The 57671-nt window shown below is 57.3% G+C and carries 54 protein-coding genes and 1 tRNA gene (1 of these 55 running past the window's edge); 26 read left to right on the top strand and 29 right to left on the bottom strand.

The genetic code is table 11. The annotated features are described in order from the left end of the window. Window positions 1-126: the 3' end of a peptidylprolyl isomerase gene (locus QK300_RS04505; protein WP_281300586.1), read on the top strand. Its footprint begins 303 nt before the window's first position; the window shows 126 of its 429 coding nt (coding positions 304-429); its start codon lies beyond the left edge, outside the window; it ends in the stop codon at window positions 124-126. 88 nt (window positions 127-214) lie between these two features. On the opposite strand, the gene QK300_RS04500 is transcribed toward QK300_RS04505, so the two are convergent. Then, entirely contained in the window at window positions 215-1648 is a 1434-nt protein-coding gene (locus tag QK300_RS04500; RefSeq protein ID WP_281300587.1) for a M20/M25/M40 family metallo-hydrolase, read from the bottom strand. A gap of 140 nt (window positions 1649-1788) precedes the next feature. Here QK300_RS04500 and ettA point away from each other — a divergent pair, with 140 nt between their 5' ends. After that, window positions 1789-3441: an energy-dependent translational throttle protein EttA gene (gene ettA / locus QK300_RS04495; RefSeq protein WP_281300588.1), complete on the top strand. Its 1653-nt coding sequence runs from the start codon at window positions 1789-1791 to the stop codon at window positions 3439-3441. Between the two features lie 55 nt (window positions 3442-3496). Here the strand turns inward: ettA and wecB are convergent, their stop codons facing one another. The 4 genes from wecB to QK300_RS04475 form a co-directional block, all read right to left on the bottom strand. Next, on the bottom strand, window positions 3497-4648 hold the full coding sequence (wecB, locus tag QK300_RS04490) for a UDP-N-acetylglucosamine 2-epimerase (non-hydrolyzing) (RefSeq protein ID WP_281300636.1): 1152 nt from the start codon (window positions 4646-4648) through the stop codon (window positions 3497-3499). Between the two features lie 168 nt (window positions 4649-4816). Further along, window positions 4817-6640, bottom strand: coding sequence for a glutamine--fructose-6-phosphate transaminase (isomerizing) (gene glmS / locus QK300_RS04485; RefSeq protein ID WP_281300589.1), 1824 nt, complete (start codon window positions 6638-6640; stop codon window positions 4817-4819). Between the two features lie 41 nt (window positions 6641-6681). After that, window positions 6682-8073: a bifunctional UDP-N-acetylglucosamine diphosphorylase/glucosamine-1-phosphate N-acetyltransferase GlmU gene (glmU, locus tag QK300_RS04480; RefSeq protein ID WP_281300590.1), complete on the bottom strand. Its 1392-nt coding sequence runs from the start codon at window positions 8071-8073 to the stop codon at window positions 6682-6684. 177 nt (window positions 8074-8250) lie between these two features. Next, a tRNA-Gly gene (locus QK300_RS04475) sits at window positions 8251-8324 on the bottom strand. A gap of 150 nt (window positions 8325-8474) precedes the next feature. Between QK300_RS04475 and argE the strand changes: the two genes are divergently transcribed. Then, window positions 8475-9629 carry an acetylornithine deacetylase gene (gene argE, locus QK300_RS04470; protein WP_281300637.1) on the top strand — a complete coding sequence of 385 codons (1155 nt, stop codon included), beginning with the start codon at window positions 8475-8477 and terminating at the stop codon, window positions 9627-9629. Window positions 9630-9639: 10 nt separating this feature from the next. Here the strand turns inward: argE and QK300_RS04465 are convergent, their stop codons facing one another. The 4 genes from QK300_RS04465 to QK300_RS04450 all read right to left on the bottom strand — a co-directional run bounded on the left by QK300_RS04465 (window position 9640) and on the right by QK300_RS04450 (window position 13889). Next, complete coding sequence (locus QK300_RS04465) at window positions 9640-10593, bottom strand: Hsp33 family molecular chaperone HslO (RefSeq protein ID WP_281300591.1); 954 nt, start codon at window positions 10591-10593, stop codon at window positions 9640-9642. 35 nt (window positions 10594-10628) lie between these two features. Then, window positions 10629-11579, bottom strand: coding sequence for an ornithine carbamoyltransferase (argF, locus tag QK300_RS04460; RefSeq protein WP_281300592.1), 951 nt, complete (start codon window positions 11577-11579; stop codon window positions 10629-10631). Window positions 11580-11601: 22 nt separating this feature from the next. Beyond that, window positions 11602-12798, bottom strand: a complete 1197-nt coding sequence (locus QK300_RS04455; RefSeq protein ID WP_281300593.1) for an aspartate aminotransferase family protein — start codon at window positions 12796-12798, stop codon at window positions 11602-11604. 245 nt (window positions 12799-13043) lie between these two features. Continuing rightward, the gene (locus tag QK300_RS04450; RefSeq protein ID WP_281300594.1) at window positions 13044-13889 is read right to left on the bottom strand and encodes an ABC transporter permease; all 846 of its coding nucleotides are present in this window, start codon (window positions 13887-13889) and stop codon (window positions 13044-13046) included. A gap of 312 nt (window positions 13890-14201) precedes the next feature. On the opposite strand from QK300_RS04450, the gene QK300_RS04445 reads away from it, so the two are divergent. The 9 genes from QK300_RS04445 (at window position 14202) to QK300_RS04405 (ending at window position 22072) form a co-directional block, all read left to right on the top strand. Beyond that, window positions 14202-14612, top strand: a complete 411-nt coding sequence (locus tag QK300_RS04445; protein WP_281300595.1) for a GcrA family cell cycle regulator — start codon at window positions 14202-14204, stop codon at window positions 14610-14612. A 138-nt stretch (window positions 14613-14750) separates the two neighbouring features. Then, window positions 14751-15233 carry an SUF system Fe-S cluster assembly regulator gene (locus QK300_RS04440; protein WP_281300596.1) on the top strand — a complete coding sequence of 161 codons (483 nt, stop codon included), beginning with the start codon at window positions 14751-14753 and terminating at the stop codon, window positions 15231-15233. A 67-nt stretch (window positions 15234-15300) separates the two neighbouring features. Then, window positions 15301-16770: a Fe-S cluster assembly protein SufB gene (gene sufB / locus QK300_RS04435; RefSeq protein WP_281300597.1), complete on the top strand. Its 1470-nt coding sequence runs from the start codon at window positions 15301-15303 to the stop codon at window positions 16768-16770. Between the two features lie 86 nt (window positions 16771-16856). Then, the gene (gene sufC / locus QK300_RS04430; protein ID WP_281300598.1) at window positions 16857-17603 is read left to right on the top strand and encodes a Fe-S cluster assembly ATPase SufC; all 747 of its coding nucleotides are present in this window, start codon (window positions 16857-16859) and stop codon (window positions 17601-17603) included. After that, complete coding sequence (sufD, locus tag QK300_RS04425) at window positions 17603-18943, top strand: Fe-S cluster assembly protein SufD (RefSeq protein ID WP_281320818.1); 1341 nt, start codon at window positions 17603-17605, stop codon at window positions 18941-18943. Before sufC ends, sufD begins: the two co-directional genes overlap by 1 nt. Then, complete coding sequence (locus tag QK300_RS04420; RefSeq protein ID WP_348651823.1) at window positions 18943-20217, top strand: cysteine desulfurase; 1275 nt, start codon at window positions 18943-18945, stop codon at window positions 20215-20217. The genes sufD and QK300_RS04420 overlap by 1 nt, the downstream gene beginning before the upstream one ends. After that, window positions 20214-20750, top strand: coding sequence for an SUF system Fe-S cluster assembly protein (locus QK300_RS04415; protein ID WP_281300600.1), 537 nt, complete (start codon window positions 20214-20216; stop codon window positions 20748-20750). The genes QK300_RS04420 and QK300_RS04415 overlap by 4 nt, the downstream gene beginning before the upstream one ends. A 33-nt stretch (window positions 20751-20783) precedes the next feature. After that, window positions 20784-21125 carry an iron-sulfur cluster assembly accessory protein gene (locus QK300_RS04410; protein ID WP_042083493.1) on the top strand — a complete coding sequence of 114 codons (342 nt, stop codon included), beginning with the start codon at window positions 20784-20786 and terminating at the stop codon, window positions 21123-21125. 2 nt (window positions 21126-21127) lie between these two features. Continuing rightward, window positions 21128-22072, top strand: coding sequence for a hydroxymethylglutaryl-CoA lyase (locus QK300_RS04405; RefSeq protein WP_281300601.1), 945 nt, complete (start codon window positions 21128-21130; stop codon window positions 22070-22072). Window positions 22073-22103: 31 nt separating this feature from the next. Here QK300_RS04405 and QK300_RS04400 read toward each other — a convergent pair whose 3' ends face one another. Next, complete coding sequence (locus tag QK300_RS04400; protein ID WP_281300602.1) at window positions 22104-23057, bottom strand: TraB/GumN family protein; 954 nt, start codon at window positions 23055-23057, stop codon at window positions 22104-22106. 238 nt (window positions 23058-23295) lie between these two features. Here QK300_RS04400 and rpmI point away from each other — a divergent pair, with 238 nt between their 5' ends. The 13 genes from rpmI (at window position 23296) to QK300_RS04335 (ending at window position 42022) form a co-directional block, all read left to right on the top strand. After that, a complete protein-coding gene (rpmI, locus tag QK300_RS04395; protein ID WP_042083485.1) occupies window positions 23296-23496 on the top strand; it encodes a 50S ribosomal protein L35 in 201 nt (66 codons plus the stop codon). A 20-nt stretch (window positions 23497-23516) separates the two neighbouring features. Next, window positions 23517-23882 (top strand): 50S ribosomal protein L20, encoded by a 366-nt coding sequence (gene rplT, locus QK300_RS04390; RefSeq protein ID WP_281300603.1) that lies wholly within the window; start codon window positions 23517-23519, stop codon window positions 23880-23882. A 152-nt stretch (window positions 23883-24034) separates the two neighbouring features. Further along, a complete protein-coding gene (pheS, locus tag QK300_RS04385; protein WP_281300604.1) occupies window positions 24035-25117 on the top strand; it encodes a phenylalanine--tRNA ligase subunit alpha in 1083 nt (360 codons plus the stop codon). After that, window positions 25114-27504, top strand: a complete 2391-nt coding sequence (gene pheT / locus QK300_RS04380) for a phenylalanine--tRNA ligase subunit beta (RefSeq protein WP_281300605.1) — start codon at window positions 25114-25116, stop codon at window positions 27502-27504. The genes pheS and pheT overlap by 4 nt, the downstream gene beginning before the upstream one ends. A gap of 142 nt (window positions 27505-27646) precedes the next feature. Further along, window positions 27647-28648: a methyltransferase domain-containing protein gene (locus QK300_RS04375; protein ID WP_281300606.1), complete on the top strand. Its 1002-nt coding sequence runs from the start codon at window positions 27647-27649 to the stop codon at window positions 28646-28648. Between the two features lie 72 nt (window positions 28649-28720). Continuing rightward, window positions 28721-30523, top strand: a complete 1803-nt coding sequence (gene lepA, locus QK300_RS04370) for a translation elongation factor 4 (protein WP_281300607.1) — start codon at window positions 28721-28723, stop codon at window positions 30521-30523. A 160-nt stretch (window positions 30524-30683) separates the two neighbouring features. Next, window positions 30684-32915: a methyl-accepting chemotaxis protein gene (locus tag QK300_RS04365; RefSeq protein WP_281300608.1), complete on the top strand. Its 2232-nt coding sequence runs from the start codon at window positions 30684-30686 to the stop codon at window positions 32913-32915. Window positions 32916-33285: 370 nt separating this feature from the next. Further along, window positions 33286-35928, top strand: coding sequence for a tetratricopeptide repeat protein (locus QK300_RS04360; protein WP_281300609.1), 2643 nt, complete (start codon window positions 33286-33288; stop codon window positions 35926-35928). A gap of 114 nt (window positions 35929-36042) precedes the next feature. After that, window positions 36043-36453: a hypothetical protein gene (locus tag QK300_RS04355; RefSeq protein ID WP_281300610.1), complete on the top strand. Its 411-nt coding sequence runs from the start codon at window positions 36043-36045 to the stop codon at window positions 36451-36453. 170 nt (window positions 36454-36623) lie between these two features. Beyond that, window positions 36624-38738, top strand: coding sequence for a TonB-dependent receptor (locus QK300_RS04350; protein ID WP_281300611.1), 2115 nt, complete (start codon window positions 36624-36626; stop codon window positions 38736-38738). A 2-nt stretch (window positions 38739-38740) separates the two neighbouring features. Next, on the top strand, window positions 38741-40255 hold the full coding sequence (locus QK300_RS04345; protein ID WP_281300612.1) for a PepSY domain-containing protein: 1515 nt from the start codon (window positions 38741-38743) through the stop codon (window positions 40253-40255). 120 nt (window positions 40256-40375) lie between these two features. After that, window positions 40376-40819 carry a universal stress protein gene (locus QK300_RS04340; protein ID WP_281300613.1) on the top strand — a complete coding sequence of 148 codons (444 nt, stop codon included), beginning with the start codon at window positions 40376-40378 and terminating at the stop codon, window positions 40817-40819. A gap of 24 nt (window positions 40820-40843) precedes the next feature. Beyond that, window positions 40844-42022: an acetyl-CoA C-acyltransferase gene (locus tag QK300_RS04335; RefSeq protein WP_281300614.1), complete on the top strand. Its 1179-nt coding sequence runs from the start codon at window positions 40844-40846 to the stop codon at window positions 42020-42022. A 14-nt stretch (window positions 42023-42036) separates the two neighbouring features. On the opposite strand, the gene QK300_RS04330 is transcribed toward QK300_RS04335, so the two are convergent. Beyond that, entirely contained in the window at window positions 42037-42441 is a 405-nt protein-coding gene (locus tag QK300_RS04330; RefSeq protein WP_281300615.1) for a hypothetical protein, read from the bottom strand. 122 nt (window positions 42442-42563) lie between these two features. Here QK300_RS04330 and QK300_RS04325 point away from each other — a divergent pair, with 122 nt between their 5' ends. Beyond that, entirely contained in the window at window positions 42564-43166 is a 603-nt protein-coding gene (locus QK300_RS04325) for a peroxidase-related enzyme (RefSeq protein WP_281300616.1), read from the top strand. Window positions 43167-43337: 171 nt separating this feature from the next. On the opposite strand, the gene ahcY is transcribed toward QK300_RS04325, so the two are convergent. The 18 genes from ahcY to QK300_RS04235 form a co-directional block, all read right to left on the bottom strand. After that, window positions 43338-44633: an adenosylhomocysteinase gene (ahcY, locus tag QK300_RS04320; RefSeq protein WP_281300617.1), complete on the bottom strand. Its 1296-nt coding sequence runs from the start codon at window positions 44631-44633 to the stop codon at window positions 43338-43340. Between the two features lie 148 nt (window positions 44634-44781). Continuing rightward, window positions 44782-45075 (bottom strand): HPr family phosphocarrier protein, encoded by a 294-nt coding sequence (locus QK300_RS04315; RefSeq protein ID WP_281300618.1) that lies wholly within the window; start codon window positions 45073-45075, stop codon window positions 44782-44784. Then, entirely contained in the window at window positions 45072-45500 is a 429-nt protein-coding gene (locus tag QK300_RS04310; protein WP_281300619.1) for a PTS sugar transporter subunit IIA, read from the bottom strand. The genes QK300_RS04315 and QK300_RS04310 overlap by 4 nt, the downstream gene beginning before the upstream one ends. 39 nt (window positions 45501-45539) lie before the next feature. Beyond that, complete coding sequence (rapZ, locus tag QK300_RS04305) at window positions 45540-46445, bottom strand: RNase adapter RapZ (RefSeq protein WP_281300620.1); 906 nt, start codon at window positions 46443-46445, stop codon at window positions 45540-45542. Beyond that, on the bottom strand, window positions 46426-46875 hold the full coding sequence (locus QK300_RS04300; protein ID WP_281300621.1) for an HPr kinase/phosphatase C-terminal domain-containing protein: 450 nt from the start codon (window positions 46873-46875) through the stop codon (window positions 46426-46428). The genes rapZ and QK300_RS04300 overlap by 20 nt, the downstream gene beginning before the upstream one ends. A 78-nt stretch (window positions 46876-46953) precedes the next feature. After that, complete coding sequence (locus tag QK300_RS04295) at window positions 46954-48642, bottom strand: stimulus-sensing domain-containing protein (protein ID WP_281300622.1); 1689 nt, start codon at window positions 48640-48642, stop codon at window positions 46954-46956. Window positions 48643-48696: 54 nt separating this feature from the next. Next, a complete protein-coding gene (locus QK300_RS04290) occupies window positions 48697-49413 on the bottom strand; it encodes a response regulator transcription factor (protein WP_281300623.1) in 717 nt (238 codons plus the stop codon). A 144-nt stretch (window positions 49414-49557) separates the two neighbouring features. Then, window positions 49558-49899, bottom strand: a complete 342-nt coding sequence (locus tag QK300_RS04285; protein WP_281300624.1) for a hypothetical protein — start codon at window positions 49897-49899, stop codon at window positions 49558-49560. A gap of 110 nt (window positions 49900-50009) precedes the next feature. Next, window positions 50010-51182, bottom strand: coding sequence for a c-type cytochrome biogenesis protein CcmI (ccmI, locus tag QK300_RS04280; protein ID WP_281300625.1), 1173 nt, complete (start codon window positions 51180-51182; stop codon window positions 50010-50012). Continuing rightward, window positions 51179-51703 carry a cytochrome c-type biogenesis protein gene (locus QK300_RS04275; RefSeq protein WP_281300626.1) on the bottom strand — a complete coding sequence of 175 codons (525 nt, stop codon included), beginning with the start codon at window positions 51701-51703 and terminating at the stop codon, window positions 51179-51181. The genes ccmI and QK300_RS04275 overlap by 4 nt, the downstream gene beginning before the upstream one ends. Beyond that, on the bottom strand, window positions 51700-52254 hold the full coding sequence (locus QK300_RS04270; RefSeq protein WP_281300627.1) for a DsbE family thiol:disulfide interchange protein: 555 nt from the start codon (window positions 52252-52254) through the stop codon (window positions 51700-51702). The genes QK300_RS04275 and QK300_RS04270 overlap by 4 nt, the downstream gene beginning before the upstream one ends. Before the next feature lie 16 nt (window positions 52255-52270). Then, entirely contained in the window at window positions 52271-54271 is a 2001-nt protein-coding gene (locus tag QK300_RS04265; RefSeq protein ID WP_281300628.1) for a heme lyase CcmF/NrfE family subunit, read from the bottom strand. Beyond that, entirely contained in the window at window positions 54268-54774 is a 507-nt protein-coding gene (ccmE, locus tag QK300_RS04260) for a cytochrome c maturation protein CcmE (protein ID WP_281300629.1), read from the bottom strand. Before ccmE ends, QK300_RS04265 begins: the two co-directional genes overlap by 4 nt. Continuing rightward, window positions 54771-54992, bottom strand: a complete 222-nt coding sequence (ccmD, locus tag QK300_RS04255; protein ID WP_281300630.1) for a heme exporter protein CcmD — start codon at window positions 54990-54992, stop codon at window positions 54771-54773. Before ccmD ends, ccmE begins: the two co-directional genes overlap by 4 nt. 2 nt (window positions 54993-54994) lie before the next feature. Continuing rightward, window positions 54995-55771, bottom strand: a complete 777-nt coding sequence (locus tag QK300_RS04250; protein WP_281300631.1) for a heme ABC transporter permease — start codon at window positions 55769-55771, stop codon at window positions 54995-54997. 76 nt (window positions 55772-55847) lie between these two features. Beyond that, window positions 55848-56516 carry a heme exporter protein CcmB gene (gene ccmB / locus QK300_RS04245; RefSeq protein ID WP_281300632.1) on the bottom strand — a complete coding sequence of 223 codons (669 nt, stop codon included), beginning with the start codon at window positions 56514-56516 and terminating at the stop codon, window positions 55848-55850. A gap of 4 nt (window positions 56517-56520) precedes the next feature. Next, the gene (gene ccmA, locus QK300_RS04240) at window positions 56521-57252 is read right to left on the bottom strand and encodes a heme ABC exporter ATP-binding protein CcmA (RefSeq protein WP_281300633.1); all 732 of its coding nucleotides are present in this window, start codon (window positions 57250-57252) and stop codon (window positions 56521-56523) included. Window positions 57253-57320: 68 nt separating this feature from the next. Then, a partial coding sequence (locus QK300_RS04235; protein ID WP_281320817.1) for a transposase occupies window positions 57321-57671 on the bottom strand: 351 nt, incomplete at its 5' end.

Here is a 57671-nt window from a genome sequence, read left to right as displayed (position 1 = left end):
AAGGAAGGCCAGCAGGTTGAAATGATGATCGTTAAGGTGAGCGAAGACAAAATCACCCTGGATGCCAATCATCCTTTGGCCGGCCATGATCTGAATTTCGATCTGGAGCTGGTGGAAATCGGCTGAGCCTCGTTTGACCACGCCGCTTTAGGAAAAAGCACCCCGGCAGATTGCTCTGCCGGGGTTTTCTTATGGTCAGGATTGATCAGGCTGTTCAGGGCTGTTCAGCATCCGGGCGGAAATCCACATCCAGATTGGCCGCCATCCATGTGAAAACGGCATAGGCGGCAATATTCTGCTGGATATTGTCGAGGTCGATCTTATCAAAGGTATCATCTGCGGTGTGGTGCAGATCGAAATAATCGCTGCCATCCTGGGTCAGGCTCACCACCGGCACCCCGGCTTGGCGCAAGGGGATCACATCGGGGCCGCCGCCCGCTTCATTTGCCCCCATACCAATGCCCAAAGGCCGCAATTGCCGATGTATGGCCCGGATTGTGGGCAGATCTTCCGCGCCCACCCGGCTTTCAAACCGCCAGATGCGACCCGCGCCGAAATCGGATTCCGCCGCGATCACATGATTGGCCAGTTCATCCGCATGGGCCTTGGCATAGGCCCGCGCGCCCAAAAGCCCCACTTCCTCGGCCCCCCATAAAATCAGGCGAATGGTGCGTTTGGGGGCAATGCCATTGTCTTTGATCAGATTTACCGCCGCCATGGTGATGCCAATACCGGCCCCATCATCGACGGCACCCGTGCCCAGATCCCAGCTATCGAGATGGCCGCCGATCACAACGATCTCCTCGGGCTTTTCCGATCCCATGATCTCGGCGATCACATTGCCAGATGTCACCTGCCCTAAGCTTTTCGGGGTCATCTCAAGCTTGATGCTGACCGGCCCGCGTTCCAAAAGGCGGCTTAATTGATCGGCATCGGGATTGGATAAGGCGGCAGCCGGAATGGCGGGGACACCCTCGGCATAGCGGGTGCCGCCGGTATGGGGAAAGCGGTGGCTATCGGTGCCCACGGATCGGATCAACGTGGCCACCGCGCCTTTTCTGGCGGCAACCGACGGCGTATTGCCACGAATATAATTGGTGTTGCTATAGCTCGATCCATCCTGCGTTTTATACATTTTGAGATCGATGAACACGATCTTGCCATCAAGGCTGCCATCGGGCGCGGCTTCAAGCTGATAAAGATCGTCAAAACGCGCCACCTCAGCGGTCAATCCGCCCTCCGGGGTCGCCACCGACCCCCCCAATGTGGTGATCGTCAGGGGCTGCGCTGCCGCCCCCACCACATGGGCGGTTTCGATCCCCCGCGCCCAGCCTTCCATTGCAAAAGGCTCGACCCGGATATGGCTGAAACCCAGCGCCTTCAATTTCGCCACGGCCCAATCCCGGGCGGCGGCTTCCCGCGCGCTGCCCGCCAAACGGGGCCCGACCTCGGTGGTGAGGGATTCGATGATCTCATAGCCGGTGCGATCATGAAGCCCCGCCGCCCGCAGCGTTTCCACTTGTTTGATCAGTGTGGCAGGGGTTTCGGCCACCACATAGTCCTGCGCCCACACGCCTTCGGTGGAATGAACACTGACAGCCAGAAAAGCTGCCGTCATCAAGGCCTTGGCCCGCATCGCAAATCTCATCTCATGCCTCTCCATCATCAAAATATGTGCGAAACACTAGCCGCAGTTCATCCATCCGCCAAGCCTGCTGATTGCGTCACCCGCGCGAGTGCGCTATGGAGCGCATCAAATCCCTGTCTTTGAAAGGTTCGGTGCGTCTCATGGTTCAGTATGTTTTCCACATGCAAGGACTCAACAAGAAATATCCCGGTGGCCGCCATGTGCTGAAGGATATTCATCTCAATTTCCTTCCCGGCGTGAAAATCGCGGTGATCGGCGTCAATGGCTCGGGGAAATCGACCCTGATGCGGATCATGTCGGGCATCGACAAGGATTTCACCGGCGAAGCCTGGGCCGCCGAGGGGATTCGCACCGGCTATCTGAGCCAGGAACCTCAGCTTGATCCGGCCAAGGATGTTTTGGGCAATGTGCGCGATGGGGTGGCGGCGCAACAGGCCATTCTTGATCGCTATAACGAGATTTTGGCCGATTATTCTGATGATGTGGCCGATGAAATGGCCCGCCTGCAGGATGAAATCGATGCCGGCAATCTGTGGGAACTCGATCATCAGGTCGAGATTGCCATGGATGCCCTGCGCTGCCCGCCGGGCGATGCCGATATCACCACCCTTTCCGGTGGCGAGCGGCGGCGGGTGGCCCTGTGCCGCCTGTTGCTGGAAAAGCCCGATCTTTTGATGCTGGATGAGCCAACCAACCATCTGGATGCCGAATCGGTGGCCTGGCTCGAACGCTTCTTGCAGGAATATAAAGGCACCGTGGTGCTGGTAACCCATGATCGCTATTTCCTCGATAATGTGGTGGGCTGGGTGCTCGAACTCGATCGCGGCCATGGCATTCCTTTTGAGGGCAATTATTCCCAATGGCTGGAAGCCAAGCAAAAGCGGCTGGCACTGGAAGAACGCAAGGAAGAAGCCAAAGACAAGGCTTTGGCGAAAGAGCTGGAATGGATCAGATCCAGCCCCAAAGCCCGGCAGGCAAAATCGAAGGCGCGCATCCGGGCCTATGATGAAATGCTGCAAGAACAGCAGGAAAAGCTTTCGGGCACGGCCCAGATCAAGATGCAGCCGCCCACCCGGCTTGGCAGCAATGTCATTGAATTCAATGGCGTTTCCAAAGCCTTTGGGGATCGCCTGCTTTATGAAGATCTCAGCTTTTCCCTGCCGCCCGGTGGGATCGTGGGGATCATCGGCCCCAATGGTGCCGGTAAAACCACCCTGTTCAAGCTGATCACCGGCGAAGAAACGCCCGATGCCGGAACCATTTCCATCGGCGAAACCGTGCAGCTTGGCTATGTGGATCAAAGCCGCGATGCTTTGGATGCCAATCAAACCGTGTGGCAGGAAATTTCCGGCGGCGATGATATATTTTATTTCGGCAAGACCGAGATTCCCACGCGTTCCTATGTGGGGGCCTTCAATTTCAAGGGCGCCGATCAGCAAAAAAAGGTCGGCCTGCTTTCGGGCGGGGAGCGCAATCGCGTGCATCTGGCCAAAATGCTGCGCAAGGGCGGCAATGTTTTGCTGCTGGATGAGCCAACCAATGATCTGGATGTGGAAACTCTGCGGGCTTTGGAAGAAGCGCTGGAAAATTTCGCGGGATGCGCCGTGGTCATCAGCCATGATCGCTTCTTCCTCGATCGCCTCGCCACCCATATCCTTGCTTTCGAAGGCGATAGCCATGTGGAATGGTTCGAGGGCAATTTCGAAGCCTATGAAGCCGACCGCAAGCGCCGCCTGGGCGATGAAGCCGCAACCCCCCATCGCTTGAAATTCAAGAAATTCGAACGCGGCTGATCGCATCGCCCCGCGCAGGAGAAAATAAAGACCGAGGTGCCCGGAAAGCCCGCCATCAGCCGCTTTCGGCCTGGCAGGTTTCCGGCACCCATGCATCGGTCATCATTCCGGCGATGCGATCGATGATCCGTTCTGAGGCATGGCCATCGCCAAATAAAGTCCGCCGCCGGGCCATGCCTGCATAATGGGCCGGATGATCGAGCAGGCGGCAGGCTTCGGCATGGATGCGCTGTTCGGAATGCCCCACCAGAATGGCCGCCCCGGCATCCACCGCTTCCTGTCGTTCCGTGCTTTCGCGCAAAACAAGAATGGGCTTGCCGAGAAAGGGCGCTTCTTCCTGCATCCCGCCGCTATCTGAAATCACGAAATGCGCCTGCCGCAGCAGGTGGATGGAACTGGCATAATCCAGCGGATTCAAAAGATGCACATGCGCCACATCCGCCAAAGATGTGCGCATCAGATGATCGATTTCAGGCGAAGGATGCACGCTGACGATGATCTCTACATCCCCCCGTGCTGCCAGCCGTACCAAGGCCCGGCTCAGGGCCTTCAGCCTGATCCAGCGCTTTTCCCGGCGATGGCAGGTGACATAAATCAACCGCCGACCTTGTGGCACCATCGGCAGCAGCGCCTGCGCCCGGGCGGCCAGCGCCTCATCGCGATCAAGGCGGGCGCACATCTGTTGCACCGCATCGATCCCGCTATTGCCGCTGATCAGGATGCTGCGGGGATCGATCCCTTCGCGTTCCAGATTTTTTTGGGCCGCCAGGGTATGCACCGCGTGGAGATGGGCCAAAGGCGCGATCATCTTGCGGTGGGATTCTTCGGGCCAGGGATCCAGCCGATCCCCACTGCGCAGGCCCGCTTCCAGATGTAAAAGCGGAATATGTGCATAAAAGGCCGCCAAAGCGGCGGCAAAACTCGTGCTGGTATCGCCCTGCACAATCATCCAATCGGGCTGTTCGATTTGGATCATCGCGCCGATCCCGTCCAGAATCGCAGCCCCCAGGCTTGTGAGGCTTTGATCGGCAGACATGACCTCAAGATCATGATCTGCGCTGATCCCGAATTGCGCCAAAACCGGGTGGACCAGATCGCGATGCTGACCGCTCAGGCACAGGCAATGCTCGAAATCCCGCCGATTTTTGATCAAAGCAATCAATGGCGCCAGCTTGATCGCTTCGGGGCGCGTGCCAATGACCGACATGATCCGCAACAGAAAAATCCCTTCCCGCCAACAGGCACAAGCGGCGCCATTTGGGGCGATGCAGAAAATGCACCCCTTGCGGGTAAGAATTATAAGGATTCGTGCAACTGTCCAGTGTTTATTTCATTTAATTGCGGCCTATCCGTTGCAGTTGTGCGGGAAAAAAGATCACTCAACCGTCACCGATTTGGCCAGATTGCGGGGCTGATCCACATCGGTGCCTTTTAAAACGGCGGTATGATAGGCTAAAAGCTGCACCGGAATGGCATAAACAAGGGGCGATCCCAAAGGATGCACCGCCGGCATTTCGATGCTGTTCAATGCGGTTCGGCCCTGGCTTGCGATTCCCTCCTTGCAACTCATCAAAATGACCTTGCCGCCCCGGGCGATCACTTCTTCCATGTTCGACACCGTTTTTTCAAACAGCGGACCTTTGGGGGCGATGACAATCACCGGCACATTGGGATCGATGAGCGCAATCGGGCCGTGCTTGATTTCGCCCGCAGCATAGCCTTCGGCATGAATATAGCTGATTTCCTTCAGCTTCAGCGCCCCTTCAAGGGCGAGGGGATAATCAGCGCCGCGCCCCAGATAGAGAACATCCCGCGCCCGGGAAAGATCAGCGGCAATCTCCCGCACATGGCTTTCCTCTTGCAGGGCTTCCGACATGCGCGAGGGAATTTCATTGAGCACCCGCACCAGTGCCGCCTGTTCCGTCTGATCAATATGGCCCCGGGCCACCCCAAAGGCGATGCTGAGCGCCGCCAGAACCGCAAGCTGGCAGGTGAACGCCTTGGTGCTGGCCACGCCGATTTCCGGCCCGGCATGGGTGGGAAACACCATATCCGCTTCCCGCGCCATGGTGGATTGCGCCACATTGACGATGGTGGCCGTAATCTGGCCCTCGGCCTTGCAATGGCGCAGGGCTGCCAGGGTATCGGCGGTTTCCCCCGATTGCGAAATAAAGAGCGACAGGCCGCCCTTGGTCATCACCGGCTGGCGATAGCGAAATTCCGATGCGATATCCACGGTCACCGGAATTTTGGCATAATGTTCCAGCCAATATTGCGCGATCATCGCCGCATAATAGCTGGTGCCACAGGCAATGAGGGTGATCCGGCTCAGGGCTTTGGGATCAAAACACAGGCCCGGCACCGCCACCGTTTCGGCCAGAGGATCGAGATAGCTGCCAAGGGTTTGCCCCACCACGGTGGGTTGTTCGTATATTTCCTTCAGCATGAAATGGCGGTGATTGCCCTTGTCCACCATCACGCCCGAAACCGATGAGTGCACCAAAGGCCGTTCCACCGGTTCGCCTGCGGCATCAAATAAGGCAAAATGATCGCCATGAAGCTCGGCCCAATCGCCTTCTTCCAGATAGCAGATGCGATTGCACAGCCCGGCCAGCGCGATGGCATCCGATCCCAAAAAGCATTCCCCATCCGCCAGCCCCACAACCAAAGGGCTGCCGCGCCGGGCGCCATACATCAGGCGATCCTTGCCATCGATCAGAATGGCAAGGGCAAAAGCCCCTTCAAGACGATCAAGGGTCTGTTTCACCGCCAATCGCGGCTCTATCCCTGCGGCAAGATGATCGCTCAGCAGATGGGCGATCACTTCGGTATCGGTTTCGCTGGTAAACTGATGGCCTGCGGCGATCAGCTCTTCGCGCAGGGCTTTGAAATTCTCGATGATGCCATTGTGCACCACCGCCACATGCCTGCCGATATGGGGATGGGCATTGGCGGTTGAGGGCCCGCCATGGGTGGCCCAGCGGGTATGGCCGATCCCGATCAGGCCATCAAGGGGATCGCGGGCAAGCAGGGCATCAAGCTGATCGAGCTTGCCGCTGGCCCGACGCCGGGCGATCCGGCCGTCTTCGATAAGGGCGATCCCGGCGCTGTCATAGCCGCGATATTCCAGCCTGCGCAAGGCATCCATCAAGCGGCCTGCAACCGGCCTTAGCCCCACGATCCCAATAATTCCGCACATATTGCCGTCCCTTGTTCTTGTCCTGGAAGCCTGATCCGCTGTCAGCGTGTTTTTGGATCGCCATGATCGATTTTTGGGGCCGATTTCGGGCGACTTTTGCGGGCCCGGAATTTTTTCGCCCAGCCGGGGCGGCTGGTCTGCTCGGCCCGGGCAAGCGCCAGATCGCCATCATCCACAGAGCGGCTGATCACGCTGCCCGCCCCGATGATCGCTCCTTCGCCAATGTGCAAGGGGGCCACCAGGGCGCTGTTTGATCCGATGAAGCTATCGGCTCCGATGCTGGTGTGGAATTTGGCAAAGCCATCATAATTGCAAAAAATGGTGCCCGCGCCGATATTGACGCGCGGCCCGATGGTGGCATCGCCGATATAGCTTAAATGGCTGGCTTTTGCCCCTTCATCGAGCCGGGCATTTTTGATTTCCACGAAATTGCCAATCTTCACCCCCTTGCCGATATCGGCCCCCGGGCGCAGGCGGGCATAGGGGCCCACCACGGCTTTCGCGGCGATCTTTGCCCCTTCGATATGGGAAAAAGCGCGAATGATCGCATCATCCTCGATCTCTACATGGGGTCCAAAAATCACATGCGGTTCGATCAGCACATCGCGGCCCAAGCGGGTATCATGGCTGAAATAAACCGTGTCCGGGGCGATCAGCGTCGCCCCTGCCGCCATGGCCGCCCGGCGCATCCGGTTTTGAAACACGGCTTCCGCCTGAGCCAGATCAGCACGATCATTCACGCCCAAAAGATCATCGGCCGGGGCTTCGATCACCGCCGCTTTCACCCCCAGATCCCGGGCAATTGCCACCGTATCGGTGAGATAATATTCCCCCTTGGCATTTTCATTGCGCAAGGGCTGCAAAAGCCGGGGCAAAAGCGCCCCATCAAAGGCCATCACCCCTGAATTGCACAGGCCGATTGCCCGCTCGGCGGGGCTGGCATCCTTATATTCCACAATCCGCAAAAGGCTGCCGTCATCATTGGTGACAAGGCGGCCATAAGCTCCGGGATCATCGGGGCGAAATCCCAGCACCACAAGCCCCGGGCCTGCCGATTGCCGATCCCCGATCTGTGCCAGCATCAAAGCCAAAGTTTCAGATCGGATCAAAGGCGTATCGCCATACAGCACCAGAACCGGACCCTGATGGCCAGCAAGGGCGGGCAGGGCCTGCATCACCGCATGGCCGGTGCCCAATTGGGGTTCCTGCACCGCAAAATCCACCTTCCGGCCTGCCATCGCGGTTTCAAGCTGCTGGCGATCCGATCCCACGACCAGAATCTGCCGCTCCACACTGATTTCCGCCAATCGATCAAAGATATGATCGATCATCGCCCGCCCGCCAATGGGGTGCAAAACCTTGTGACGACGCGATTTCATCCTCGTGCCCTTGCCTGCGGCAAGAATGACGGCAGCGGCATTGCGAACAGACATGGAAGGATGCAGCCTTTCGATTAAAACAGAGGCAAAGCCCCGATAAACCATTGGCGGGCAGACTGCCACAGGCAGCAGGCTTATTCAAAACGCAAATATAGATGTGAAAAGGAAAGCTGGCTAGCGACCCCATGACCACCCACCCAGATTTCTGCGGGCTTTTGATCGGGAGGGGAGTGGAGCGGGTGAAGGGAATCGAACCCTCGTCACTTGCTTGGGAAGCAAGAGCTCTACCATTGAGCTACACCCGCATCAGGCTGGACAGGAAACTAGGGCCGACGCGGGGCGAAATCAAGCGTCAATCGTTGCGCGCTTATTGCGCGCCCATTGCGCACCATGAAAGGCACTGGCATGTTAGCTTTATGGATGCCCCAAAGCCCAAGGATTCCCCCGTGCAATCAATGGATGCGAGCCTCTCGATCATCAAAAATCTGATCGCTTTTCCCACTATCAGCCAGAACAGCAATCTGGACCTGATCGCTTATGTGCGCGAGCTGTTGGCCGAACATGGGATCACCGCACAGCTTTTTGCAAATGAGGATGGCACCAAAGCCAATATGCTGGCCAGTATCGGCCCGGATGATCGGCCGGGCATCCTGCTTTCGGGCCATAGCGATGTGGTGCCGGTGGCGGGCCAGAATTGGTCCAGCGATCCTTTTGCGGCCGAAATGCGCGATGGGCGGCTTTATGGGCGCGGGGCGTGCGATATGAAAGGCTTCATCGGCCTTGTGCTCGCCCTTCTCCCCCGGCTGGCCCGGGCGGATTTGGCCATGCCGGTGCATATCGCCTTGTCTTATGACGAGGAAGTGGGCTGTGCCGGGGTGCGCTCTTTGGTCGATCATCTGGCCCATCTGCCGATCAAGCCGCGCTTTGCCCTGATCGGCGAGCCTACGGATATGAAGCTGGTGACCGCCCATAAGGGCATTTGTGTGGAGCGCACCACCATCATCGGCAGGGCCGCTCATTCCAGCCTCCCCGATGAGGGGGCGAATGCCCTTTTCGCGGCGGGGGCCTTCCTGAGCTATCTCGATGCTTTGGCCCAAGAGCTGCGCGCGCATGAAGATGCCCGGTTCGAGCCGCCTTTCACCAGCATCAATGCCGGACGCATGACCGGCGGGGCGGCGGTCAATATCATTGCTGATCGGGCGGTGATCGATTGGGAATTTCGCCCGCTGCCCGGCATCGATCCCGATCAGATTCTGGATCGCGTGAAAAGCCATGCGCAAAAGATCATTCTGCCAAGATTGCAGGCCACCGCGCCCGAGGCGGAGATAAGCTTCGAGCAGATCGCCCGCGCGCCATCCCTTGAGGCCGATGGCTCAGAGGATGCGGAAAAGCTGATGCGCCGGTTGATCGGGGCCAATGAAAGCCATGCGGTATCCTTTACCACCGAAGCCGGGCTGTTTCAGAAGGTTTCCGGTATTCCGGCCATCGTCATCGGCCCCGGTTCCATCGAACAGGCCCATAAGCCCGATGAATTTGTGAGCCTTGATCAGCTTCAGCGCGCCCGATCCATGCTCGAGGCGCTGATCGATTATGCCGAAGCCAGAGCTTAGGGTCCTGACCCTAAAGCCCAATGTCTTCGGGAGAGAATTCATAATGGCGATTGCAGAACTGGCAATTGGCGGTGATTCGGCCCTCTTCGACCATATCGGCGAGATCGCTGGCGGGAAAGCTTTGCAACACCGATAACAGGCGTTCACGCGAACAGCGGCAGCGATGATCGATATCCGTGGGTTCAAAAACCCGCACCCCATCCTCGTGATAAAGCCGGTATAAAAGCTGATCGAGATCAAGCTGCGGATCGAGCAGTTCGCGGCTTTTCACGCTTTGCATCAGGATCGAGGCCCGCCGCCAGTTTTCCTGCTCATCGCGATCCAGAAGGCGCGGCCCGCCCTCTTCGCCATGGGCCAGATGCTGCACCATGATGCCGCCAGCCCGCCAATGGCCAGAGACCGGATCAAGCCCGCAGGCCAGCCGCAGGGCCGTGGGGGTTTGTTCGGAATTGAGGAAATAGGTGATGGCGCAATCGCTTAAATTATCGCCATCCAGATCGACAATCCCCTGATAACGCTCCATATCCGCGCCCTGATCGATGGTCATGGCCATATAGCCGCCCGCTCCGATCAGGCTGCGAAAGGATGCGTCAAGGCCCAGATCGGCCAGCGCCGCCGCTTTATAATCGGCATAGCCACGCACATGCCCCGGCGTTTCAAAATCGGCGACCAGAAAATTTACCGCCGCCTGATCCCGGGCTTTTGCCTGAATGGTGACCTTGCCCTCATATTTCAGGATCGATCCCAGCAAACCCGACAGCACCACCAGTTCCCCCACCAGAATGGCCAAAGGCTGGGGATACTCATGGGCGGTGATGATATCATGCACGGCGGTGCCCAGCCGGATGGCCCGGCCCCGCACATTCATGCCCTCGATCTGAAAGGGCTTCACGAGATTATCCAATGAACCGGATTCAGGCAGGATGATTGGCCGGTTATTCGGCCTTGGTGTCGTTTCGCGCATCAGTTTTCCTGTTCAGCAGCTTGGGGCTGCGGCGATTATCCTCTGGCCAAACACCATGCCAGAATGGCCTTTTGGGCATGAAGCCGGTTTTCCGCCTGCGCCCAAACCACCGATTGCGGGCCATCGATCACCGCATCGGTGACCTCCTCGCCGCGATGGGCGGGCAGGCAGTGCATGAAGATGGCATCAGGTGCGGCTTTCGCCAGCAGTTCGCTGGTCACCCGATAAGGCTCGAACGGTGCCAGTTCCTCGGGCGCGCGTTCCTGGCCCATCGAGCTCCAGGTATCGGTGTAAAGCGCCACGGCGCCCGCCACCGCCTCAATGGGATCATCGCACAGCCCCACATCCGCGCCTTCGGCCAGCGCCGCCTCGATCACCGCAGGATTGGGCTGATGCCCCGGCGGGCAGGCAAGGCGCAAACGAAAGCCAAAGCGCTGGGCGGCGTGGATCAGCGATGTCGCCACATTATTGCCATCCCCCAGCCAGGCAACATTTTGCCCCCGGATCGGCCCTTTGGCTTCTTCGATGGTCAGCATATCGGCCATCAACTGGCAGGGATGGGAATGATCGGTCAGGGCATTGATCACCGGGATCGTGGCATGTTGGGCCATTTCGGTGAGATTGCTGTGCTGATCGGTGCGCAGCACGATGGCATCCCCATAAGCCGATAGCACATGGGCGGTATCGGCGATGCTTTCGCCCCGGCCAAGCTGCAGGCGGCTGCCATCCAGATCGCTGGCCGCCCCGCCAAGCTGGCGCATCGCCACCTCGAAGGAAATGCGGGTGCGGGTTGAGGATTTTTGGAAAATCATCAGCAAAATATCCCCCGAAAGAGGCGCATCGCGATCCGCGGCCCCACGCGGCAGCCCCCCGCGCCCGGCTTTCATCTGCCGGGCATGATCGAGGATCTGGCGCAGGGTTTGGCCATCCAGCCGATCAAGATCGAGAAAATGCCGCAGTCCGGCGGGGGTAGCAGACGCTGTCATTCTGTATCTCCGTTCTTATCCATCATCCGGCCTTTTGGGCCCGGGCGCCAATCATTGCGGAGAGGGTTGTTTCCAGCAATCCGATGGCTTCATCCACCTGCGCCTTTTCAATGATCAAGGGCGGCAAAAGGCGGATCACATTATCGCCCGCCGGGGCCACCAACAGGCCATGGGCAAGGGCTGCGGCCACAGTTTCCCGGGGATCAAGCCCCCGCAGCTTCAGGCCCAGCATCAGCCCCCGGCCCCGCACCAGTTCCACGCTGTTATGATGCTGTGCGGCAAAATGATCGAGCCGTTCCTTCAGATAGGTGCCGATCTCGTTGACATGATCAAGAAAGCCCGGAGCCAAAAGCAGATCAAGCACCGCATTGCCCACCGCCATGGCCAAAGGATTGCCGCCATAAGTGGTGCCGTGGCTGCCCGGGGTCATGCCTGAGGCCGCTTTTTCGGTGGCAAGACAGGCCCCAAAGGGAAAGCCGCCGCCAATGCCTTTGGCTGCCGCCACGATATCGGGGGTGATGCCCGCCCATTCAAAGGCAAAAAGCTTGCCGGTGCGGCCCATGCCGCATTGGATTTCATCGCAGATCAGCAATAAATCATGCTGATCGCACAAAGCCCGTAAACCCTGCAAATAGCCATCCGACAAAGGCAGAACCCCGCCTTCGCCCAACACCGGCTCCACCAGAATGGCCGCAGTTTCCGGGCCGATGGCGTGGGCCATGGCCTCCAGATCATCGGGCCGCACCCGATCAAAACCGGGGAGAAGCGGGCCAAAGCCGGTGACCAGCTTTTCCTGACCGGCGGCGGAAATGGCCGCCATCGAACGGCCATGAAACGAGCCTTCAAGGGTGATGATCCGGTTTTTATCCGGCTGGCCCTGATCGTAAAAATATTTGCGCGCGGTTTTGATCGCACATTCGATGGCTTCAACACCGGAATTGACGAAAAAACACTTGTCGGCAAAGCTGTTGGCCACCAGCCGTTCCGCCAGCCGATCCTGATGCGGGATGCGATAAAGATTGGAGGTATGCCAAAGCTTGGCGGCCTGATCCTGCAAAGCCTTTACCAGATGGGGATGGGCGTGGCCAAAGCTCGACACCGCGATCCCGGCATTGAAATCGAGATAGCGTTTGGCATTCACGTCATAGATATAAGCGCCTTCGCCGCGTTCAAAAGCCACATCCGCCTGCCGATAACATGACATTAAAGCTGAAGTCATCCTGACCCCCTTTGATCGTTCATACACTTTAAGGCCGGGTCATTGGGCTGCGAGACCGGCTTGATCGCTTGTCGTTCATTGATCGTGATGAGATCTTCAAAACAACAGCGCGACCCCCCCAAAGGATGGCCGCGCAACGCCGTTTTATCGATCATTCCATCCTTAGTATCAATGGCCCGGCGGGCCCTGTCAATCGGTTGCCCTTATCCCAAGGGGGCCAGCCATCACATTTCAAACAGCTGCCTTCAGGATTTCAGCCGCCAGCCGGTTTGCAGAACCCGCCACACAATCAGCCACAGGAAAAGATTGATCACCCCCACCACCACCGCGCCGGTGAGAACCGAGCCATCCGCTTCGCCGATGAAGCCATAGCGAAAGCCATCAATGATATAGAAAAAGGGATTGACCGCCAGAAAAGGCTCCAGCCATTGGGCGCCATCGCCCATTTTATCGCGCAGGCGATCAATGGAATAAAAGGTGCCTGAAAGCAGGGTCAGCGGCCCGACGATGAAATTGGTGATCGTTGCCACATGATCGAATTTTTCCGCCCAGATGCCGGTGAGAATCCCCATCAGAGACAGCATGATCGATGCCATCACACCGAAATAAAGGATCGCCCATGGATGGCTGAACATGATCGCCTTGATCGGCAAAAGGGCAAAACAGGCGATCAATACCAGCCCGATGACCAGCCCGCGCGTCACCCCGCCGGCGACGAAGCCCAAACTCAGTTCACCCGGTGATAAGGGGGGCATCAGCACATCCACAATGGTGCCCTGCACTTTGGCAATGATCAAAGATGATGAGGTATTGGCGAAAGAATTCTGCAACAAGGCCATGATGATCAGGCCCGGGGCCAGAAATTGGGTATAGGCAACCGATGTGGTCACCCGATCAGAACCGCCCAGCACCACCGCAAAAATGACAAAGAACAAGATCGCCTGCACCGCTGGTGCGCCGATGGTTTGCATCCATACCTTCAAAAAGCGCCGCACTTCCTTTTCATACAAGGTCCACAAGCCCAGCCCATTGATGCGGCCGATCTTTCGGCTTCCCATCTCTATGGCGGCGGGTTTGCTCTGGCTGCTCACGGGCTGTCTCCATCATGGATTAAAGTATTGGATCAAAGGAAAGCAGACATGATATCTGCCGCCCGATGGGGGTTTTTGGCGGATCGATCATCATCAAAAGCACGCTCTACCCACGCGCCCACACATATCCAGCCATGATCCCTATAGCAAGGGGCCATCATGTGGGTGGGGATGGGGATGGGGAAATGGGGGGTGGGGCGGATCGCGGCTTGTGCGCCACTTCTGGTCTTGTGCTGGGGAATAGGGGCCCTATATTGTGCCCCGAAGAAAAGCTGCGACGAAAATCTGTGGCGGATAGCATGAGGAAGATCCATGGCCTGGACCGACGAAAAAATCGATCTCTTGAAACGGTTATGGGAAAAAGGCCTGTCGGCCAGCCAGATTGCTGCGGAAATCGGCGATAATGTTACGCGCAATGCGGTGATCGGCAAAGCCCATCGGCTGGGGCTGAAATCACGGCCATCGCCGGTCAAGGCCGATTCGGCAAAAACCCGCAAAGGGGCCGGAAAAGCCGCCAAAAAGGAAAAAAAGAGCAAGATCACCCTGCTCGATCTCACCGAACGCATGTGCAAATGGCCCAGCGGCCATCCCGGTGACGCGGATTTTCAATTTTGCGGCAAGCCCTCGGTGCCCGCCATGCCTTATTGCGAAGCCCATTGCCGCGATGCCTATCAGGCCCAGCAGCCGCGCAAGGATCGCCGCCCGCCCCGGGTCCGGCTCTAGGTCTGTTTTAGGGGGCCTCATCAGCCTTCCGCCAAAAGCATTGACAGGCGGCGTTCTCTCTCCCATTTAAAAGATGACAAATATGGTCTGGTTTGATAAGCAAACCGGGTCGAATGGTTTTTAGATGGGTGCTGCACGATGATCAGATTAACCAATCTGGCCGATTATGCGGTCATTTTGATGGGCGCGCTGGCCCGCCGGGATGGCCGGGTGAATGCCGCCGAACTGGCGGCTGAAACAGGCTTGCCGGTGCCTGCGGTCTCGAAAATTCTGGGCACATTGTCCCGCGCCGGGCTTGCTTTGTCGCATCGGGGACTGAAGGGCGGTTTTTCCCTTGGCCGCCCGGCGCATGACATCACCATGGCCGATATTATCGAGGCTGTGGATGGCCCCATTGCGCTGGTTCATTGCATTGAAAATGCCCCCGGCGATTGCGAATATGAGCCGATTTGTACCATGCGCCCCCATTGGCAGATGATCAACAACGCGGTTCGCGATGGGCTGAGCAAGGTGAGCCTTGGCGATATCGCCCATCATCCGATCCCGGCCAATGGCCATCTGCCTGCTGGCTCGCGCGCGCCTTTGCACCATAATCTGGCTTTGGAAGGCACCGACGCCTGAGCGCTTGAGTGCCTGGTTTTTAAAGGCTTTTGCTCTTTTTTAGGATTTGAAACAGAAAGACTGCTCCATGGTTGCCACTGCTGAAACCAAAACCCAGATCGACGAACTGACCGGCACCTATAAGCATGGCTGGTCCAGCGATATCGAATCCGATTTCGCCCCCAAAGGGCTGAATGAAGAGGTGATCCGCTTCATTTCCGCGAAAAAGGATGAGCCGCAATGGATGCTGGATTGGCGGCTCAAAGCCTATGCCATGTGGCAGAAGATGGAAGAGCCCGATTGGGCGATGATCAGCCATCCGCCGATCGATTATCAGGATATCTATTTCTATGCCGCGCCCAAGCAAAAGGATGGCCCGAAATCTTTGGATGAGGTTGATCCCGAATTGCTGCGCACCTATGAAAAGCTGGGCATTCCGCTGGCGGAGCAAGAGGTTCTGGCGGGTGTGGAAGGCGCCCCGCGCATTGCGGTGGATGCGGTTTTCGATAGTGTTTCGGTGGCCACCACCTTTAGAAAAGAGCTGGAAAAAGCCGGGGTGATTTTCCTGTCGATTTCCGAAGCTCTGCGCACCTATCCCGAATTGGTGCGGAAATATCTCGGTTCTGTGGTGCCCCAGCGCGATAATTATTTTGCGACCCTGAATTGCGCGGTCTTTTCGGATGGCACCTTTGTTTATATCCCCAAAGGTGTGCGCTGCCCGATGGAGCTGTCCACCTATTTTCGGATCAATGCCGAGAATACCGGCCAATTTGAACGGACGTTGATCATTGCCGATGAAGGCTCTTATGTCAGTTATCTGGAAGGCTGCACCGCCCCCATGCGTGATGAAAATCAGCTTCATGCCGCCGTGGTGGAACTGGTCGCCCTTGATGATGCCGAGATCAAATATTCAACGGTGCAAAACTGGTATCCCGGCGATAAGAACGGCAAGGGCGGGATCTATAATTTCGTGACCAAGCGCGGGGCCTGCCGGGGTAAGCGCTCGAAGATTTCTTGGACACAGGTGGAAACCGGATCGGCGATCACCTGGAAATATCCAAGCTGCATCCTTGAAGGCGATCATTCGGTGGGGGAATTTTATTCGGTGGCGGTGACCAATAATCACCAGCAGGCCGATACCGGCACCAAAATGATCCATATCGGCAATCATACCCGCTCGAAAATCATTTCAAAGGGCATTTCCGCCGGGCAATCCAATAATACCTATCGCGGCCTTGTGCGGGTGATGGGCGGCGCCGAAAATGTCCGCAATTTCACCCAGTGCGATAGCCTGTTGCTGGGGGATCGCTGCGGCGCCCACACCGTTCCTTATATCGAGGTGAAAAATCCCACCGCCCAGATCGAGCATGAAGCCACCACATCGAAAATTTCCGATGATCAGATGTTTTATTGCATGGCCCGCGGGCTGGATGCGGAAGAGGCGGTGGCCATGGTGGTCAATGGATTTGCCAAAGAGGTGATGAAGGAACTGCCCATGGAATTTGCCGTTGAAGCGCAAAAGCTTTTAGGCATCAGCCTTGAAGGCAGCGTGGGTTAAAGCGGCGGGTCCCGCCCTTTCGGGATCGCCCCAATCGGATCAGACGACCCGGCCAGCGGATCGGGTCCATTAATAAGAGGCACGACGTGACGCATCTTTTGAATATCGAAAATCTGCATGTCGCCATAGCGGGCGAAAAGATTCTGAAAGGCTTGACCCTCAAGATCAAAGCCGGTGAGGTTCATGCCATCATGGGCCCCAATGGGGCCGGGAAATCAACGCTGGCCTCAACATTGGCCGGGCGCGAAAGCTTCGAGGTTTTAGAAGGCACCGTGCGCTATCGGGATGAAGATCTGCTGGCGCTGGATGCCCATCAACGGGCCGCCAAAGGCATTTTTCTGGGCTTTCAATATCCCACCGAAATCCCCGGCGTTTCCAATCTCAATTTCCTGCGCACCGCCCTCAATGCCCAGCGTCGCCAGCGGGGCGAGGCGGAAATGGATGGCGGCACCTTCATGAAGCTTGCCCGGGAAAAGGCTCAAAATCTTGGCATTTCGATTGAAATGCTCAAGCGCTTTGTCAATGTCGGCTTTTCGGGCGGTGAGAAAAAGCGCAATGAAATGATGCAGATGGCGGTCCTCGATCCCACGCTGGCGATTTTGGATGAAACCGATTCGGGGCTTGATATCGATGCTCTGAAGGTTGTGTCGGATGGCATCAATGCCCTGCGCAGTGCGGATAAGGCGATCTTGCTCATCACCCATTATCAAAGGCTGCTTGATTATGTGACGCCCGATCATGTGCATGTGCTGGCGGATGGCCGCATCGTGCGCTCGGGTGGGCCGGAATTGGCGCATGAGCTTGAGGAAAAAGGCTATCAGGCGGTTGCATGATGACACAGCATAGTGAATCCCCAAGCGATGTGGCGGCCTTTCACGCCGCCTATGATCATCTGAAGCCGGCCCTGCCTGGTGCGGGCTGGCTGCGCGAATTGCGCCATGTGGCGATGACCCGCTTTCTCAGCCTTGGCCTGCCGGGGCGGCGTGCGGAACAATGGCGCTATGCCGATCTCAGCCCCTTGCGCAAGGGCAGCTTCAGCCCCGTGACTTTGGCGCAGGAAACCGAGCAGGCCCGGATCGATGCGGCGGCGGTGCCCGGCCTCGATGGCCCTCGGCTGGTGTTCATCAATGGCCGCTTTCAGCGGGCTTTGAGCCGGATGGAGGGCCTGCCCGCCGATCTTGCGCCCCAAAGCCTGCGCGAGGTGCTGATCACTGGCGGCGGTTCTTTGCGCGATCTGATCACCGATCTGCGCGATGGAGATGCGTTTGATCAGCTCAATACCGCGATGATGAGCGAAGGCGTGGTGATCGATGTGCCCAAGGGGTTGAAGGTCGAAACGCCTGTTGAAATCGTTTATCTGGTGGATGATGCCGATGATCGGGCCGCCCATCTGCGGGTCGTCGTTCGGCTGGGCGAGGGCGCATCCCTCAAGCTTATTGAAAGCTTCAAGGGCGATGACAGCCGCTTTTTCACCAATCTCATCACCCAAACCACCATCGCCGACGATGCCCATCTCACCCTGATCCGTCGTCAGAATGAAGGGGCGGGAACCGTGCATATCTCGCGCATCTATGCCACTTTGGGGCGCGGGGCGCTGGCTGTGCATCATCTGGCCACCGGAGGGCAAAGCGCCCGCCATGAACTGCGCGCCGATTTCACCACTGAAGGCGGCGATGTACGCTATCAGGGCATTCAGCTTGCCCGTCCGCATCAAACCCTTGATACCCTCACGTTCCTTGATCATGCGGTGCCCGATTGCACCAGCGATCAGGCCTATCGCGGGGTTTTGGCGGCCGATGCCGTGGCGTCATTCCAGGGCAAGGTGCTGGTGCGCCGGGATGCCCAGAAAACCGATGCCAAACAAAAATCCGATAGCCTGTTGCTCGATCGCTCCGCCACATCGAATGCCAAGCCCGAGCTTGAGATTTATGCCGATGATGTGCAATGCGCCCATGGCTCCACGGTTGGTGAATTGAGCACCGATCAGCTTTTCTATCTGATGGCCCGGGGCCTTTCACCCCTTGAGGCGAAAGCGATGCTGGTGGAAGCCTTCATCGCTGCTTTATGTGATGGCGTTCCTGATGAAGCCGCCCGCAATGCCTTTATCGAAACCGCCCGGGGTTGGCTTCAGGATCCAGATGTACCTGCTCTCGCTGTAAAAGAGGCTTCGTGATGGATGATCTCACGACCACATCAATCGCCCAAAGCGCCGGATCGCTGGCCCCAAGGTCCTTCGATCTCGAGGCCATCCGTGCCGATTTCCCGATCCTGTCTGATCGGATGAATGGCAAGCCTTTGGTGTTTCTCGATAGCGCCGCTTCGGCCCAAAAACCGCAGGTGGTGATTGATGCTTTGCGCCATTTTTATGAACATGGCTATGCCAATATCCATCGCGGTGTTTATCAGCTAAGCCAGGATGCCACCGAAGCCTATGAGGCCACGCGGGAAACCGTGCGCGCCTTCATCGGGGCGGATAGCACGAAGGAAATCATTTTCACCCGGGGCGCCACCGAAGGCATCAATCTGGTGGCCCAAAGCTGGGGGCGGCACAATCTGAAGGCAGGGGATGAGATCATCCTCACCGAAATCGAGCATCATTCCAATATCGTGCCATGGCAGATGCTGCGCGATGCCACCGGAATCACCATCAGGGTGGCCCCGGTGGATGAAAGCGGCGCGCTTGATTTCGAGGCTTATCAGGCTCTTTTGAGCGAACGCACGAAACTGGTGGCGATGGTCCATATCTCGAACGCCATCGGCACCGAATTGCCGGTCGCAAAGATGATCGCCGCCGCCCATGATGTGGGGGCTTTGGCGCTGGTGGATGGCTGTCAGGCGGCCCCGCACCGGCCCCTTGATATGCAGGCGCTCGATGCCGATTTCTATGTGTTCTCAGGCCACAAGCTTTATGGCCCCACCGGCATTGGCGTGCTTTATGGCAAACGCGCCCTGCTCGAAGCGATGCCCCCCTGGCAGGGCGGCGGCGATATGATCTCGACCGTCAGCTTTGCCAAAACCACATGGAACGATCTGCCCTATAAATTCGAGGCGGGCACCCCCAATATCGCCGGGGGAATCGCTTTGAAAACGGCCATCGATTATGTCTCGGCCCTTGGCTTTGAGGCGATCATGGCTCATGAAGCCGATCTTCTGGCTTATGCCGAAGCGCAATTGGCGCAGTTGAACGATGTGCGGATTCTGGGCGGTGCACCACAGCGGGCGGGGATTTTGTCGCTTTTGATGGAGGGCTGCCACCCCCATGATATCGGCACCATTCTGGATCGCGAGGGCATCGCCGTTCGGGCGGGCCATCATTGCGCCCAGCCCGCCATGGATCGGTTCAATGTGCCGGGCACGGCGCGGGCCAGCTTCGGGCTTTATAATAATCGTGCCGATGTGGATGCGTTGATCCGCGGTCTTTTGAAGGTAAAGAGTATTTTCGGATGATGGATGACACTTTCAAACAGCATGAGGGGCCAAAGCCCCTTGATGAAAAAGCGCTCGATGTTGATCCCGATAGCCCCGAAGGCGCGGCCAGCAAGGCCGAGCGCCCGGTTTGGTCGCATAAGACCGAAGATGGCTATCTGGAGGATTTCCTGAAAGCGGATAGCAAGGCGGATGGGGAAGTGGATGCCCCGACGACTGAATCCGCCCCCGCCCCCGCTCAGATGGCCGAAGGCGACCTCAAAGAGCGGGTCATCGAGGCTTTGAAAACGATCTTTGATCCTGAAATCCCGGTCAATATTTATGAATTGGGCTTGATCTATGGCGTTGCGGTGGACACATCTCATAATGTGGAGATCACCATGACCCTCACCACGCCCCATTGCCCGGTGGCCGAATCGATGCCCCATGAAGTGGATCGCTGCGTGCGCTCGGTTGAAGGGGTGAATGATGTGGATGTGGATCTGGTCTGGAATCCGCCTTGGGATATGTCGCGGATGTCGGATGAAGCCCGGCTGGAACTGGGCCTTTTATGATCGGCGAAACCCGGAAATGACAAGGGATAGGACATGACCGCCCAAACCGCTGAATTTGAAATCACTGAAAAAGCCGCCGCCCATGTGAAGGCGCTGATGGCCCGCCGGGAAACCCCCGCTGCCGGGATCAGGCTTTATACCAAGGCGGCGGGCTGCTCGGGCCTGATGTATCAGGTTGATTATGTGGATGAACCCAATGCCGATGATGCCGTGATCGATGTGGCCGGCGTGCGCTTGTTCATCGATCAGCAATCCCTGCCTTATCTGAAGGGCGCGCGGATGGATTGGAAAGACGACCGCTTTGAAACCGGCTTTGTGTTTGAAAATCCCAATGCCAAAGCCATGTGCGGGTGCGGCGAAAGCTTTATGGTATAAGCGTGCCCAGCCCCGACAACAGGATTGAAATGGTTGAGGTGGGGGCCCGCGATGGCTTGCAGAATGAGCCGCGCATCTTGTCCACCGAACATAAAATCGCCCTGATCGAAAAGATGATCAAAGCCGGGTCGAAGCGGATCGAGGTGGCGAGTTTCGTTCATCCCAAACTGGTGCCGCAAATGGCCGATGCCGAAGCGGTGGTGGCGGGCCTGCCGCCGAAATCCGCCGTGGGGGCTGATGTCACCTATGTGGGGCTGGTGCTCAATAAACGCGGGCTTTTGCGGGCGCTTCAGTGCCGCAATGCCGGCCATGGCATCGATGAAGTGGGCTGTGTGGCGGTGGCCAGTGATGGCTTTGGCGAGAAGAATCAGGGCATGGGCTGGCAGGCTTCGGTGGACAGCGTGCGCGATATCTGCCGGATGGCGCATCAGGAAAAAATCGGCGTGCAGGCGACCATTTCCGTGGCTTTTGGCGATCCTTTCGATGGCGCGGTGCCGATGGCGCGGGTGATTGAAATCGCCCAGGCCATTGCCGAAGAAAACCCCCGCGAAATTGCCCTGGGCGATACCATCGGCGTGGCCGTGCCCGCACAGGTGACAGAGCTGTTTGAGCGGCTGGCCGAAGCGGTGCCGGGCATCCCCCTGCGCGCCCATTTTCACAATACCCGCAATACCGGCATTGCTAATGTGTGGGCGGCCATCGGGGCGGGGGTCCGGATCATTGATGCCTCATTGGGGGGATTGGGGGGCTGCCCCTTTGCCCCCCGGGCCACCGGCAATGTGGCCACCGAAGATGTGGTTTATCTTTTGCAGCAATCCGGGCTCGAGAGCGGCCTTGATCTTGATGAGCTGATCCATGCCGCCCATTGGCTGGAACAGATCATGGAAAAGCCGCTGCCCTCGATGCTGGCGCGGGCGGGCGGCTTTCCCCAAGCGCAAAGCGCCTGATCATGGCCTTTTGAGTGCGAGCCCAAGGGGATCAATAGCGATCCACCTGATGGCCTTTGTCCTGCAACAGATCGATCACGCTTTGCGTGCCCACCAGATGGCCCGCCCCCACGGCCACGAGATGGGTGCCCGGCTGATCGAGCAAAGCTTCAATCGCGGGCAGCCAGTTGCGATTTCTGGTATAAAGCAGCTTGTCCGCCAGTTCGGGGTTTTCTTCCAGCCCATCGGTCATCAGCTCGTTGAGGCTGTCCAGATCGGCGGTGAGCCATGCCTCTTTCAAACGCTCGAAATAGCCCTCCAGATCATCGATCTGATCCAACCCTTCGCGGATGAAGGCGGCCTGGGCTTCATCCGATAAATCGGCAAACAGGCGCAGTTGATCCTCGGGTTTTTCAAGGCCCGCAATCTCGATCCCGCGCTGGGTGGCGATCTGCCCCAAAAGATGATCAACCCCGAATTGCGGCATGAAACCCGCCTGCATGGCCGAAACCACGGTGATCTGCAAACCGGCCATCCACGGCTTCAGGCGATCCATGGCCTGCGTTGGGATGCCGCGCTTTTGAAAGGCGGCGGCCAGCCGGGTATAGCTTTCTTCCGGTAGATGATTGGACAGCTGATCATCGGGGCCATAAAACCCCAAAGACTGCACAAGGCTTTGCATTTTGGGTGAGGCCATATCCTGGGGCGTCAGTTCAAGGGTCAGCGATGTGGCTTCATTGATGATATCGGTGATCGTCTCGCTTTGCCATGGGGTGTCGGCCTTCAAAAGATGAATGGTGCCCAGAAAATAAACGGTGCTGTCGTCATCGGCCATCGTCCAGATTGCCGGGGCGTGCGGCACCTGGTCTTGAGCCTGGGCTTGGGCTGTGGCCATAGACAAGGCGACAAAGGCCAGAACGCCGGTGGCGATGCGGGCAAGGCGCTTCAATGAATTTCGGGGCGAAAAGCCATCGGTCAAAGCCGAGAGTGAGCGGAGGATCTGCATAGGAGTCTCCATGGGATTGGGATGGAGTCTCTTTTAACGCGAAAAAACCTCTGTTGCCTAGGGCCAGCAGGAATATCTGATAAAATGATGGCGCATCTCTTGCACTTTGGAGGGGCAGGCTGTATAGGGCGTGTCTTCGATAGGAACGATGGGTGGTCCGGCTTTGTGAGGGCATGCCGTGGCGACCCGAAAACAGCACAGGATGTGATCTGCACATCAAGTCTGAAAGGAGTGCAAAATGCCCAAGATGAAAACGAAGAGCGGCGCCAAAAAGCGCTTCAAACTCACCGCCAACGGCCATGTGAAAGCAGGTCAGGCCGGCAAGCGCCATGGGATGATCAAGCGCAGCAATAAGCAGATTCGCAATCTGCGCGGCACCGATACCTTGTCGGATGCCGATGCGAAGATCGTCAAGAAATTCATGCCCTACGCTGGTTAAGCGGACGAAGGAGAAGCACTATGGCTCGTGTCAAACGCGGCGTTACCACCCACGCCCGCCACAAAAAAGTCATCGATCAGGCAGCCGGTTTTCGCGGCCGCCGCAAGAATACCTTTCGCACGGCAACGCAGGCCGTGGAAAAATCGCTGCAATATGCCTATCGTGATCGCCGCACCAAAAAGCGCAATTTCCGCGCTTTGTGGATTCAGCGCATCAATGCGGGCGTGCGGGCCTATGGCCTCACCTATGGTCGCTTCATGCATGGCCTGAAGCTTGCCGGGATCGAGCTTGATCGCAAGGTTTTATCCGATCTTGCCATCCGCGAAGTCGATGCCTTCAAGGCTTTGGTCGATCAGGCCGAGGCAGCCCTTAAAAAGGCAGCGTGAACCGGGCTTAGGACCCGATCCTTTACGCCGTCATCAAGGGGCTTCCCGGCCGGGAAGCCCCTTTTGCCGTTTGTCCCTTTATGGCTTATAAGCGGTCGCGGGTTCCTTCAGCGCTAAAAGCCCCCTTTATCAAGCATCAAGCGAGCATCCTTATGAACGAGCAGTTGGAAAGCAGCCTTTTGGCCGAAATCGAAAGCGCCGCATCAAGCGATGCCCTTGAGGCCGTGCGGGTGAAGGCTTTGGGGAAAAAAGGGCTCATAACCCTTGAGATGAAAAAGTTGGGCTCCATGTCGCCCGAAGATCGGCGGGCAGCGGGACCGGCGCTCAATCATCTGAAAAACAAGATTGCCGACGCCATCGCTCTTCGCAAAACCACCCTTGAAGACGCCGCCATCAATCAAAGGCTGGCCGCCGAGGGATGGGATATGACCCTGCCCATCAGCCCCCGGGCACAGGGGCGGATTCATCCCATCACGCAGGTTCTTGAAGAATTGTCGGAAGTCTTTGCCGATCTGGGCTTTGCGGTCGCCGAAGGCCCGCATATCGAGGATGATTTCCATAATTTCACGGCGCTCAATATCCCCGAGCATCACCCCGCCCGCCAGATGCACGATACCTTTTATATGCGCCCCGATGAAGCCGGGGTGCGCAAGGTGCTGCGAACCCACACGAGCCCGGTGCAGATTCGCACGATGCTGGCGCAAAAGCCGCCCATCCGCATCATCGCCCCGGGCCGCACCTTTCGCTCGGATTCGGATGCTACCCACACCCCGATGTTTCATCAGGTGGAAGGCCTGGTGATCGACCGTGATATTCATATGGGCCATCTGAAGGGCTGCCTTGAAGCCTGGCTCAGCGCCTTTTTCGAGGTGGATCGCGTGATCATGCGCTTTCGCCCCAGCTATTTCCCTTTCACCGAACCTTCGGCGGAGGTGGATATCAATTGTGCATGGCGCGATGGCGAACTGATTGTGGGCGAAGGGGATGATTGGCTCGAAGTTCTGGGCTGCGGCATGGTCAATGCCCGGGTGCTCAGCGCCTGCGGGCTTGATCCTTCGGTCTATCAGGGCTTTGCCTTTGGGGCGGGGCTTGATCGGCTGGCCATGCTGAAATATGGGATGACCGATCTTCGGCCCTTTTTCGAGGGTGATAGCCGCTGGCTCGATCATTATGGCTTCGCGCCGCTGGACGTGCCGACCCTCGCCGGTGGACTTTCAAAAGGGCTTGCAAAATGAAATTTTCGCTTGGATGGCTGAAACAGCATCTGGAAACCGATGCCAGCCTTGAAATCATCGCTGATAACCTCACCCGCATCGGGCTGGAGGTGGAATCCATTGATGATCCCCGGGTGGCGCTGGCGCCATTCAAGGTGGCCCATGTGATCTCGGCCGAACCCCATCCCGATGCCGACCGCCTGCGTGTGTGCAAGGTGGATACCGGTGCCGGGATCATTCAGGTGGTGTGTGGTGCGCCTAATGCCAAAGCCGGGATGAAAGGTGTTTTTGCACCGCCGGGATCTTATGTGCCGGGGATCGACCTGACCTTGAAGCCCACGAAAATCCGTGGCGTGGAAAGCGCGGGCATGCTGTGTTCGGAGCGGGAAATGCTGCTGTCGGATGAGCATGACGGGATCATCGAACTGGCCCCCGATACCCCTATCGGTGTGTCTTTTGCGGAAATCGCCGGGCTTGATGATCCGGTGATCGAAATCGCCATCACCCCCAATCGCCCCGATGCCTTGGGCGTTGCGGGGATCGCCCGCGATCTGGCGGCGGCCGGTTTAGGGCGGGTGATCACCCCCGCCATCGACGTGATCGAGGGCGATTATCCCTGCCCCATCGCCATCGAGATTGATGCCGCGGAGGCCTGCCCGGTCTTTGCCGGGCGGCTGATCCGGGGCGTGCGCAATGGCCAAAGCCCGCAATGGCTGCAAAACAGGCTGAAGGCCATCGGCTTGCGACCGATTTCGGTGCTTGTGGATATCACCAATTATATCACCTTTGATCGCGCCCGGCCCCTTCATGTTTATGATGCGGCGAAAATCGGCGCGCCCGTGCGCGTTCGTTTGGCTCAACCCGGCGAAAGCGTGGCAGCCCTTGATGGCCAAAGCTATGAGACGCGGGGCGGCGAATGTTTGATCGCCGATGAGAACGGCCCCCTGGGCTTTGGCGGGGTGATCGGCGGATCGGCATCGGGCGTTTCGGATGAAACTGTTGATGTGCTGGTTGAATCCGCATGGTTCGAGCCGGTTGGGATCGCCCGCACCGGACGGCTGCATGGCCTTGAATCGGATGCCCGCTATCGCTTTGAGCGCGGGGTTGATCCCACATCAGTGCGCTGGGGCCTTGATCTTGCGACCAGAATGATCCTCGATCTGGCAGGCGGCAGCCCAAGCACGGTGGTGATGGCGGGTCATCCGCCCGCAGCCCATAAAGCCGTGTGCTTTGATCCCCAACGGGTGGCTTTATTGGGGGGATTGGATGTGCCCAGAACGCGATCGCGCGAGATTTTGGACCGGCTTGGTTTTAGCTGGCGCGATGAAACGGATGGCGTGGTCATCGATGTGCCGGAATGGCGCCCCGATATCGATGGCGAAGCCGATCTGGTGGAAGAAATTTTGCGCATCGAAGGCTATGACAAGGTCCCCTCCACCAGCCTGCCACGCCTGGTCGATGTAGCGCGGCCAACCCTCAATCTTGCGCAGACACGGGCGGGGGCGGTCAAGCGCCGTTTGGCTCATGAAGGATTGTTTGAAGCGGTCACATGGTCGTTCATGGAAAGCCGGGTCGGGCGGATTTTCGGTGGGTCGGATCGGCTTTTGCTGGAAAATCCGATTTCCTCCGAGCTTGATATGATGCGTCCGTCCATTCTCCCCAATCTGATGCAGGCGGCGGCCAAAAACCGTGATCGCGGGGTTGAGCAGATCGCTTTGTTCGAGGTTGGCCCCGATTATCAGGGGCTGGAGCCAAAGGATCAGCGGCTGGTGGCCGCCAGCCTGCGGGCGGGCCAAAGCGGGCCGCGCCATTGGCGCACCAAGGTGGGTCCGGTGGATGCCTATGATGCCAAGGCCGATGCTTTGGCCGCTTTGGAAGCGGCGGGGGCGCCGGTGGATAATCTGCAGGTTTTTGGCGAGGCCCCGGGCTGGTATCATCCCGGCCGTTCGGGCACCTTGCGTTTGGGGCCAAAGCGGATATTGGCGGCTTTTGGCGAAGTTCATCCCCGTATTCTTTTAGCGCTCGATCTGAAAGGCCCGATGGTGGGCATGGAAGTGTTTCTGGATGAAATCCCGCAGCCCAAGGCCAAATCGGGCCGCGCTCGTCCGGCTTTGCAGCGCTCGAATCTGCCGGTTGTCTCCCGCGATTTCGCTTTTCTGCTCCCGCGTGAGATGCCTGTGGCTTCTCTTGTGCGGGCGGCGCGCACTGCCGATAAGGTCCATATTACCGGCATCGATGTTTTCGATATTTATGAAGGCAAGGGGATCGAACCCGATCAGAAATCGGTGGCCATCGCCGCCCGGCTGCAACCTCTTGAAAAAACCTTCACAGACGCGGATATTGAAATCATCGCTGGCAAGATCATCATGGCCGTGGAAAAAGCAACCGGGGGCATCCTTCGTCGCTAAGAAAGTCCTAACTATTTTCCATGATGATAGTGGGTATAATACTGTCACGCCCAAGGACAGGCAGATGTAGCAAGCAGAACGGGAAAGCGGCAGGTTCTTATTCAAAATGGCGACAGCCGGGCAAAACAAGGCGGTACGATCCGTGCCGTTCAAAATATGGCTGAAAGCTTGGTGGGAAGGTTATGATCCTGTCGAGTTCGCGAACTATCTGGATAAAAAGCGCGCCGCCGCGGCCCCGCCGCCGGCAGCGCCTGCTGCGGACCACAAGCCCAAATCCCCCCCCCGGGACGCGCCATCCGATGTCACCCCCGATGATCTGGAGCTTCCCTTTGATCCCTGGGATGCCAATCGCATTGAGATAGCCCAATATATCTGGGGTGAAGGCTATTGCGGGCCGGGTGGCCCCGAACATATCATTTCCATGTGCAAGCTTTTGGCGCTTTCGCCGGAAATGAGCCTGCTTGAAATCGGGGCTAATCTGGGCGGTCCGGCGCGCACGCTGGCCGATAAATATGGCACCTGGGTCACGGGCTATGAAACATCCGAGCGGCTGGTCAAGCTCGCCAATGAAAAATCCCTGATGGCGGGCCTCGCCAAAAAAGCCGATATCAGGCATTATTCAACCGGGTCTGCTGAGGGATTTGGCCGTCATTTTGATCGGGCCCTGGCCAAGGAAAGCCTTTTTACCATTGAAAACAAAGCCAATATTCTGGGCCTTGTGGAAGAACATCTCAAGCCATCGGGCCTTTTTTTAATCACCGATTTCGTGCTGGGCTCTGATCAGGTCTCGGGCAAGGAAAGCTTCCGCACCTGGCGCGACAAGGAGGCGGAGAAACGCCGCCCCTATATGGTGACAGCGCAGGAACTGGCGGGGCTGGTAAAAAAAGCGCGATTCAATGTGCGGGTGAATGAAGATGTATCGGCCACCTATATCGATCTGATCAATCGCGCATGGGCAGGTGCCGATAAGGTGGCGGCGCAATTAGCCCGAAAAGAAGATAGCGAAGATCTGTTGAAGGCGCTTTTGAAGGAAGCCGAATTCTGGTCGAACCGCGCCCGGATGCTGGAAAGCGGCGATCTGCGGCTGTGGCGCATTCTGGCCAGCAAGCGTTCCGAAAAGCCATCGATGCTATCGGATTGGTGACATCGCACAAATCGTCTTCCTGATGATGATCGCACCTTGGCGCGGCGGGCGATGGGCGCTATATCACGCTCCATGACAAAACTTCAAAATATCCGAAATTTCGCCATCATCGCCCATATCGATCATGGAAAATCCACCCTTGCTGATCGCTTGATTCAGGAATGCGGGGGATTGACGAGCCGCGAGATGAAAGAACAGGTGCTCGATTCCATGGATATCGAGCGCGAACGCGGGATCACCATCAAGGCGCAGACCGTGCGTTTGGAATATCGCGCCCGGGATGGCGAAACCTATATCCTCAATCTGATGGATACGCCCGGCCATGTGGATTTCGCTTATGAAGTCTCGCGCTCCTTGAAAGCCTGCGAAGGATCGCTTCTGGTGGTGGATGCAAGCCAGGGCGTGGAAGCGCAAACTCTGGCCAATGTTTATCAGGCCATCGAGGTGGATCATGAAGTGGTCCCGGTTTTGAACAAGATCGATCTGCCTGCGGCCGAGCCCGAACGGGTGCGCACCCAGATCGAGGATGTGATCGGCATCGATGCCTCGGAGGCGATTTCCGTGTCCGCCAAAACCGGTGAGGGGGTGGTGGATGTACTGGAAGCATTGGTGCATCGTCTGCCCGCCCCCAAAGGGGATATAGCAAAGCCCCTGAAAGCGCTTTTGGTGGATAGCTGGTATGATCCCTATCTTGGGGTTGTGGTGCTGGTCCGGGTCATCGATGGCCAGATGAAAAAAGGCATGATGATGCAGATGATGGCCACCGGGGCCGAGCATCCGGTGGATCGCGTAGGAATTTTCAGCCCGAAGAAAACCCCGGTGGAAAGCTTAGGCCCGGGCGAGATCGGCTTTATCACCGCCGGCATCAAAGAAGTGGCCGATACCAATGTGGGCGACACCATAACGGAAGCGAAACGACCATGTGAAAAGGCTCTTCCCGGCTTCAAGCCCTCACAATCTGTGGTTTTTTGTGGTCTTTTTCCTGCCGATGCCGCCGATTTTGAACATCTGCGCGACAGCCTCCATAAATTGCGCCTGAATGATGCCAGCTTTGAATTCGAGGCGGAAAGCTCGGCCGCCTTGGGCTTTGGCTTTCGCTGTGGATTTCTGGGGATGCTGCATCTGGAAATCATTCAGGAACGGCTTTATCGTGAATTCAATCTCGATCTCATCACCACCAGCCCCTCGGTGGTCTATAAGATCCACAAAACCGATGGCAGCTTGATCGAATTGCACAATCCCGCCGATATGCCCGAGGCGGTCCGAGTCGATCATATCGAGGAACCGTGGATTGAAGCCACCATCATGCTTCCTGATGAGCATTTAGGGGCGGTTTTGAAATTATGTGAAGATCGCCGGGGTATCCAGAAACAGCTCACCTATGCCGGTGCTCGCGCCATGCTGATCTATGAATTGCCCCTTAATGAAGTGGTTTATGATTTCTATGATCGGCTGAAATCGGTGAGCCGCGGCTATGCCAGCTTTGATTATCACATGAAGGAATATCGCCGCAGCGATCTGGTGAAGTTGTCGATCCTTGTTAATGCCGAGCCGGTGGATGCACTTGCTATGCTGGTCCATCGCAGTCAGGCGGAAAGCCGGGGTCGGGGCCTGTGCGAGCGTTTGAAAGATCTGATCCCCCGGCAGATGTTCAAAATTCCCATTCAGGCGGCTATTGGCGGCAAGGTGGTGGCCCGGGAAACCATTTCCGCCCTACGCAAGGATGTTACGGCCAAATGTTATGGGGGTGATGTGTCGCGCAAACGCAAGTTGCTGGAAAAGCAAAAAGCCGGAAAAAAGCGCATGCGCACCTATGGTAAGGTGGATATTCCTCATGATGCCTTTATTGCTGCTCTCAAGATGGGGGATTCCTGATCCTGACCGGGTTTTCTGACCTTTATGCTCAATGCTGATTTCGATTGTTTAGTGTTCTTTAATATCAATTTGGCATTCTTTGGGCAGAATTGATGAACACGGCAAGCATCCACCCACCAAGGGTCGTGTTTGCGGGATAATAGCAATTGGGGTCAACTGCATGTTTTCTGGGCTGAAGTGGAATCGGGAGCAGGTCTCTGCTTCTCTCACAAAAATACTGACCATCCGCAATTCCTTACTGGCAATCGTCGGTCTTTTGATCATTATTCTGGTTTTCGATGGCGTCATGACCGCCATGGATGCCATGAAAAATCAGCGGGAAGCATCGCTTCAGGTGGATGTGGGGGAAACCGTTGATCAGATCACCACAGCCAAGTTGGCTTTGGCGGTGGAGCGGGGGGCATCGGGCACGGCTCTTGCCTTTGAAAGCGTCCCGGATCGTCGTTTTCGCGATATGATCACCGAAGAACGGGCCCGCTTTGATCAGGCCTATGGCGCTTTCCGTCAAAAACTACAGAATTTGCCCGATTATGAAGGCAAAGAGGCCCTGATATCGGCAATGCAGGATGCCTATTCAGCCTATATGGCCGTTCGCCCCGCCGCTGATACCGCCATGGCTCAGATCGCGCAATCCCGCGAAAGCCGCATCGATCGCACCGTGGGGACCGCCATCACCGATCTGATTGATCGGCTGCGCGATGTCCGGCTTTCGGTCACCTATAGTTTCCCCCCCAGCGAGCCTGCGGTTCAGGCCAGCGGGCAGCTTAAATATCTGCTTTGGCGGATGCAGGAATATGCCTCGCGCGATTGGGCAACCATTGGTGAATCCATGGCTTCGGGCCAGCCCTTGTCCAGCCTGATGCTGCAGATTGTCACCGGCTATACCGGGCAGGTGGAAGCGGCCTGGCAGGATATTCAAAGCCTTGTCGATAGCTCCCTCGTTTCAAATACGCTGGAATCGCGTCTTGATGATGTGCGTGCTGCGTTTTTCGATCAATTTGCCATGGATCGCGATGAGGTTTATGCCGCTGCGGAATTAGGCGAACCCGTTCCCTTCACGGCTCTTTTGTGGATTGAAAAAGCGACCAATGCCGTGGCGCCGGTACAGACTTTGGCACTGGAAGCCGGAAAGCTTGCCCAGATCGAACTTCAGGATAATGAATCCCGGGCCTCATCAGAATTCTGGAACTCCATGTTCTTGTTGTTCTTCACTCTGGGCCTTGGCGCCGTTTCCTTCTGGCTGGTGGTCCAGCGTGTGGTGGGGCCGATCGTGGGTCTGTCGCGGATCATGAAAACGCTGTCTACCGGCAATCTGGATGTGGATGTGCGCGGCACGGAACGTAATGACGAAGTCGGCGAAATGGCTAAAAGCGTGCAGGTGTTCAAGGACAATGCCATCGACAAGATCCGCTTGGAAAAAGAGCAGCATGAAGCCGAAGAGCGTCAGCGCATCAAAAATGAAGAAGCCGAGCGGGTGGCCCGTGAACGCGAAGAAAAGCAGCGTAAGCGGGAACTGGAACTGGAAGAAGAACAAAGAAAAGCGCGTCAGGCCGAGATGTTGGAATTGGCCGATAGCTTTGAAGCTTCAGTGATGAAGCTGGTGGATAATCTGAGCCAGGCCGCAGGCGAGATGGAAGGCGCCGCACTGGGCCTGACGGAAACCGCAGAGGACAATGCCGGCCGTGCCAAGGTGGTCTCAACCACCGCGGACCATGCCACGAATAGCCTGCAGATGGTGGCCAGTGCCGCCGAGCAGCTTTCGGCCAGTGTTCGTGAAATCGCTTCGCAAACCAACCAATCCAGCACATCGGCGCGGGATGCCGTGCAGCGCACCGAACGGGCCTCGGGCGATATTCGCGAACTCGTCGATGCCGCTCAGCGCATCGGGGATGTGGTCAATCTGATCAATGATATTGCTGATCAAACCAATTTGCTGGCGCTGAATGCGACCATCGAAGCCGCCCGTGCCGGGGAAGCCGGTAAAGGCTTTGCGGTAGTGGCGAGCGAAGTGAAATCCCTTGCCACCCAAACGGCCAAAGCCACCAATGACATTTCGGAACAGATCTCGGGCATGCAGGATGCCACCAAGAAAACCGTCGATGCTATCGAGGCGATTCGCCTGATCATCTCGGAGATCGATACAACGGCGGTGTCGATTGCCTCGGCTGTTGAGGAACAGGATGCCTCGACCCAGGAAATTGCCCGCAATGTGGCCGAGGTTTCCGCCGGGGCACAGGATATTTCCCGCGATATGGCCAGCCTGAATGAGGGAGCGGCCAGCAATGGCGCCGCCGCCAATCAGGTTCTGGGCTCGGCCAAATCCTTGAGCCGCGAATCCGGCGAATTGCGCAGCCAGGTGGAACGGTTCCTCGAATCCATCCGCGCGAGCTGATCAAATACGAAAGGCGTGGGGGCAGTCATTCCCCACGCCCCCGCCCTCAATTCAATATGACCCTAGATACTTCTAATCCCTAGAGCGATTTCGAGCGGAGTGGACTCACGACGCGGCAAGGTTTTCGCGGTCAAACAAATATTTAGAGCATTTGATCCGATCCACTTTGATCGGAAAATGCTCTAGGCTTAGCCCCGGATGGCGGGAAAAGACGTGGCCGGGATCGCCAGCAGGCCGGGATATTTAAGCATTCCGAAATGATTTTCATGCGAACCTAAGGTGGTGAGCACGATTATTTGCGGGATCATATATTTTTGTGGCAATTTTAGCCTCTTGCTATCGGCATCCACTGAACGGGGTTCGGCCCGGCATGTTCAAAGGCTTTATCAAAGGCTTTTTGGGTCTCCTTTTAGTGCTCGGCGGCCTTGTGATTGGGCCCCTGCAAACGACATGGGCGCAGCCTGCTGTGCAATCGGAAACCATTGCCGCGCTTGCCACCCAAAGCCCCGAATTGCCCGACCCCGCATCGGCCTCATCCTTATTGGCGGCTGCGGTCACGCTGCGCGACAGCAATCCGCTTTTATCTCTTGATCATGCCGAAAAGGCTTTGGCGCTTTTATCAGCCGCACCCATAGATGAAAGGGGCGCCTTATCGCCCCTGAAGGTCAGGGCGATGGCCCTGATGGCCCGGGCTTATGCCCGCATGGGCCGGTTCATCGATGCCCGTGACTATGGCTTGAAAGCATCCGATCTGGCCCTGCTCGAAGGGGTGGAGGGGCCCGATCTGGCAATGGCTCAGGATTCTCTGGGTACGGCCTATACGCGTCTTGGCGAGATGGATATGGCGGTGATCAGCCTGCGTCGCGCCCTTGATATCCGGCGCAAGCTTGGTCAGGAATCGGGCATCATCGAATCCCTGACCAATCTCGCCACCGTGCATGCTTTGGCAGAAGATCTGGAGGAGGCGCGAACAGGGCTGGTTGAAGCTTTGGAAAGGGCGCGGGCCTATGGCGATCTGCTGCTCATGGCGCGGCTTTTTGTCAATTTATCATATGTGATGCTGGAATCCGGGGATGCCGAAGAGGCTCTTGTGCTTTTGCAAGAAGGACGCCGTGTGGCCCTGACTGCGGAAAGCCCGCTTTATATCGCCCACAGCTTTCATAATACCGGCGAAGCTTTGGTTGATCTGGGCCGCTATGACGAGGCGATCCCCTATCTTGAAAAAAGCCTTGAAGTCTCTGAAAGCCTTAATCTTTTATCGATTTCGAGCGATAATTATGCCTTCCTTTCGCGCATTGCCCTTGATCGGGGCGATCTGGAAAAGGCACAGAGCCTTGCAGAAAAGGCTTTGGCCATTGCCCTTGAAAGTGCCGATAATAAGCGTTTGCGCGATATTCATCTTTTACTCAGCGATATTGATCGCCGCGCCGGTCGCCTGCAATCGGCATTGGATCATATGGATGCCCATCTGGCTTTGAAGGATCAGATTTTCAATCGCGAAAGTGATTACCGCCTGTCTTTGCTGCAAACGGAATATGATCTGGCGGATCGCGAGCAGGCCATTGCCGATCTGAATCGCGAACAGCGGATCAGAATGGATCAGCTGGAGCGCGAAAAATTCATTCGCCAGATGGCCGGGATCGGCGTGATTTTTCTCTTGCTGATCTCGGCGGGCCTTGCCATCAGCCTGCGATCATCGATCCGGGCGCGGCAGGAAGCGGCCCAAAAGGCGATGGAACTGGAGCAGGCGAAAGAAGCGCTGGCTAAAGCCAATAAAGCCAAAAGTGATCTGCTGGCGGTGACATCCCATGAACTGCGAACGCCCTTGAACGGCATTTTGGGGGGAGCGCAGATTTTGTTGAAAGCCGATCTGGATGAGGCCCATAAAAAACATCTGACCGCAATGTATCGTTCGGGTTCGGCGCTTTTGTCGATTTTGAATGATCTGCTCGATAGTACGAAGATTGAGGCCGGGCGGATCGAACTCAAGGTGGAAAAGGTCGATATTCGGGCGCTTTGCGATGAATTTCAGGATTTCTGGGCCCCCAATGCCCGGGAAAAGGGGCTGTCCTTCTCGATCAGCACGGCATCCGATGTGCCAACGCATCTGATGATCGATCCCGTGCGGATTCAGCAGGTGCTTTATAATCTGATTTCCAACGCCATGAAATTCACCGAAAGCGGGGGCATCGATATAGAGGTCGATCTTATTGATGCTACGCGCCAAAATAACCAAAAAAACGGGAAAAAGCATTTACGCCTGATGGTCGAAGATAGCGGCCCGGGCATTTCACCTGCCATGCGTGATCATCTGTTCGAGCAGTATAATCATGGCGAGCTGGGAACCGCCGGGGGATTGCGGGGCACCGGGCTTGGTTTGCATATCTGTTTCCAATTGGTTTCCAGAATGGGTGGCGAAATCGGCTTCGACAGCGAAGAAGGCGTGGGCAGCCGCTTCTGGTTCACTTTGCCATTTGATTGCGCTGATCAGGCTGAGGGGCCATCGGCTGATGATCGCAAAAAAAGCGCACCCGTATCCGCTAACGCCCCCTCAGCCGAATCGGCATCTAAAGCTTTTTGTGATAGTGCCCAGAAGGCATCCGCAGTGAAGCCCGCGCCGGTTTTATCTGAGCGGATCCGGGTGCTGGTGGCGGATGATAATCAGCTCAATCAAAATTTGATGGCGGCCATTCTGGAAGGCTGGAATGTAGATTTTGAAGTGGTGGCCGATGGCGTGGAAGCCCTGGATCGGGTGAAGCACGGTCCTTGGGATATTATCCTGATGGATGCCAATATGCCTAATATGGATGGAGTGGAAGCGGCCCGCGCCATTCGGGCGCTGGACAACGGGCGCGCCGATATTCCGATCATCGCCCTCACCGCCAATGCCATGGAGGAGGATAAAGAACGCTATGTGGATGCCGGGATGAATGGCTATGTGGAAAAGCCGATCAATCTTTCGGTTCTGGCGCGGGAAATCGGCCGCTTGACCGGGGCAACCCTCGATGCTTGAAAGGCGGGCTTTGGGCTGTGCCTGAATTTTATATGAAGCCGCACTTATAAGTTGACAGCATTTTTCAGATGGCCATATGGTTTGATTGTGAAAAACTTGGAAACATATCCGCCCATGGGGGCATGTCTGCGCTGGGGGCAAAGGCTTTTGCTGGCCGCCCTGCTTTTGCGCGCCCTGATCCCTGTGGGCTATATGCTCAATTATTCTTCACTCATAACGGGTGAAAGCCTGATCGTTTTGTGCCCCACCGGGCTTGAGGGGCTGGTCGAGGGCACGGCCTTCGAATCGGTTCTAAGCGATCATGGCCATCATGGGGCCAATGATGGCGAAGGCGTGGTTCACCGTGATGTGGCCCCTTGCGTGTTTGCTGCTTTGGCAGCGCTTTTGCTCACCCTTTCGATCCTGTGCTTTATCCTCGGCTTTTGGCCCGCCCTCCGCGCTTGGGTGGCCCCTCAGTCTGTATTGGGTCGGCGCATCCTCATCAATCCCCGGCATCCCGCCCGGGCCCCTCCCGTTTTTGCATGATCCTCTTCTTTTAGGGGGTGTCTGCACGCCTGTGGCGGCGGATGCTTTGATGCAAAAACAAAGGATCATTCAGCAGCCTGTTAGGCCGCTAGGATCCGTGCGGGATAATGACGATGGACCAGTGCTATTTAAAGACGCTGCGGCTAGATGCCAGCGTTCAAGAGACTTTTTTGCGAAAAACGCGGCGTGCGCCCTTTTATGGGCTTTTGGCCAGCCTTTTGCTCCAAGGCCATATGGCGAGAGCGGAAACCGAAACCACGTCCTTATCGGATGCGGCTGCTGAAGATGACAAGAGCCGCTCGATTGTTGAGGAAATCATCGTCACGGGTGGACGCTCCGGTTCGATGACGGCGCCGTCATTGGAAGAGGCGCGGCGGGCGATGGCGCGGATTCCCGGATCGGTGGATCTGGTGGCCGAAGAATCTTTCGACAATCAATATGTGGAGCATCTGGGGGATATGCTCAGAATGACCCCGGGGGTATTGGCACAGGAGCGGTATTCCGAAGAAATCCGCCTGTCGATCCGGGGCTCGGGCCTGAGCCTGAACAATCATCTGCGCGGGGTCGAGCTTCTGCTGGATGGCACCCCGATCAATTTCGGTGATGGCTTTGGCGATTTTCAGGAAATCGATAGTCGGCTGGTGCGTTATCTTGAAGTGTTCAAGGGCGGAAATGGTCTGAAATATGGGTCGGCCACCTTGGGCGGGGCGATCAATATCGTCAGCCCCACGGGCCGCACGGCGCGCTCTGCCAATAGCCTGACCCTTGAGGGCGGCAGTTTCGAGACGGCGCGCCTAACCGGGACTTTGGCCCGGGCGGGCGAAAATTATGATGTTTTTGTCGGTGCGTCCGGGGTGCATTCCAATCAGTTCCGCGATCACAGCACACAGGTGACCGGCCGTTTCAACACCAATGTGGGGATCAAATTATCGGAAGGCGTGGAAACCCGATTTTATCTGATCGCCAATCATATCAATCAGGAAATCCCCGGTTCGCGAACCGCTGAGGAGTCTTTGACGAATAGAAAAGGCGCGGTCCCCAATAATATCACCAATGATTGGGCGCGGGATATCCGCTCACTGCGGCTCATCAATAAAACCAGTGTCCAGATTGGCGCTGCGGGCCAGCTTGATTTCGGTGCCTGGGGCACTTTGCGTGATCTGGATCACCCGATTTTCGTGTTCATCGATGATGAAACCACGGATGTGGGGCTTTTTGGTCGCTATAGCGATAGCCGCATCCTTGCGGGCCTGCGCCATGATCTGAGCATGGGCATGACCGTGCGGCGCAGCAACACCGATAATGATTGGTTTGTCAATCTGGCGGGAAAGCGTGGCCCGCAGATTCAATCCACCGAAAGAAAAGCCGGGCATCTTCAGGCCTATGTGGCGGATCAGATTTATCTTACCCCCAGCTTGGCCCTGGATCTGGGGGTGCAGGCCTTTGTCACCACGCGGGATTTTACGGATAATTTTGTTGCCAATAATGATGACAAAATCACCTATTCCGCCGTTAATCCCAAAATCGGTGTGCTGTGGGATGTGATGGAAAGCGGCCAGATCTGGGCCAATGTCACCCGCAGCGCCGAACCGCCCAGCTTTTCAGAATTGATCCAAAGCCCCATTCTGCGCTTTGTGCCTTTGGAAAAACAAACCGGCTGGACCGGCGAGATCGGCAGCCGCGGGGCGCTGGGGGCTGTGGCTTGGGATCTCACCTTCTTTCGCGCCTGGCTCAATAATGAAATGCTGAGATTTGCCGTGGATGGCAATATTCCGGCCAATACCTTCAATGCCGATGATACGGTGCATCAAGGGATCGAAGCCGGATTACATTGGACGGCGCTGAGCGGGTTATTCGCCCGCGAAGCCAGCCGGATCATCATTGAGGGTGCCTATACCTTCAGCGATTTCTTTTTTGATGATGACGCGCAATTTGGGGATAATCAGCTTCCCGTTACGCCGCGCCATCTGTTCAATGGGGAAATCCGGCTGGAAGAACCCGATCGCTATCATATCGCCCTCAGCCTTGAATGGGCACCGAAAGCGCCCTTCGTCGATTTTGCCAATACATTAAGGGCCAGCGATTATGCCGTTTTTGGGGTGAAGGGCGGAGTGACTTTAAGGCCCAGTCTCGAATTCTATGCCGATATTCAAAATATCACCGATAAACGCTATCTGGCGACCTTCTCGACAGTGATCGATGCGCAGGCCCCCGGAACGGCGCTCAATGTCTTCACACCCGGTGACGGCATTGGGGTTTTTGCAGGCATTAAAGCAAGGTTCTGATCATGAAGGCATTCAGTTTCAAATGGCATCATCGCATCACCTGGATAGCCGGGGTGGCGGCCATTTTGTGGGGTTTGTCTGGTTTATCGCATCCCATCATGGTTTGGATCTCGCCAAAGCCTGCGGCTTTCGCCCCGCCCGTTTGGCCATTGGATCTGGCAGGGGCGCTCAGCCCCGCCCAGATCATGGAAAAGGCCGGTGTCGAGAATGCCTTTGAACTGCGTGCCGTCGCTCTTCGTGATCAAAGCTATTATCTGCTGAGGGAAACGGCAGATAAGCCTCGGCGGCTGTTTGATCCGCGCAGTGGCGCCGAGGACAATAGGGCGGACCGGGCCAGGGCTATTGCTCTGGCCCGGCACTATAGCGGCGATCAGCAAAGCCCTGTAAAAAGCAGCGTCTATCTGGCTGATTTTACCGCTGATTATACTGAAAATAATCGTTTGTTGCCGGTTTGGAAAATTGCCTTTGATCGCTCAGATGATCTGGTGGTTTATGTGGATAGCGGCAGCGGCAATCTGGCCACCATCGATCATAAGCACCGGCGGCGTTTTTCAGCCTTTTTTACCAATGTGCACCTTTTGGCCTTTTTGCCTTCTGGTGCGGAATGGGTGCGGCTGGTGCTGATCGGGGCTTTGGTGGGCAGTTTGTTTTTCGCCTCGGCGCTGGGGGTTTCGCTGATTTTTTTCATCCGCCGTAAAGCCGGTTCAAGCCGGGCGCGATCCATGCACCATCTGCTGGCTTATGGCGCGGCGATCCCGGCTTTGATGTTTTCGGCCAGCGGATTTTATCATCTGATCCAGTCATCATCCCTTTTGGATGCCCAAGAACCCTCTGTGCCGCCCGCAATGCTGAGCCGGGCAGAAATGGCCGGCATCGATCCGCGCCATTTGATAACCATTCCCCCAGAGCATGATGGCGGGGGGCAGCAGGTGGTGGGGGCGATGGCCGTACGCGCGGAAGATGGCACGATTTTATGGCGTTTGGCCCTTAGCCCGGCGGGGATGTCTGGCAAGGGAGAAGCTGCTGAGATGCACGAACACGCCCATCATGATCATAGCGCGGCGACATCCGCGCCCCCAACACGGTCGGCTCTGTGGGTGCGCGGCGATGATGGCCAGCCGATCCTGGATGCGGGCGAGGCCATCGCCCGGGTTTTGGCCAGCCGCGCTGTGGGAGTGGATCATCAGAGGATCGACACCGTTGAGCCCGTGGCTCGCTTTTCAGCAGATTATGGCTTTATCAATAAGCGCCTGCCGGTTTGGCGGGTTGCCTTCAAGGATAGCGATTTGCCCCGCATTTTTGTGGATGCTGCCGATGGGGTGATCGCCGCACGCAGCACGGCTGCCGATCGATTCGAAAGCCGGGTGTTCAGCTTCGTTCATAAATGGGGGTTTCTCAATTGGATGGGCCAGAAACCCCGCGATTTGGTGATCATGTTTTTTGTATCGCTGATTGTGCTGACGGCGATTTTTGGCTGGATCCTGCAAATGCGCCGGTTAAAAACCAGGCGCAGATAAACGGCCGAAAAAGGGGGGCATTGCTGCTTTTTCCCCCATAACACTTGATTCCGATCAAAAGCAGGCGTTGAGTGACGGCTATACTGCATTCATCAATCACTTTTACGAAAGGATGAGAGCATGGCCGATCAACCGCTTTATATCATTGGTGTCGATGGCAGCGATTGCAGCAAAAGGGCTGTGGAATTCTGCGCCCGCCATGCGCAGCAGACCGGGGCCAAACTGCTTTTGGCAACCATTGTGCATTGGTCGGGTTTTGCCCCCCTCTCGGTGGAAGAAGCTATGCGCCGCCCCATCGATAAGCAACAGGAAGAACGGGTCGCCCGGGAAACGGTGCTGGAACCCTTGGTGAAGCTGGCCAATGATTTAGGGGTGGAGCCGGTGGAAACCTATTATAGCTGGGGGCACCCCGCCCATAGCCTTGCGCAATTGGCAAAAGAGCGCCAAGCTGAGATGATTTTTGTCGGGCGCCGGGGCCATTCCGCCTTGAGCGATCTGCTCTTGGGGTCAGTCGCCAATTCGCTTGCGCATATATCGGATGTGCCGGTTGTTCTGGTTCCGTAACAAATAGATCGAGGATGAAATTTCATGCATGATGCCGTGATCGTTTCCACCGCCCGAACCGCTATCGGAAAAGCCTATCGCGGGGCCTTGAACAATACGCCGTCCCCCACCCTTGCGGGTCATGTGATCAAGGCTGCGGTGGAGCGGGCGGGGGTCGATCCGGCAGAGATCGAGGATGTGATTTTGGGGGCCGCCCTGCAACAAGGCGTGCAAACCCCCAATATCGGCCGATTGGCGGCTTTGCGGGCGGGCTTGCCGGTGGGGGTGCCGGGAATGTCGATTGATCGCCAATGCGCTTCCGGCTTGATGGCAATCAGTGTGGCGGCCAAGCAGGTTCTGTTTGACGGACAGGCAATCGCCATCGGTGGCGGTGTCGAATCCATTTCGATGGTGCAAACCGAAAAATTCCGTGTCGAGCCTGATCTGTCTTTGGTCGAGATGCATCCGGCGGCCTATATGCCGATGATCGATACCGCCGAGATCGTTGCCCGTCGCTATGGGATCAGCCGCGAGGCGCAGGATGCTTATGCGCTGGAATCCCAGCAGCGCACGGCCGCCGCCCAAAAGGCGGGGCGCTTTGATGCGGAAATCGTCCCCTATACCGCCAATATGCTGGTCAAAAACAAGGAAAGCGGTGAAATTTCGGCGCAAAGCGTGATCTTGCAAAAAGACGAAGGCAATCGCCCGGAAACAACCTATGAAGGGCTGCAAAGTCTGGCGCCGGTACGGGGGCCTGATCATTTCATCACTGCGGGCAATGCCAGCCAGCTTTCCGATGGGGCCAGCGCCAGCCTGATCATGGATAGCCGCGAGGCAGAGCGCCGGGGCCTTTCGCCTTTGGGCATTTATCGGGGCATGGCCGTGGCGGGCACCGAGCCTGATGAAATGGGCATTGGCCCGGTTTATGCCATTCCCAAACTTTTGAAGGCTCATGATCTCAAGATCGATGATATCGGCTTGTGGGAACTGAACGAAGCCTTTGCGGTGCAGGCGCTTTATTGTCGGGATCGTTTGGGTATCGATCCCGATCTGTTCAATGTCAATGGCGGCGCGATCTCCATCGGCCATCCTTATGGCATGTCGGGCGCGCGGATGACCGGCCATGCCTTGATCGAGGGCAAAAGGCGGGGGGCGAAATTCGTGGTGGTAACCATGTGCATCGGCGGTGGTCAGGGGGCGGCGGGCCTGTTTGAGGTGGTGTGAAGGATGGTGCCTGTTCAGTTGGGCCGGTCGCGCCCGTTGCCATCCCTGTCGCGCGGGCGATCCTCTGAACGATCAGGGGCGCGGCCATGGCTGTTATGGTCGATGATGACCGGATAGCCACCCAAAGCGCCGCCGGGCGCATAATCAGCGCCAAATTCGGCCCCGGCTTCAGCACCCGGCAGGCTGCATTGAGGCTGCATGAGCGAGCAATTCCAACGCCAGCGGGCGGGCAGGCCGCGCGCCGGTTCGGCATTGGCATAGCCACATTCACAAACCCGATTGGCCTGACAGCTCAGCGCTCCTTCATATTGGGCGGTGCATAAAGGAATGCTTTGGGCGGGTGGCGGATCATCCTGAGCTGCAGCCAGTGGGTGGCCCAGCATCATCAGCAGCATGAAAAGGACAGTGGATTTGAACATATTCGGTCACTCCGCAGATCGATCAGATCCTTATTATATGGAATGATAACATTTAAGGTCTTAAATTCTGGTTTTGATTATGGCATAGCAAGGCTAGGTTGACAGATGGATTGTAAGCGCTGATGCCTTGGATCAAAACCATTGCGCCTGTTGATGCGAGCGGTGATCTAGTATCGATCTATGAATCCGTGGCGGATCATGGGCGCGTGGATGGCATTCTCATTGCGCAATCCCTGAAGCCCGAAACGATCAAGGGGCATGTGGCCCTTTATCGGGCTATTTTTGATGAACGCACCAGCCATCTGCCATTGTGGATGTTGCAGATGGTGGGGGTTTATACCAGCCTCGTGAATGGCTGCCCTTATTGTATTGAACAATCCTTTGGCGATTTGTGCCTTGCTTTGCATAATGATTGCCAGGCCCGTGATATTCGGGCAGCCTTGGAAGCAGGCTTGCCGCAAACCGCCCTTGAGGGCAAGGCTCTGGCGGCGGCGCATTATGCTGAAAAGCTGGCCCGCAGCCCGCGCGCCATGAAACGATCCGATGTTGAAGCCCTGCGCGACGCTGGCTTTGAAGATGCTGAAATTCTCGAAATCAATCAGGCGGTGGCTTATTTTTCCTATGCCAATCGCACTATTTTGGGTTTGGGGCTTTCCGATGATGATTTGTCCCCCACGCCCTTGCCGCAATCAGCCGCTGCCGGGCTGCGCGATGCGCCGGTCTAGGTCATTGACGCGCGGGCACTCTCAGCCTTTGCCCCTAGCCCTTTTTTCATCGCCCCGGGCTTGGTTCGGGGTCCATCTGGTCAAGGGCTGAGGGTGGGAAAAAGTGAACCCCGGCTCGGGGGCCGGGGTAACGATATTTGCGTGGTGCGATTGCACGCGAGATCAAAAAGATCAATAGCGATATTGATCGGATTTGAACGGCCCTTCGCGGCTCACACCCAGATAGGCGGCCTGATCCTCGCTGAGTTTAGAGAGCGAGACATTCAGCTTTTCCAGATGCAGCGCCGCCACCTTTTCATCGAGATGCTTGGGCAGCACATAAACCTTCTTTTCATATTGCCCGGTATTGTTCCACAATTCGATCTGCGCCAGCACCTGATTGGTGAAAGATGCGCTCATCACAAAGCTGGGATGGCCGGTGGCGCAACCCAGATTCACCAGCCGACCTTCGGCCAGCAGAATGATGCTTTTGCCATCGGGAAATTCGATCTCATCCACCTGCGGCTTGATATTGTTCCATTTCATATTGCGCAGGGAAGCCACCTGAATTTCATTATCGAAATGGCCGATATTGCACACGATGGCGCGGTGCTTCATGGCCCGCATATGATCCAAAGTGATGATATCCTTATTGCCGGTGGCGGTGACGAAAATATCCCCCAAAGGCGCCATCTGCTCCATGGTGCGAACCTCATAACCCTCCATGGCGGCCTGCAAGGCGCAGATGGGATCGATTTCGGTGACCACAACCCGCGCGCCCTGGCTGCGCAAAGCTTCTGCCGAGCCTTTGCCCACATCGCCAAAGCCAGCCACCACACAGGTTTTGCCCGCCAGCATGATATCGGTGGCGCGCTTGATGCCATCGGTCAGGCTTTCGCGGCAGCCATACATATTATCAAATTTCGATTTGGTGACACTGTCATTCACATTGATGGCGGGGGCCTTGAGGGTGCCCGCTTTCTGCATATCATAAAGGCGCAGAACGCCGGTCGTGGTTTCCTCGGTGATGCCTTTGATATCAGCCATCAATTGCGGATAATCCTTGTGCATGATGGTGGTCAGATCGCCGCCATCATCCAAAATCATATTGGGCTGCCAGCCTTTTTTGCCCTCGATAGTCTGGCGGATACACCAGTCATATTCCTCTTCGGTTTCGCCCTTCCAGGCAAAAACGGCAACCCCGGTGGCAGCAATGGCTGCCGCCGCCTGATCCTGTGTGGAGAAGATATTGCAAGACGACCAGCGGACCTCTGCCCCCAAAGCGGTGAGCGTTTCAATCAGCACGGCGGTTTGAATGGTCATGTGCAGGCAGCCAAGAATGCGTGCTCCCTTCAAGGGCTTTTGCGCGCCATATTCTTCACGCAGAGCCACAAGACCCGGCATTTCGGTCTCGGCCAGGGAAATTTCCTTTCGCCCCCATGCTGCCAGAGACATGTCTTTGACTTTGAAATCTTCACCGCTGCTCATCTGCTGCTCCTTCAAGCGTATTGTTCGTCATGTTTACAGGCCAGCCTTATAGCAATGCCCATGCCATGGGCACAAGATAAAGATATCTTTATATGAGAAATTTGGCAGGAGAGGCAGGGGCAACAGGGACGGCGGCGATCCGGCGGGCTTAATCGGCTTCCTGAAAGCGATCCGCCACCAGAGCTTCCAAAGCATCGAGGGCCGCCGCCGCATCCCCGCCCCGGGCCCGCAGCATGATTTTATCGCCACAGGCCGCAGCCAGCAGCATCAGCCCCATGATCGAGGTGCCACACACGCTGACATGATCTTTTTCCACGGTAATTTCAGCGGAAAAGCTTTCGGCCATCTTGACGAATTTGGCAGAGGCCCGGGCATGAAGCCCCCGGCTATTGATCAGAATGAGCTGTTTTTCCAGCCAATCATCAGGATCGCTTGTGCTCATGATGAACGGCTGGCCGGGTCGTTTGATGTGCCCGCCAGAACCCGGCTGGCGATATTGATATAGCGGCGGCCTGCTTCCTGAGCCGAGGCCACCACATCATCCAAACTGCCGGTGGCGCGCACGCTGGCCAATTTGATCAGCATCGGCAGATTGATCCCGGCAATCACCTCGACCGATCCCTTGCCCAGAAGGGAAATGGCAAGATTGGAGGGCGTGCCGCCAAACATATCGGTGAGCAGGATCACCCCGTCGCCGCTGTTCACCTCTTCGGCGGCGGCGGCAATTTCGGCACGGCGTTCTTCCATGTCGTCATCGGGTCCGATGGCAATCGCCCGCACCTGCTCTTGTGGGCCGACCACATGTTCCATGGCCGATACGAATTCTTCGGCGAGGCGACCATGGGTCACCAATACAAGGCCGATCATCGGCAGATCCCCCCCAAAGTGAAGTTTATTGTGCGCATGTCATTCCTCAACAGGTCCATAAGTGGCATCGCGATGGATGATGTTGACCTGATAACCATCGTCTTCCAAGACCCTTCCAAGCTTTTGTGCAACGAAAACCGATCTGTGTCGTCCGCCGGTGCAGCCACAGGCGATGGTGACATAGCTTTTGCCCTCATCGCGATAGAGCGGCAGCAGAAAAGACACCATATCTGACAAGGAGGTAAAGAAAGGGTCAAAGCTTTTGTCCCTCGCAATATAATCCGCCACCGCCTGTTCACGTCCGGTGAGATTTTTCAGGGCCGGTTCATAATTGGGATTGCGCAAGAACCGCACATCGAACACCAGATCCGAATCGCGCGGCAGCCCGCGGGAAAAACCGAACGACATCACATTAACCAGAAGCGCCGGGGTTTTTTCCAGAGAATAGCGGGTGGTGAGTCGCCGTTTGAGATCATGAACGGTTTGGTTGGCGGTATCATAGATAAAATCGGCGCGGGCTTTCACCGGGGCCATGATTTCGCGTTCCCGAACGATGCCATCCTTCACCGGGCGATCATGGGCCAAAGGATGCCGCCTGCGGGTTTCGGAATAGCGCTGCACCAATACATCATCATCGCAATCGAAAAACAGCAAAGACACCGAAAAATCCGGGCGATTGACAAGGGAGGCAACCTGATGAAGAAATTCCGGTGCCATGAAGGCCCGGGTGCGGCTATCGACGCCCACGGCAATGGGCCTTTGCGCATCCATCTTTTCATTTTCATGGCCGGTCTTCAAAAGCCGGGTCAGCAGCGAAAGCGGCAGATTATCAACCGCTTCATAGCCCAGATCCTCGAAAATTTTGAGCGCCGTGCTTTTCCCTGCACCATTCATGCCGGTAACGATGATGATCTTCTGACAGGGATCAGAGGCTGTGGCGGGCATGGGATAAATCCGTTGAGGCAAGACATCGGGCAAAGGCAAGGCGGACCTTGGCGGCAGCCGAAGACTCGAAAGCATAAAGGGCAAAAAGCGGTAATTGAAGCCCCATCAGCGTTTCATACGAGGGTTCGGGCATCCGCTCCATCCGATCTTCGGGCACCAGATCCACCAGCAGGCGCAGGGGGGCCTGATCCAATGTGGCCATCGGCACCAGACCAAGGCCGCGCACTTCCATCAGGCCTTTGATCTTTTCGGGAGCGCGGGCGATCAACGCCCCCCCCTCAAGATGCAGGTCCACATAATCATCAGCCACCAAAAGCCCGCCGCCATCAATAAGGCGCAGGCCCAGATCGGATTTGCCCGCGCCGGATGGCCCCCGCAGCAAAACCGCACCTTCAGAAAAAGCAATGCATGTGGCGTGAAAAACAGTCATGAGGCGCAGGGTTGGGGAAGTGCGCCCCAAGGTCAACAGTCAAGTGCATCGGTGATCTGATTTTTATAACAAATTATTTCAAAGCCGGGGCATGCTGACGCAAAAACGCGCCCCGGTTGGGGGGGTATCTGTGTCGCCATCAGGGCTGGCGCTGCGATTGCTGGCGCTGATCTGCCCTTTATGGGCTTCAACGATCTGTTTCGAGATCGAAAGGCCAAGCCCGGAATGGGTGCCAAAGGCTTCGGGTTCGGGGCGTTCGGAATAAAAGCGTTCAAAAATTCGCTGAGCCGCCCCTTCGGGTAAGCCCGGCCCTTCATCCTCGACCAAAAGTTCGAGCCTCGCGCCTTTGCGGCTGAGAGAGACCCGGATGGTGCCGCCATCAGGGCTGAAGGAAATGGCATTTTCCAAAAGATTGGCGATCACCTGAGCCAATCGGCTTTCCAGCCCGCGCACCATCATCGTGCCCGGCTTTGGTTCCTGAAACAGGATTGTTTTTTGGCCGCAATCCTCGCGGGTCCGATTGGCATCCACCAGCATCGCCACCAAAAGCCCCAGATCCACCGGTTCCATCCGCGAACGGGTGAGATCGGCATCAAGGCGCGAGGCATCGGAAATATCGGTGATCAGGCGATCAAGGCGGCGCACATCTTCAGCAATGATCGCCAATAAACGCTCGCGGATGTCCGGCTTATCGGTCCGGCTCAGGGATTCTGCCGCCGAGCGCAGAGAGGATAAGGGGTTTTTCAGTTCATGGGCCACATCGGCGGCAAAGGAATCGATGGCATCGATCTGCCGATAAAGGGCTTCGGTCATATCTGAAAGGGCCAGAGACAGATCACCGATTTCATCATTGCGATCAAAGCGCGGCAGCCGTTTTTCACGGCCAATTCCATTGCGCACCTTTTCGGCGGCCCGCGCAAGCTGGCGCACCGGGCGGGCGATGGTCGAGGCCAGAAAGATCGACAATAAAAGTGTGGCGGCCAAAGAGGCGGCGGATACCTTGAGGATCATGATCTGTTCGGACCGCACGATGCTCTCGATGTCGCTGGTATCGGCCGAGACCATCAAAGCCCCCAGAACCCGGCGAAAACGCTGCACCGGAAATGCGGCAGACAACAGCAAAGGGCCGCCGTCCAAAGCCCGGATCTGGCGATCCGGTTCCCCGGACAGGGCTGAAAGCACCTCGATATAATCCCCGGCCTGTTGGGTGGGGGATTCGTGATAAAGGGGCACCATCGGGCGATCCGCCACCAGATCGAGCAGATCATTGAGCTGATCGAGCATGTTTTCACGCAAGGATTTCTCGCGGCCCAAGGGGGGAAGAATTTCTGCCACCACGGATTGGCTGCCCGCCAGAAAGCGGCTATCGACCATCAATTGCCCTTCGATCCCGAACAGGCGAGCGCGGATTTCCGATGGCCCCACAAGCCGGGCGATGATCAGCCGGGCATCGGGCTCATTGATGCTGCTCGATTCCGGCCCGGCGGTGGCGGCTTCACCGATGGCCCCGGCCAGAATTTCCGCCTGCACACGCAATTGATCCATGCGGCGGTCGATCAAAGTCTGGCGAAATTCGGTGAGATAGAAAATGCCGCCCACAATGCTCATCAGGGCGATCAGATTGACCGCCATGATCCGCAGCATCAAAGGCGATATGGGCCACCGCCAGCGCCGCCTCTGCCGCTTTTGGACAAGGGGTGGCTGGTCATCAGACGATGGATCGTCTTTTCGTGATGCCGCTGTTTTGCGCCTGCCGCCCTCACCCATTCTAGAGGCTGCATCCTTTTTTGGGGTTATCGCCAACCAAACCTTAAACCTGGCTCAGTTCTCCCGATAGCGATAGCCAACACCATAAAGGGTTTCAATGGATTTGAAATCCTTGTCAACAAGGCGGAATTTCTTGCGCAGGCGCTTGATATGGCTATCGATGGTGCGATCATCCACATACACATCATCGGAATAGGCGGCATCCATCAATTGATCCCGGCTTTTTACATGGCCGGGGCGCTGGGCCAGGGTTTCCAAAATCATGAATTCCGTGACGGTCAGGGTCACATCCTTGCCATCCCAGCTCACCGAATGGCGCAGGGAATCAAGAACCAGCTTCCCCCGCACCAAAGTTTGATCATCCTCGCCGGGGGCGGGCGGCGCGCCATGGGCGCGCTGCTTCATCGCCTTGGCCCGGCGCAAAACGGTATGGATCCGGGCAATCAGCAGGCGCTGGGAAAAGGGCTTTCCCACATAATCATCGGCCCCCATTTTGAGGCCCAGCAGTTCATCGATCTCATCATCTTTCGAGGTGAGAAAAATCACCGGCATATCGGTCACTTCACGCAGGCGGCGCAATAATTCCATCCCATCCATGCGCGGCATTTTGATATCCAGAACCGCCAGATCGGCCGGATTATCGCTGAGCGCGGTCAGGGCCTTGTCGCCATCGGGATAGCTGCGCACGCGAAAGCCCTCGGCTTCAAGGGCCACGGTCACTGAGGTGAGAATATTTCGGTCGTCGTCTACCAGAGCGATGGTCGATGTCATAAGAAGCTCCTGTGATCGCATGATCCTTCTGGTTATCGAAAGATTGCGACATAAGCATGGCCTCTAAAGGCCGCTGATGATCATGCCTCTAATGGTTTTGAAAGGCACGGAGAAAAACGCTGCAAAGGCCCTAAGGGTTCGCTGTCACACCCGAATATCGATGAACTGGCCCAGCCGTTCAAAGGCCGGGCGGGGCGATGGCCGCCCCAAAGCCTCGCGCCCGAATTGGGCCAAAGTCCGGGCCAGTTCCTGCCGGGCGTCATCGATATCGGCCCTTGATTGCGGCTGGCTTGAGCGGGATCGGGCCGTTGCCCGGCTGCGGTCATCGGGGGCGCTTGGCTCGGAATTCTGGGGGCCTGAGCGCGATCCCGGCGTTATCGGCTCCACCGGATCAGAGAGCCGGGCACGCGATTGGGCCAGCGATTGGGCTTGCGACGAAGGGGCGAGGGGCACCAGCGCTCGGGAAATGGATGGGGGGCTGTCCACGACACTCTCTCCTGTTCGCCATGGCAGAACCGGATGCTTCCTCGGTCTTCTTGGCCCTTTTGCCGATCGCGATCATTGGGCCTATGGGACAAGAGCGAAGGAAGGCTCGGCTATTGTGGCGTCAAAGTTTTCAGGTGACGGTCGATTTCTTCGAGGCGATCAGCAGGGGCAATCGCCCGCGCCCGATCCAGCGCCATCCTTGCGCTCTCCTCATCTCCTCTTACCATATACGCATTGGCGAGCCGAAGCCAGCCCTCAAAATCATCGGGGTTTTCATTTAATCGTGCGGCCAGCCGGGCCACCATCTGATCGATCATCGCCGCTTGTTCATCCGCGCTCATCTCGGCGGCAGATGATAAGGTTTCTTCTGATAACACAGGCATCCCCGGGGCCGCCCCGCTCACCCGCCCGGCCAGCGCTTTTTGCTGGGCGATGGCGTTTTCGAGGCGATCGATGCGGGCCTCCAGATCCCTGCGCCAAGGGGCATCGGGGGGGGTGTTGGCAAAAAGGCTGGTCCAGCGGCTTAAGGCATCTTCCGGGCGATCATTTTGTAAAAGCCCCAAGCCCACATAATAAAGCGCCGTGGGGTGCGCAGGCTGAAGCATAAGGGCGCGGGCAAAGGCCAGATCGGCGGCAGGGGTGACCCGCCCTTCGGCTAAAGCCACCAGAGCTTCGCCCAGGCGCGCCGCCATATCGGGATCATCGGGCGCAAGGCTGCTGGCCTTTTGATAGGCGCGGGCGGCCCGGGGATATTGCCCGGCATTATAGGCCGTGCGCCCCAAAATCACCCAGCCATCCAAACGCTGAGGGGTTTGGGCAAGGCGCTGTTCCAATTCACTGAGCAGGGCATCAATATCGGGGCTATCCTTGCCGGTGGCTTCGGTGCCTTTTGCTCTATCCTTGGGCGCATCCGCCCCGGCAAGGCTGGCGGATTGGGGTGAGCCAAGGGCAAGATAAAGCGGGTAGGCGCCCACCAGAACCACGAGACTGATCCCTAGGATCAATCCGGCTTTTCCTTGGTTGGTGGCGGGGTCGGCGGCGGGAGCATCCTTCTCGGCCTCATCAAGGCGCAGGATGCGGCGATCAATCTCGATCCGCGCGGCGCGGGCTTCGTCCGCATCGATCAGGCCCCGCTGGCGATCCTCATCGATCTCGGCCCGCTGTTTTTGATAAAGCTGCAAATCGGCATCGCGGCGGCTGGCCGTAGTGGGTTTGCGGATTGCCGCCCAAAGGGGAAAGGCAAAGGCCATCAGCCCCATGATGGCAAAAATCATCCAGATCATCGGTTCTGTTCTCCCTGATCGGCATCCCGATCAGATGTCGCGCCGCTTAAGATCGCATCGAGCCGGGCTTGTTCTAAAGCATCAAGGGGCTGGGGCCGTGCCTGCGGAGTTTGACGGCTGCGGTACCATAAAAACACCAAAGCCCCCAGCAAAAGGCCGGGAGGAAACAGCCATAAAATGAGGGTGCGCAGATTGAAGGGGGGCGACATCAATACCCAATCCCCATAGCGCGAGACCAGAAAAGCCTCGATTTCCTCGCGATTTTTGCCCTCGGCCACCTGTTGGCGCACAAGGATGCGCAGATCCCGGGCCAAAGGCGCATTGGAATCCTCGATGGATTGATTTTGGCAAACCAGACAGCGAATGCCCGCCATGATCAGCCGGGCGCGGGCTTCCTGTGCCGCATCGGGCAAGGGGCGATCATCGACCGCAACGGCGCTGGCCGGAAGGGAGGCAAGGCAGAACAAACCCACAATCAGGATCGCCACGCCTTTCTTTATGACCAGCCATCGCTTCATCATCCGCCTGCCTTCTCGTCAGCAGGGCTTTTCTGCGCGGCCTTTTTGATGGCTTGGCGCAACTGATCCTGATTTTGCGGCAGAATGGGGCCGATATGCTTATAGGTGATCTGGCCCTGACCATTGATCACATAGGTTTCAGGCACCCCATAAACCCCGAAATCAATGCCCACCCGGCCATCCCGATCCGCGCCGATCCGGCGATAGGGATTGCCCAATTCCCCTAAAAAAGCGAGGGCATCTTCGGGCTTGTCTTTGTAATTCAGGCCATAAAGGGGAATGCCTTCATCGGCCAGTTCCATCAGGAAAGGATGCTCGATCCGGCAGGGCGCACACCATGAGGCAAACACATTCAAAAGCACCGCCTCGCCCTGCGCCAGATCGTTGCTTTGAAGCCCTTCACCGCTCATCCATAAAGGCGGCAGGTCAAAAGCCGGCACCGGCTGGGCAATCATCGCCGAGGGGATTTCGCGCGGCTTTAAAAACAGGCCGATGGTCAATGCCATGACCAGCGCGGCAAATAACAGCAAAGGCACCCAGAGGATGGGGCGCATGGATGGGCTCCTTTTCTTATTCTGCCGGCAGGGCCTGGGGGCCGGGCCGGGTGGTGATGGCGGCCCGCTTGGGAGCCCCCACCCGCAAACGCCGATCCGAAAGAGAGAGGCCGCCGCCTATAACCATCAGACCCACCCCCATCCAGATCCATGAAATCAAAGGCTTCCAATAAAGCCGGGCCGACCAGCCGCCCTTGCCATCGGGATCGCCCACCACGGCATAAAGATCGCCCATGATCAGGGGATGGATCGCGGCTTCCGTGGTTTCCATCGGTGGGGCGCTATAGGCGCGCTGTTCGGGATAAAGCTCGGCCACATGATGCGTGCCCTTCATCACCGTGAAATGCCCGCGAACGGCGGTATAGTTCGGCCCGCCCACTGGCTCTACACCTTGAAAAATCATGGTATAATCGGCCACTTCGGTGGCATCGCCGGGATGGACCAGCACCAGCTTTTCGGTCATCCAGCTTTCGGATGCGGTGATCCCCAATACCAGCACAGCCATCCCCATATGCGCCGACCACATGCCCCAAATACCGCGCGGCACACGGCGCAAACGCCCCAAAGCCGCCATGGGCGCAAAAGGCCGTTGGGTGATTTTGGCCTTGTGCCCCATATCGGTGAGGATCGATCCCAAAAGCCAGAAAGCCAGCGCAAAGCCCAAAAAGGCCATCACCGGCCCCGGCCCCCAGATGAGATAGGCCCCCCCCGCCCCCACAAAAGCGGCAAGGCCCGCCAGCCGCAGCATCCCCAAAGCCCGGCCCAGATCCCCGCGTTTCCACGCCAGCAAGGGGCCAAAGCCCAGGGCGATGAGCAGCAAAACCATCAAAGGCACGAAGCTGATTTCAAAAAAGGGCGGCCCCACCGTGACCTTCGCCCCGCTCACCGCATCGAGAAAAAGGGGATAAAGCGTTCCCACCAGAACAATGGCGGCAGAAATGCTCAGGAGAACATTATTGGCAACCAAAGCCCCTTCGCGGCTCAGGGGGGCGAAAAGCCCCCCCGCTTCCAGCGATCCGGCGCGAAAGGCATAAAGGGCCAAGGAGCCACCAATGGCCAGCGCCAGCAGGATCAGGATGAACAGCCCCCGTTCGGGATCAACGGCAAAAGCATGCACCGATGTCAGCACCCCGGATCGCACCAGAAAGGTGCCTAAAAGGCTCATGGAAAAGCCAAGAATGGCGAGCAGCAGGGTCCAGCGCTTCAAGGCATCGCGTTTTTCCATCACGATGGTGGAATGCAGAAGGGCCGTGGCGATGAGCCAGGGGATGAAGCTGGCATTTTCCACCGGATCCCAAAACCACCAGCCGCCCCAGCCCAATTCATAATAAGCCCACCATGAGCCAAGGGCGATGCCCGCTGTGAGCGCCATCCAGGCAAGCAAAACCCATGGCCGCACCCAGCGCGCCCATAAAGGCCCCAATCGGCCCTCGATCAAGGCGGCAACAGCAAAGGAAAAAGCCACCGAAAGCCCCACATAGCCCAGATAGAGCAAGGGCGGATGAAAGGCGAGGCCGGGATCTTGCAACAGGGGATTGAGGCCGCGCCCCTCGATGGCTGCCGGGATTACCCGCTCGAACGGATTGGAGGTGAGAAGCATGAACAGCAGAAAAGCGCCGGTAATCAGCGCCTGAATGGCCAGAACACGGGCCCGGAAGCTGAGCGGCAAGGCCCGCCCGAACAGGCCAACCAATGATCCGAACAGGCTGAGGATCAAAACCCATAAAACCAGCGAGCCTTCATGATTGCCCCAAACGCCCGAGATTTTATAGAGCAATGGCTTCATACTGTGGGAATTGGCCACCACATTCAAAACGGAAAAATCGGATACCAGATATGCCTGCATCAAAGCGGCAAAGGCGATCAGGATGAACAGGAACTGCCCCACCATCAAAGGCACGGCAAGGCTCATCAGCCGCTGATCATTGCGGCTCGCCCCATAAAGGGGAGCAATCGCCGCGAGGCTGGCCATCAGCAGGGCAAGGATCAAGGCAAAATGGCCGATTTCGGGGATCATGCGCCCTCCTCATCGCTATAGGATGCCCCCATGGGGTGGCCGCGCTCCTGCAGGCCTTCATAAACCTCTTTGGGCATATAGTTTTCATCATGCTTGGCCAGCACCTGATCGGCGATGAACCAGCCCTGATCATCCAGCCGGCCATCGGCGATGATGCCTTGTCCTTCGCGAAAGAGATCGGGCAAAATACCGCTATAGATCACCGGCAGGGCCGTGGTTCCATCGGTGACCATGAAGCTGACACTGGTGCCGTCATCGCGCTTTTTGAGCGACCCGCTTTCCACCAGCCCGCCCAAACGAAAGGCATGGCCCGCTGCCAGATTCTGTTCGATCACATCGCTGGGCAGGCGGAAATAAAGGAGGGCATCATCCATCGCCCGCAGGATCAGAAAGGCTGCCAAAGCCAGAACCGTCAGGCACAGGATCACCAGCCAGAATCGCCGGCGCTTTCTGTTCCAGGCTTTGTGCCCACCTAAAGAGCGATGCGGGGCGTTTGTGCTCATGAGTTTGTTTCCAGATGATCTTTTTTGGCCTGATCTGTATCGGCCTGATCGCCCCGGCGGCGGCTGCGCGCGGCTTTCAGCATTTCGGCGCGCAGGCCATTGATTTTCTGCTCGCGCCAGCTTAGCCATGCCAAAGCGATCAGCACCAGAAAAACAAGACCATAAGCAGCCCAGATATAGCCGCCATAGCCGCCCATGTGAAAAAATTCATGGCCCATGGCTAAAGGGCCTCCTCTGGCCGGGGGGCCAGATGCTGGTCTTGGCGCTGTTCAGGGGGCTGATCCGGCCTTGGCATGACCCCCAAAGCCTGCAGCTTCAGCGCGGCCAATCCCGCCTTCATCCGCCACAGGAAAATCACGACGAAATAGGTTTGAAAGGCGGCCAGCATCAGATAAAGCGGCGGCCGCATCGAGGGATCGATACGCGGCCCATCGGCCCGAAACAGGCTGGCGGGCTGGTGCAGGGTGGTCCACCAATCAACGGAAAATTTGATGATCGGCAGATTGATCACCCCTACCAGCGCCAGAATGGCGGCAGCGCGGGCGGCTTTGCTGCGATCATCGAAAGCACCCCAGATCGCCAGATAGCCCAGATAGAGGAAAAACAGCACGAGAACCGAGGTGAGCCGGGCATCCCACACCCACCAGGCCCCCCACATCGGCTTACCCCACAAAGAGCCGGTGGCCAAAGCCAACCCGGTGAAAGCCAGCCCGATGGGGGCCACGGCTTTGCCCGCCACATCGGCTAAAGGATGCCGCCAGACAAGGGTGGAAAAACCGGCAGCAGCCATCACCAGATAACAGAACATGGCCATATAGGCGCTGGGCACATGCACATACATGATCCGAACACTCGACCCCTGCTGATAATCGGCGGGGGATAAGATCAGCGCCCAATAAAGCCCGGTGGCAAAAAGCCCAAAACACAAAAGCATGGCCACGGGCAGAATTCTATCTGCCAGACGAACAAAACGCGCGGGATTTGCGAACCAATGCATGAACAAGATTTAACCCTTCATCCCATGACAGGCAAGCCAATGCGCAAGCCATCAGCCATCCTGCGGCATGATGGCGCTATTCCATGGCCAGCCGCAAGGCCCCGGCCGCGGCCAGCGGCCCTAAAACTGCGAAAATAAGGCTCAGCCCGCCAAGAAAATTGAGATTGGCCGCAACCGATGCCAGCCCATCCACCGCATCCACCGCCCCCACGCCAAAGATCAATGTGGGGATATAAAGGGGCAAAACCAGCAGGGCGATCAGCGCTCCCCCCCGGCGCACCGCAACCGTGAGCCCTGCGGCCACCGCCCCCAAAAGGCTGAGCGCGGGGGTGCCGATCAGCAACGACAGAAATAAAGTGGGAAGGGCTTGGGCTTCGAGATGCAGCATCAGGCCAAACAGTGGTGACAAAATCACCAGCGGCAGCAACATCGCCAGCCAATGGGCCAAAGCCTTTGCCAGCACCACAAGGGGCAGGGGCAAAGGCCCCAGAGCCAGGGCATCAAGGGTGCCGTCCTCATAATCGGCCTGAAACAGACGATCGAGTGACAGCAAAGCCGAGAGCAGCGCCGCAATCCATAAAACGCCCCCGGCAATCCGCGCCAGAATCGCAGAATCAGGGCCAACCCCAAAAGGAAACAGGCTGATCGCCACGGCATAAAAAGCGATCACCAGCCCGGCGGCGCCGCCCTGCTTATAGCTCAGCCCGATATCGCGCATCATCAAAATGAAAAAAGCCCGCAGCATCGGCCTATCCATCCTCGAACAGGGGGCTTTGGAATGCAGGCGCGTCAAAGGCGGGGGCATAGCCATCGAGATCAAGGCGCGGACCGGGCAGATCAAGGCTTTGATGGGTGGCGAGGACCGCCAGCCCCCCCTGTGCCAGATGATCGCCCAAAAGGTCGATCAGCCGCGCCTGATGATCGCGATCAAGGGCGGTGGTGGGTTCATCGAGCAGCCAAAGCGGCCGGGGCGCCAGTAAAAGCCGCGCCAGCGACACCCGCTTGCGCTGCCCCGATGACAAGGCGTGAAGGGGGATGGCCAGCAGATCCTCAAGGCCCAGCCGGTTTATGGCCGCCTCCATCAGGGCTTTTTGATCATGGCCGCCATCGCCTAAAAAACGTGACCAGAATTGCAGATTTTCATAAACGCTCAGGGCTTCTTTCAAGGCAAGGCTGAAGCCTGCAAACATCGCCTGTTCGCGCAATAGCGCCGGTGTGCGGGACAGGGCTTCCCCATTCCAGCGGATTTCACCGGAAAAAGGCGGCGACAAGCCCGCGAGCAGGCGCAAAAGGCTGGTTTTCCCACTGCCATTGGGGCCATAGAGGCACAAAGCCTCGCCGGGCTCGAGTGTAAAATTCAGCCCATGAAAAACCAACTGATCGCCCCGGCGGCAGGCCAGATCATGGCCGGCCAAAACCGCATGGGGAAAAGGCTGTGCAGCATGGGGAGCGGCCCCGTTGGCGGGCTTTGGCATTGTCATGAAACCAGCATAAGCGATCGATCGATCCGCGCCTAGTGACTTGTCCGCGCCGCCACCAAACTTCGTCATCAACTCTGTTGTTGGATTTTCATATCTCTGATTTTTGCGTTAGCGATGACGATGATTTTTCGCATGAGAGCGGTTATGGCGACGATCTTGCGTTTTCCTCTTTCGACGAGGTTTCTGTAGAAGTCTCCGAGCCGGGATTTGGATCGCGCTGCGGTTAAGGCGGCCATAAACAGGATGGTCTTGGCGTTTCTTCGTCCCGGCCGGATGAACCGCTTGCGCGAGAGGCTGCCGCTGTCGCGGGGATGGGGTGCGAGCCCGGCCAAAGAGGCGGCTTGCTTACCGCTCATGGAGCCGAGTTCGGGCATTGTGGACATCAATTCTATGGCGGTGATGCGGCCAACGCCATGAAT

It is taken from the genome of Iodidimonas sp. MBR-22, from assembly GCF_029946565.1.
GTDB classification, from domain to species: domain Bacteria; phylum Pseudomonadota; class Alphaproteobacteria; order Sphingomonadales; family Rhodothalassiaceae; genus Iodidimonas; species Iodidimonas nitroreducens.
This window is presented reverse-complemented; position numbering and strand designations above follow the sequence as displayed.

What these genes read in the sequence shown, in the direction of transcription:
- QK300_RS04500 (WP_281300587.1), bottom strand. Translation starts at nt 1,648, where the DNA reads ATGAGATTTGCGATGCGGGCCAAGGCCTTGATGACGGCAGCTTTTCTG.
- ettA (WP_281300588.1), top strand. Translation starts at nt 1,789, where the DNA reads ATGGTTCAGTATGTTTTCCACATGCAAGGACTCAACAAGAAATATCCC.
- wecB (WP_281300636.1), bottom strand. Translation starts at nt 4,648, where the DNA reads ATGTCGGTCATTGGCACGCGCCCCGAAGCGATCAAGCTGGCGCCATTG.
- glmS (WP_281300589.1), bottom strand. Translation starts at nt 6,640, where the DNA reads ATGTGCGGAATTATTGGGATCGTGGGGCTAAGGCCGGTTGCAGGCCGC.
- glmU (WP_281300590.1), bottom strand. Translation starts at nt 8,073, where the DNA reads ATGTCTGTTCGCAATGCCGCTGCCGTCATTCTTGCCGCAGGCAAGGGC.
- argE (WP_281300637.1), top strand. Translation starts at nt 8,475, where the DNA reads ATGGATGCGAGCCTCTCGATCATCAAAAATCTGATCGCTTTTCCCACT.
- QK300_RS04465 (WP_281300591.1), bottom strand. Translation starts at nt 10,593, where the DNA reads ATGCGCGAAACGACACCAAGGCCGAATAACCGGCCAATCATCCTGCCT.
- argF (WP_281300592.1), bottom strand. Translation starts at nt 11,579, where the DNA reads ATGACAGCGTCTGCTACCCCCGCCGGACTGCGGCATTTTCTCGATCTT.
- QK300_RS04455 (WP_281300593.1), bottom strand. Translation starts at nt 12,798, where the DNA reads ATGACTTCAGCTTTAATGTCATGTTATCGGCAGGCGGATGTGGCTTTT.
- QK300_RS04445 (WP_281300595.1), top strand. Translation starts at nt 14,202, where the DNA reads ATGGCCTGGACCGACGAAAAAATCGATCTCTTGAAACGGTTATGGGAA.
- QK300_RS04440 (WP_281300596.1), top strand. Translation starts at nt 14,751, where the DNA reads ATGATCAGATTAACCAATCTGGCCGATTATGCGGTCATTTTGATGGGC.
- sufB (WP_281300597.1), top strand. Translation starts at nt 15,301, where the DNA reads ATGGTTGCCACTGCTGAAACCAAAACCCAGATCGACGAACTGACCGGC.
- sufD (WP_281320818.1), top strand. Translation starts at nt 17,603, where the DNA reads ATGACACAGCATAGTGAATCCCCAAGCGATGTGGCGGCCTTTCACGCC.
- QK300_RS04420 (WP_348651823.1), top strand. Translation starts at nt 18,943, where the DNA reads ATGGATGATCTCACGACCACATCAATCGCCCAAAGCGCCGGATCGCTG.
- QK300_RS04415 (WP_281300600.1), top strand. Translation starts at nt 20,214, where the DNA reads ATGATGGATGACACTTTCAAACAGCATGAGGGGCCAAAGCCCCTTGAT.
- QK300_RS04410 (WP_042083493.1), top strand. Translation starts at nt 20,784, where the DNA reads ATGACCGCCCAAACCGCTGAATTTGAAATCACTGAAAAAGCCGCCGCC.
- QK300_RS04400 (WP_281300602.1), bottom strand. Translation starts at nt 23,057, where the DNA reads ATGCAGATCCTCCGCTCACTCTCGGCTTTGACCGATGGCTTTTCGCCC.
- rpmI (WP_042083485.1), top strand. Translation starts at nt 23,296, where the DNA reads ATGCCCAAGATGAAAACGAAGAGCGGCGCCAAAAAGCGCTTCAAACTC.
- rplT (WP_281300603.1), top strand. Translation starts at nt 23,517, where the DNA reads ATGGCTCGTGTCAAACGCGGCGTTACCACCCACGCCCGCCACAAAAAA.
- pheS (WP_281300604.1), top strand. Translation starts at nt 24,035, where the DNA reads ATGAACGAGCAGTTGGAAAGCAGCCTTTTGGCCGAAATCGAAAGCGCC.
- pheT (WP_281300605.1), top strand. Translation starts at nt 25,114, where the DNA reads ATGAAATTTTCGCTTGGATGGCTGAAACAGCATCTGGAAACCGATGCC.
- lepA (WP_281300607.1), top strand. Translation starts at nt 28,721, where the DNA reads ATGACAAAACTTCAAAATATCCGAAATTTCGCCATCATCGCCCATATC.
- QK300_RS04365 (WP_281300608.1), top strand. Translation starts at nt 30,684, where the DNA reads ATGTTTTCTGGGCTGAAGTGGAATCGGGAGCAGGTCTCTGCTTCTCTC.
- QK300_RS04360 (WP_281300609.1), top strand. Translation starts at nt 33,286, where the DNA reads ATGTTCAAAGGCTTTATCAAAGGCTTTTTGGGTCTCCTTTTAGTGCTC.
- QK300_RS04355 (WP_281300610.1), top strand. Translation starts at nt 36,043, where the DNA reads ATGGGGGCATGTCTGCGCTGGGGGCAAAGGCTTTTGCTGGCCGCCCTG.
- QK300_RS04345 (WP_281300612.1), top strand. Translation starts at nt 38,741, where the DNA reads ATGAAGGCATTCAGTTTCAAATGGCATCATCGCATCACCTGGATAGCC.
- QK300_RS04340 (WP_281300613.1), top strand. Translation starts at nt 40,376, where the DNA reads ATGGCCGATCAACCGCTTTATATCATTGGTGTCGATGGCAGCGATTGC.
- QK300_RS04335 (WP_281300614.1), top strand. Translation starts at nt 40,844, where the DNA reads ATGCATGATGCCGTGATCGTTTCCACCGCCCGAACCGCTATCGGAAAA.
- QK300_RS04330 (WP_281300615.1), bottom strand. Translation starts at nt 42,441, where the DNA reads ATGTTCAAATCCACTGTCCTTTTCATGCTGCTGATGATGCTGGGCCAC.
- QK300_RS04325 (WP_281300616.1), top strand. Translation starts at nt 42,564, where the DNA reads ATGCCTTGGATCAAAACCATTGCGCCTGTTGATGCGAGCGGTGATCTA.
- ahcY (WP_281300617.1), bottom strand. Translation starts at nt 44,633, where the DNA reads ATGAGCAGCGGTGAAGATTTCAAAGTCAAAGACATGTCTCTGGCAGCA.
- QK300_RS04315 (WP_281300618.1), bottom strand. Translation starts at nt 45,075, where the DNA reads ATGAGCACAAGCGATCCTGATGATTGGCTGGAAAAACAGCTCATTCTG.
- QK300_RS04310 (WP_281300619.1), bottom strand. Translation starts at nt 45,500, where the DNA reads ATGATCGGCCTTGTATTGGTGACCCATGGTCGCCTCGCCGAAGAATTC.
- rapZ (WP_281300620.1), bottom strand. Translation starts at nt 46,445, where the DNA reads ATGCCCGCCACAGCCTCTGATCCCTGTCAGAAGATCATCATCGTTACC.
- QK300_RS04300 (WP_281300621.1), bottom strand. Translation starts at nt 46,875, where the DNA reads ATGACTGTTTTTCACGCCACATGCATTGCTTTTTCTGAAGGTGCGGTT.
- QK300_RS04295 (WP_281300622.1), bottom strand. Translation starts at nt 48,642, where the DNA reads ATGGGTGAGGGCGGCAGGCGCAAAACAGCGGCATCACGAAAAGACGAT.
- QK300_RS04290 (WP_281300623.1), bottom strand. Translation starts at nt 49,413, where the DNA reads ATGACATCGACCATCGCTCTGGTAGACGACGACCGAAATATTCTCACC.
- ccmI (WP_281300625.1), bottom strand. Translation starts at nt 51,182, where the DNA reads ATGATCTGGATGATTTTTGCCATCATGGGGCTGATGGCCTTTGCCTTT.
- QK300_RS04275 (WP_281300626.1), bottom strand. Translation starts at nt 51,703, where the DNA reads ATGATGAAGCGATGGCTGGTCATAAAGAAAGGCGTGGCGATCCTGATT.
- QK300_RS04270 (WP_281300627.1), bottom strand. Translation starts at nt 52,254, where the DNA reads ATGCGCCCCATCCTCTGGGTGCCTTTGCTGTTATTTGCCGCGCTGGTC.
- QK300_RS04265 (WP_281300628.1), bottom strand. Translation starts at nt 54,271, where the DNA reads ATGATCCCCGAAATCGGCCATTTTGCCTTGATCCTTGCCCTGCTGATG.
- ccmE (WP_281300629.1), bottom strand. Translation starts at nt 54,774, where the DNA reads ATGAGCACAAACGCCCCGCATCGCTCTTTAGGTGGGCACAAAGCCTGG.
- ccmD (WP_281300630.1), bottom strand. Translation starts at nt 54,992, where the DNA reads ATGGGCCATGAATTTTTTCACATGGGCGGCTATGGCGGCTATATCTGG.
- QK300_RS04250 (WP_281300631.1), bottom strand. Translation starts at nt 55,771, where the DNA reads ATGCATTGGTTCGCAAATCCCGCGCGTTTTGTTCGTCTGGCAGATAGA.
- ccmB (WP_281300632.1), bottom strand. Translation starts at nt 56,516, where the DNA reads ATGCTGCGGGCTTTTTTCATTTTGATGATGCGCGATATCGGGCTGAGC.
- ccmA (WP_281300633.1), bottom strand. Translation starts at nt 57,252, where the DNA reads ATGACAATGCCAAAGCCCGCCAACGGGGCCGCTCCCCATGCTGCACAG.